The following is a 43,233-nucleotide window of genomic DNA, read 5'->3' on the forward strand; positions in this document are numbered from 1 at the left end:
CTTGTCCTTCTGGACGTAGTGGGCGTACCGCTCGTGGTCTCCGTCGCCGCGCGAGGTCTGCGGCGTCGGCTCGACGAGGGTCCCCGTACCTGCCCCGCGCTCGGGCTCGGGCTCAAGAGTGCTCATGACGTCCAAGGGTACCCACGCACGCGGATTCCCGGGAGCTTCGGCCGTCCGCCGGACGCGGCGCGCGTCCCGGCGCCGGGTCAGTTGAGCGAGGGGTCGTCCGGGTACGTCGCGATCATCGCGAGCCTGCTGCGCTGCCTGCGCAGTACGGCCCGCCACAGGCCCTCCGGCTCCGGCGACGACACGTCGCCGGGCTCCGACTCCACGACGTACCAGGCCCCGGTCTTCAGCTCCTCCTCCAGTTGCCCGGGGCCCCACCCCGAGTAACCGGCGAAGATGCGCAGCGAGCCGAGCGCCGCCGCGAGGAGTTCCGGCGGGGCCTCCAGGTCGACCAGGCCGATCGCGCCGTGCACCCGCCGCCAGCCGATGGGGTCCCCCCTGCCCGAGCGCAGCCGGGACCCCGGGGAGAGGCTCTCGTCGCCGGGGACCACCGCGACGCCGAGCGCGGAGTCCAGGGAGACCGGGCCGCCCTGGAAGACGACGCCCGGATCGCCCGCCAGGGGCGCCCAGGGCAGCAGGATGTCGCCGACGCCCACCGGCGTCGGGCGGTTGAGGACCACGCCGAGCGAGCCCTCCTCGTCGTGGTCGAGCAGGAGCACCACCGCGCGGTCGAAATTCGGGTCCGCCAGGGCCGGGCTGGCCACCAGCAGCCGCCCTGTGAGAGAGGACACCTCCGTCATGGCAGACATGATCCCGCACATCGGCCCTCCGGGGGGAGCGGACGGCACTGCGCACGCGTGCGCAGCTCAGGGCGTACTGCGGCAGCGGGGGCGCGCACCGGCGGAACGTCACCCTCCGCAGAGGCCGCTGTGCGGAGCGTGTTGTGTCTGATTCATGACACCCGCGAAGCCCGCTTGGCCTTATGGCACAGGGGTAGTCGCCCCTTACTCTTTTCTCTGGCCACCTGTCCGACCACACCGGAACGCGAGATCCATGACCGGCACTGAAGATGTACTGCTCGTCCACGGCGGCACCCCGCTCGAGGGCGAGATCCGCGTCCGCGGCGCGAAGAACCTGGTGCCGAAGGCGATGGTCGCCGCGCTCCTCGGCAGCGGCCCGAGCCGACTGCGCAACGTGCCCGACATCCGTGACGTGCGTGTCGTACGCGGACTGCTCCAGCTGCACGGCGTGACGGTCCGCCCCGGCGAGGAACCGGGCGAGCTGATCCTCGACCCGTCCCACGTCGAGTCCGCCAACGTCGCCGACATCGACGCGCACGCGGGATCCTCGCGCATCCCGATCCTGTTCTGCGGCCCGCTGCTGCACCGGCTCGGCCACGCCTTCATCCCGGGCCTGGGCGGCTGCGACATCGGCGGCCGGCCGATCGACTTCCACTTCGAGGTGCTCCGCCAGTTCGGCGCGACGATCGAGAAGCGCGCCGACGGCCAGTACCTGGAGGCCCCGCAGCGGCTGCGCGGCTGCAAGATCCGGCTGCCGTACCCGTCGGTCGGCTCGACGGAGCAGGTGCTGCTGACGGCCGTGCTGGCCGAGGGCGTCACCGAGCTGTCGAACGCCGCCGTGGAGCCGGAGATCGAGGACCTCATCTGCGTCCTGCAGAAAATGGGCGCGATCATCTCCATGGACACCGACCGGACCATCCGGATCACCGGTGTCGACTCGCTCGGCGGCTACAACCACCGCGCGCTCCCGGACCGCCTGGAGGCGGCCTCCTGGGCGTCGGCGGCGCTCGCCACCGAGGGCAACATCTACGTGCGCGGCGCCCACCAGCGCTCGATGATGACCTTCCTCAACACCTACCGCCGGGTCGGCGGCGCCTTCGAGATCGACGACGAGGGCATCCGCTTCTGGCACCCGGGCGGCCCGCTCAACGCGATCGCCCTGGAGACCGACGTACACCCCGGTTTCCAGACCGACTGGCAGCAGCCGCTGGTCGTCGCCCTGACGCAGGCGTCGGGCCTGTCCATCGTCCACGAGACGGTGTACGAGTCGCGCCTGGGCTTCACCTCCGCGCTGAACCAGATGGGCGCGCACATCCAGCTCTACCGCGAGTGCCTGGGCGGCTCCGACTGCCGCTTCGGCCAGCGCAACTTCCTGCACTCGGCGGTCGTCAGCGGCCCGACGAAGCTCCAGGGCGCGGATCTGGTCATCCCCGACCTGCGCGGCGGCTTCTCGTACCTGATCGCGGCCCTCGCGGCCCAGGGCACGTCCCGGGTCCACGGCATCGACCTGATCAACCGCGGCTACGAGAACTTCATGGACAAGCTGGTGGAGCTCGGCGCGAAGGTCGAGCTGCCGGGCGGCGCGCTCGTCTGAGGTTTCGCCTCAGGTTTTGCCGAGAGTTTGCGTCACGCCGAAGGGGCGGCCATCCGGATCATCCGGATGGCCGCCCCTTCGGCCGTGCTCAGTCCTGTCCGGCGGAGACCGAGGTGCCCTTCGACGCCCGGCCGTCCGCGCCGGCCGAGCCCGGGGCCGATCCGATACTGGCGGCGAGCGTCGCCGTCAGGAGCGCGGCGCCCACCAGCAGGAGGGAACGGCTCGGTCGGGCCGGGTTCGATGCGCGCACGGTCTGCTCCTGGGTCACGGGGGTCACGGTGTCGGCGAAGCCGTTCCTCACCACTTTCCCCGCGTGTAAACCTCCGGATCGGGAATGCGTCCGGAATGTGCCGGAAATACCTCACCTCCGGCCTCCCGGCCCCATTCCGCGCCCCGGCCGGTGCCCCGGCCGACGCCGGCGCCGGCGGCTGGGGACCGTGGCCGGGCTTCTGCGGGGACACGGCGCCCCGCCGGGCCCCGGAGGGCCCTCCTCTCCGCCGGAACCGCCGGGAGGGCCGCAGCGGCGCTCCTGTGCACCAGCACACCTGAGCGGGTACGCCGAAGGGGGCGGCCGCCCGGCACGTTCCGGACGACCGCCCCCTTCGGGGTCTGCCTTGGGTCTTACTTGCCCTTGGCGGCTTCCTTGAGCTTGGAGCCCGCGGAGACCTTCACGCTGTAGCCGGCCGGGATCTGGATCGGGTCGCCGGTCTGCGGGTTACGAGCGGTGCGAGCGGCACGGTGGGTGCGCTCGAAGGTCAGGAAGCCGGGGATGGTGACCTTCTCGTCGCCCTTGGCGACGATCTCACCGACGGTCTCGGCAAGAGCGGCCAGCACGGCGTCGGCGTCCTTGCGGGTCACGTCGGCGCGGTCGGCCAGGGCGGCCACCAGCTCACTGCGGTTCATGTTGTTACTCCCGTGTTCTTCTTGCCTGTAAGGCGTGAGATCGAAGCCGATGCTGCCAGGGCCCTCGGACAGTCCCCGGACCCGGGTCTGTCGTCAGACCCTCGCGCCCAAATACGCATCCTGCCCCCACCAGCGGCGGGAAAGCCAATCCGGCACCCTCCGGAGTCACACGAAAAGCGCCACGGCCTCGTCTTGGTGACGCTCCGTCCGCTGCCGGAAGCGGACCGCAGGCCCCGCGGGACCCTGCGGGTTCATTGCCCGCCACCCTAGAGGGGTCCCTCGGAGCCCGCGACCCGCGACGCGCCGGGCGGATCCCGCCGGGAAGGGCCCGGGGGCCCGGAGGGGTCAGGCGGACGTGGAACCCGTCACAGCGGATCCCGCGGCCTTCGCGGCCGTACGGACGGCGCCCGCGACCGCGCCCGCGACCTTGTCGTTGAAGACGGACGGGATGATGTAGTTCACGTTGAGCTCGTCCTCGGTGACGACGTCCGCGAGGGCGGCGGCCGCGGCCAGCATCATCTCCGTGTTGACGGTCCGCGAGTGGGCGTCCAGGAGGCCGCGGAAGACGCCGGGGAAGACCAGCACGTTGTTGATCTGGTTCGGGAAGTCCGAGCGTCCCGTGGCCACGACGGCGGCCGTCTGACGGGCGATCGCCGGCTCGACCTCCGGGTCGGGATTCGCGAGCGCGAACACGATCGCGCCGTCCGCCATCGCCGCGACGTCGTCGCCGTTCAGGACGTTGGGGGCCGAGACGCCGATGAAGACGTCCGCGCCGGCCACGGCCTCCTTGAGGGTGCCGGTGACGCCCTCCGGGTTGGTGTTGTCGGCGATCCAGCGCAGCGCCGACTCCGGGGCGGCGTCGACGAGGTCCTCGCGGGCCGCGTGCACCACGCCGTGGATGTCCGCGACGACCGCGTGCTTGACGCCCGCGGCGATCAGGAGCTTGAGGATCGCCGTACCGGCCGCGCCCGCGCCGGACATGACGACCCGTACGTCGCCGATCGACTTGCCGACCACGCGCAGCGCGTTGGTCAGCGAGGCGAGCACCACGATGGCCGTGCCGTGCTGGTCGTCGTGGAAGACGGGGATGTCGAGGGCCTCGCGCAGCCGCGCCTCGATCTCGAAACAGCGGGGCGCGGAGATGTCCTCGAGGTTGATGCCCGCGAAGCCCGGGGCGATGGCCTTGACGATCGCGACGATCTCGTCGGTGTCCTGGGTGTCCAGGCAGATCGGCCAGGCGTCGATGCCCGCGAAGCGCTTGAAGAGGGCGGCCTTGCCCTCCATGACCGGCAGCGCGGCCATCGGGCCGATGTTGCCGAGGCCGAGCACCGCGGAGCCGTCCGTCACCACGGCGACGGAGTTGCGCTTGATGGTGAGGCGGCGGGCGTCCTCGGGGTTCTCGGCGATCGCCATGCAGACGCGCGCGACGCCCGGGGTGTAGATCATCGAGAGGTCGTCACGGTTGCGGATGGGGTGCTTGGACGCCATCTCGATCTTGCCGCCGAGGTGCATCAGGAACGTACGGTCGGAGACCTTGCCCAGCACCACGCCCTCGATCTCGCGCAGTCCCTCGACGATCTCGTCGGCGTGCGCGGTCGAGGTGGCCGCGATCGTGACGTCGATCTGCAGCTTCTCGTGGCCGGAGGCGGTCACGTCGAGACCGGTCACCGACCCGCCGGAGGACTCCACGGCCGTGGTGAGCTGGCTGACCGCGGTCCCGCTCGCGGGGACCTCCAGCCGGACCGTCATCGAGTACGAGACGCTGGGCGCCGTTGCCATGACCGACTTCCTCTGCTTTTCCTGGCTTCATTGCTACGCGGCCGCGGCTGATGCCCCGGCAACGCCTTCCGATGGTCGCACCTACCTACGGGTAGCAGGTAATGCGGTCATTTTGTTTTCGGAAAGTGTTTTCCACCATACGAGAACCGCAGGTGAAACAGAAGAGGTCCGTGGTACCCGGGGGCACCACGGACCTCTTCTTTGTATGTATCTACTACGTATTCAGTGACACCGGCCCGCCATGCTCGCCTCGCGGCAAGTGGTCGCTCGTAGCGACTAAGGTTGGGCCCGGGGGCTTGGATCGAGCCGGTGCCACCCCCAGGCTAACAAACCACCCCGGCAAGCGACTCCCCTGTCGCGTGTTGACTTCGGTTCACTCCCCCAGCAGTGCGGGAACCCCGTCCGGACCGGGCTTGTCGCGCTCCCCGGACACGACCGTGAGCTGCTGCGTCGCACGCGTCAGCGCCACGTACAGCACCCGCAGGCCCGCCGGGGACTCCTCCGCGATCTCGGTCGGCGCCACGACGACCGTCGCGTCGTACTCCAGCCCCTTCGCCTCCAGGCTGCCGAGCGCCACCACGCGCTCGCCGAGCGGCGCGAGCCACGTGCGGGCCTGCGCGCGCCGGTGCATCGCGACGACGACGCCGACGGTGCCGTCCACGCGGTCCAGGAGGCGCTGCGCCTCCTCCCGGGTGGTCCGGGCGAGGTCGTCGTCCCGTACGACGGCGAAGCGCGGCTCCACGCCCGTGGAGCGGACCGCGGCGGGCGACTCCATTCCGGGCATGGCGCGCTGAAGGACCCTGGCCGCGAGGGCGGCGATCTCCGCCGGGTTGCGGTAGTTCACGGTGAGCGTGAAGCGGCGGCGCGGGCGGGCGCCGAGGGCCTCGTCGCGGGCCGCGGCCGCCTCGTCCGGGTCGGTCCAGGAGGACTGCGCCGCGTCGCCGACGATCGTCCAGGTGGCGTGCCGCCCGCGGCGGCCGACCATCCGCCACTGCATGGGCGTGAGGTCCTGGGCCTCGTCGACGATGACGTGCGCGTACTCCGTGCGCTCCTGCGCGAGCCGCTCGGCCCGCTCCCACTGCGTCTCCTCGCGCCGCGGCATCAGCTCCTCCAGGCCGCTGAGCTGGTCCAGCGGGTCGTACTCGCGCTTGCGCCGGGGGCGGACCGGGGCACCGAGCAGGGTCTGGAGCTCGTCGAGGAGCGCCACGTCGTGCACGGACAGCGGGCCGTTGCCGTCCGCGTCCAGGCGGCGCAGGGAGCGGGCCAGCTGGCGGGTCTCGCGCGGGTTCAGCACACGGCGGGCCCAGCGGCCCAGGCGCTTGTCGTCGGCCATGGCTGCGAGCACCCGGCGCGGGGTGAGCTCGGGCCACCAGGCGTCGAGGAACGCGATGAAGTCGGTCTCGGTGGAGACGTCCTCGTCGAAGCCGGAGCGGAGCTCGGCGATCAGCTCCTGGTCCGTGTACCGGCCGCGGCCGCTGGACTTCGACCAGAGCGCGTCCAGGAGGAGCTTGCGGGCGCGGGGGCGCAGCAGGTTGACGGGGGCGGTGCCGCTGAGGACGTTGTGGCGGATGCGCTTGAGGTCCTCGGCGTCCAGCTCCACGCGCTGGCCGAAGGCGACCACGCGCAGGCGGGTGGGGACCCTGGTCCCGCCGGGTGCGCTCTCCTCCTCCTCGCCGAAGGACAGCTGGCCGTCCTCGGCGGGGGCCGCCGGGGCGGGCGGCGCGTCCAGGGCGCCGCGCGCCGCGTGGCGCAACACCTTGAACATGCGGGAGGAGCCCTTGATGCGGGCGATGTTCGGTTCGTCGTACGTCGACGCCTCCGCGCCGTCGACCAGCGAGCCCACCGCGCGGATCGCGACCTGGCCCTCCTCGCCGAGGGAGGGCAGGACGCCCTCGGTGTACGCGACGAGCAGGGGCGTGGGGGACACGACGAGGATGCCGCCCGCGTACCGCCGCCGGTCCTGGTAGAGCAGGTACGCGGCGCGGTGCAGGGCCACGGCGGTCTTGCCGGTGCCGGGGCCGCCGGAGACCTCCGTGACGGAGGCGGCGGGGGCGCGGATGACCATGTCCTGCTCGGCCTGGATGGACGACACGATGTCGCGCATGGTGTGGCTGCGGGCCTGCCCGAGCGCCGCCATCAGGGCGCCGTCGCCGATGACGGGCAGCGGGGCGCCGTCGAGGGCGGCGGTCAGCTCCGGGCGCATCAGGTCGTCCTCGACGCCGAGCACCTTGCGGCCCTTGGAGCGGATGACCCGGCGGCGTACGACGCGGCCCGGCTCCTTGGGCGTGGAGCGGTAGAACGGCGCGGCGGCCGGGGCGCGCCAGTCGATGACCAGCGGGGAGTAGTCGGAGTCGAGTACGCCGATGCGCCCGATGTGCAGGGTCTCGGCGATCTCCGCGGTGAGGTCGGGGCGTACCGCGTCCTCGGCCGGCTCCACCGAGGTGTACGCGCCGTCCGGGCCCTTCTCGCCGTCCCTGCCCAGGAGCAGGTCGATGCGTCCGAAGAGGAAGTCCTCGAACTCGTTGTTGAGCCGGTTGAGGTGGATTCCGGCGCGGAAGACCTGCGCGTCGCGCTCGGCGAGCGCGCCGGGCGTGCCGACCTGGCCGCGCTGGGCGGCGTCGTTCATGAGGAATTCCGCCTCGTGGATCTTCTCCTCCAGACGGCGGTACACCTGATCCAGATGATCCTGTTCCACACCGATCTCACGTGTCCGCGCCGACTCCTGGACGAAGGAGTCGGACACGGAATTCACGGAATCGACAGCGGCATCCTGCGCGGCCACCGAGGCCCCCTTCTGACGTGCTGCGGGCAGCCGTCAACCGTACGCGACGGGGGGCCGCGACCGCACCTGCCAGGATCGGGGAATTGCACTGGTCTGTCAGGCTTCGACCTCGACCAGGCGCTTTCCGTCGAGGGTCCGGACCTCGAAGTGGTCGATCTCGCCGCGGCTCATCGCCGCGCCGCCGTGGACGTACAGCGGGTTCTTCGCCGCCTTGTGGGTGCTGTCCGGGATGCCGTAGCCCCACGCGGGGACGGCCCAGGTCGTGACCGTTTCTTCCGCGCCGTCCTTCGAGACGGCGATCAGACTGCACTTCAGCGGGCCCTTGACGTTCTTGAGTTCCAGGACGGTGTGGGTGCCCCAGCCCTTCCTCTCCAGGCCGACGGCCGCGCTGACCTTGGTCGTGGCATCGGTCGCGGCGACCTTCTCCTCCATGTGGTGGAAGAAGGCGTCCTCGGCCGGGCCGGTGGGGTGGACCCCTCCCGCGACGTTGCCGGCCGGGCCTCCCCTGCCGTCCCTGCCGTCGCCGTCCGAGGTGGCCAGGAGGGTGACCGCGGGGCCGCCGACGGCCAGTACCGCGGCGGCCGCGACCAGGTAGAGCCCGCGGCGGCGGCTCCGCGCGCGGCCCGCCGTGACCTCGTGGGTCAGCCGGCCGAGGAGCTGGGGGCCGGGCTCGGTCGACCGCGGCGGCGGGCCCGGGGATTCGGCCAGGGCCGCCATCATCGGCTCCAGGCCCGCGAAGTCGTCGAGCTGGGCGGCGCAGTGGTCGCAGCCGGCCAGGTGGGCCTCGAAGGCGGTGGCGTCCGCGTCGTCCAGGATGCCGAGCACGTAGGCGCCGACGGCGTCGTGCCCGGAGTGCCGGTCGTACGTCGTCATACCGTCACCCCTCGTTCCTCCAGCGCGAGCTTCATCGAGCGCAGTGCGTAGAAGACCCGGGACCTGACGGTCCCGCTGGGTATGCCCAGCACTTCGGCCGCCTCGTTGACCGTACGCCCTCTGAAGTACGTCTCGACCAGCGCTTCCCGGTGGGCGGGGGTCAGGTCGTCGAGCGCGTCGGAGAGCGTCATCAGCCACAGCGCCTTGTCGATCTGGTCCTCCGCGGGCATGACCTCCAGCGGCGACGGATCGACCTCCTGCGGCCGGGCCTGCCGGCTGCGGTGGTTGTCGATGACGATGCGGCGCGCGACCGTCACCAGCCAGGGGCGGACGGAGCCGGTGGCCCGGTTGAGCCGGCCGGCGTTCTTCCAGGCGCGGATGAGCGTCTCCTGCACGACGTCCTCGGCGCGCTGGCGGTCGCCGGCGACGAGGCGCAGTACGTAGGCGAGCAGCGGCCCGGCGTGTTCGTGGTAGAGCGCTCGCATCAACTCCTCTTCGGGGCCCGGCCTTTGGGCGCGTGGGCGGTCGCTGCGATGTCGAGCCCTGTGCTGACGGCTATCGGCCACGGCCGCATCCTCGCGCACCCGAACCTCCCGGTCGAGACCCTGTGTGGCTCCCTCCCCCCTCACTACGCAGGCGTGCGGCGATCGACTCAACGCGATCCGGGGAAACTTTCGGCGCGCGCCGCCGCCAGGACCCGGCGCCGGTGCCGGGCGACCCGTTCCCGGTTGCCGCACATCTCGCTGGAGCACCAGCGCCTGCGGCGGCCCCTGGACGTGTCCAGGTACAGGCGGCGGCAGTTGTCGCCCTCGCACTCGCGCAGGCGGGCGCGGGCCACGGGGTCGGTCAGCAGGTCCACCGTGTCGCGGGCGACGGCGGCGAGCAGGGCCGCGCGTCCGGGGGCGCCGCCGACGAGCGTCCTGGCCCAGGCGCCGTCCGGGGTGCGGACGGCCCTGACGGCGGGGGGCGGGGCGGCGGCCAGGGTGTTGACGCGGTCGAGGGCGTGGGGGGCGGGGCGGCCCTCCAGCTCCGCACGGGTCAATGCGCCGATGTGGGCGCGTACTTCGGTGAAGTCGTGGAGCCACGCGTCGTCCACAGCGTCCAGGGGCGTGTCGTGGGGTACGAGCCGTGTGCCCACCAGCCACTCCCGGAGGCACCGCGGGTGGCTCAGCCGCTCGGTGGGGTCCGGGCCTGTCGCCACCAGGTCCAGGCAGACCCGGCCGGAAACGAACCGCGATCCGCAGGTGCCCGTGTCCGTCGCCATGCGTCTGTCACCGCCTCGGGGTCACCGGTGGGATCCCACCCAGAGTGCCCGGGGACGCGGTCGGCCGGAACCCCTCCTACCGGTGCAGGATCCGCTGGAAGAGCCTGTGGTCGCGCCACTCGCCGTCGATGTGGAGGTAGTGGGGGGCGATGCCGATCTCCTCGAAGCCGTTCTTGGCCAGGACGCGTTGCGATGCGGCGTTGGTGAGGAGGGTGCCGGCCTCGACGCGGTGCAGGCCGAGGTCGTCGCGGGCCGCGCGGCAGACTTCGGCGACGGCTGCGGTGGCGAGGCCGCGGCCGGTGCGGGTGACGTCGGTCCAGTAGCCGAGGCTGGCGCTGCGGAAGGGGCCGAGGACGAGGTTGGAGAGGGTGAGGCCGCCGATGACGGCCGCGCCCTCGGTGAGGATCCACGGCACGGTGCGCCCCTCCGCCAGTTGCGCGGTCAGGCGGTCGGCCTGGCCCTCGGGGGTGTAGAAGGCGTCCGGGCGGTCCGGCTCCCAGGGACGCATGGACGCGCGGCTGCGGGCCAGGGCCTCGGCGAGGGGACGGGCGTCGTCGGGGGTGGCGGGGCGGAGGACGGTGCCGTCGGCGAGGAGGCGGGGGGCGGGGGCGGGGCTCATGGTCGTACGGTAGACGCGGCCGGGAGCGGGGTCGCGCGGGGTGCGGGGCTTCGGGGGCGGTGGCGCGCCGGGGGTCTCCCCGGGTGCCGAACCTTCGGGTACGGGGATTCCTTCGGGGGGCGCGTTCGACACCCTGCGGGGAGCGCCCACGGGGCGCCCCCTCCCGCCGGCGCGGAGGCGACGCGGGGGGCGAGGGCGTCCCGTGGGCGGCGGGCGTTACACGTCCGCGTACTTCGTGTCCGCCGCCGGGTCCAGCGCCAGGCGGTAGCCGCGCTTGACCACCGTCTGGATGAGGTTGGGTGCGCCGAGGGAGGTGCGCAGGCGGGCCATCGCCGTTTCCACGGCGTGTTCGTCGCGGCCGGAACCCGGCAGCGCCCGGAGGAGGTCCGCCCGGGAGACGACCCAGCCCGGGCGGCGGGCCAGCGCCCGCAGCAGGGACATGCCCGCGGGCGGCACGGGGCGCAGCTCGCCGTCGACCACGACGGCGTGCCCGCGGATCTCGACGCCGCGACCCGCGACCGGCAGGGTGCTGGCGCGGTTCGGGAGTTCACGGCAGAGCAGCTGGACCAGGGGGCCGAGGCGGAAGCGCTCGGGCTGCACCGTGCCGATGCCGTGCGCCTGGAGGGGGAGGGCTGTCACCGGGCCCACGCAGGCCGACAGCACGTCGTGGCCGAGGGCCGCCAGGAGGTCGGGGAGCATGCCGCGTTCCTCGGCCCGGGAGAGGAGGGAAGCGACGGCGGGGGCGCTGGTGAAGGCCAGGGCGTCCACGCCGTGGCCCACCGTGGCGTCGATGAGGCGGTCGAGCGGTGTGATGTCCTCGGGCGGCATCCAGCGGTAGACCGGTACGCCGACGACTTCCGCGCCCCCGGCCCGCAGCGCCTCGACGAAGCCGGGCAGCGGTTCGCCGTGCAGCTGGATCGCGATGCGGCGGCCCTCCACGCCTTCGGCGAGGAGGCGGTCGAGTACCTCGGCCATGGACTCGGAGGTGGGCGACCACTCCTCGGTGAGGCCGGCGGCGCGGATGGCGCCCTTCACCTTGGGGCCGCGGGCGAGGAGCTCGACGCCCTGGAGGCGGGACAGGAGGGCCTCGCCCAGGCCCCAGCCGTCCGCCGCCTCCACCCAGCCGCGGAAGCCGATGGCCGTGGTGGCGATCACCACGTCGGGCGCGTGGTCGACGAGCTGTTCGGTGAGGGTGAGGAGTTCGCTGTCGTCGGCGAGCGGCACGATCCGCAGGGCGGGGGCGTGCAGGACCGCCGCGCCCCGCCGCGTCAGCAGCGTGCCCAGCTCGTCGGCGCGCCGGGCGGCGGTGACGCCGACGGTGAAGCCCGCGAGCGGGCCGTGCTCTGGTTCGTGCGTGGTGTTCTTCACGGACATCGCTACCCGGCTCCTGTGCTGGTGGTGCGGAGGACCGAGCCTGTCAACACCACGTGACAGGCTCGGTTCCTTCGTATTTCCCGGCCGTTAACGGAGCCGCGCGGCTCAGACCTCGGCGTAGGTGAGCTGCGGCTTCGCCGGTGCGGAGACCGGACGTCGAAGGTATACCGCCCAGGTCACCGTGAAGCACACGGCGTAGAAGGCGAGGAAGGAGGCGAAGGCCGCCGTGCCCGTTCCCGCCGTCTGGAAGGACTGGCGGAAGGCGAGGTTGATCGCCAGTCCGCCGAGCGCGCCGACCGCGCCGATCAGACCCATGGCGGCCCCGGAGAGCCGCCGTCCGTACGCCGCGGCCGCCTCGCCCTCCATGCCCTTCGCCAGCGCCTTCGCCTGGAAGATCGCGGGGATCATCTTGTACGTCGAGCCGTTGCCGAGGCCGGTGAGGACGAAGAGCGCGGTGAAGCCGGTGAGGAAGACGGGGAGCGACGCGGTCGTGGAGGCGTAGACGACGACGGTCGTCGCGGCCGCCATCGCGGCGAAGTTCCACAGCGTGATGCGGGCGCCGCCGAAGCGGTCGGCGAGGGAACCGCCGAGGGGCCGGATCAGGGAGCCGAGCAGCGGGCCGACGAAGGTGAGCGAGGCCGCCTGGAGCGGCGTACGGCCGAACTGGGTCTGGAGGACCAGGCCGAACGCGAAGCTGTAGCCGATGAAGGAGCCGAACGTCCCGACGTAGAGGAAAGCCATGATCCAGGTGTGCGGGGCGCGGACGGCCGCCTTCGCCGCCCCGGTGTCGTTGCGTACGGGCGCCAGGTTGTCCATCCGCAGCGCGGCGCACACGGCCGCGAGGACGATCAGCGGGATGTACGCGCCGAGCAGGACGCGGGGGTGGTCCGCCCCGGCCACGGCGATGACCAGCAGGCCGGCCAGTTGCACGACGGGTACGCCGATGTTGCCGCCGCCCGCGTTGAGGCCGAGCGCCCAGCCCTTCTTGCGGAGCGGGAAGAAGGAGTTGATGTTGGTCATGGAGGAGGCGAAGTTGCCGCCGCCGACGCCGGTGAGGGCCGCGACCACCATGAAGGTGGTGTAGGAGGTGCCCGGCTCCATCACGGCGTACGCCGCGCCCGTGGGCAGCAGGAGCATCAGCGCGCTGAAGACGGTCCAGTTGCGGCCGCCGAAGCGGGCCACGGCGAAGGTGTAGGGGATGCGGGCGATCGCCCCGACGAGGGTGGCCGTGCCGATCAGGAAGAACTTGCCGGCCGGGTCGATGCCGTACTCCGGCCCCATGAAGAGCACCATGACGGACCACAGGGTCCAGATGGAGAACCCGATGTGCTCGGAGAGGACGGAGAACAGCAGGTTGCGGCGGGCGATCCGCTCACCCGTCCGCTTCCAGAAGGTTTCGTCCTCGGGGTCCCACTGTTCGATCCACCGGCCTGCCATGACGTGCCTCCACGAGTGATCGGGTCCTGGAGGCGACGCTAGGCACGGCGGATTTCAGGCCCGTGCCCTGAGGTGACCGGCGCGCAACCTTGCTCTCACCAGGCTGTCGTCGCTGCTGTGAGCGCCTCCCTCCCCGGACCGGATCGGGGCGCGCACGCCATGGCAGGCGGGCTGCCGTGTCACCTGCCGTCGAGCATCAGGGACCGGTCGGCCCCGGGAAGCCACCCGTCGGCGGGCAGGTCCAGCCAGCCGTGGCGTTCCACGAGCCCGTCGATCGTTCTTCCGAGTACTTCGAAACCCTTGTGCCGCAGCCCTTTCCGCCACACGAGCGAGATGGGCGACAGTGGTACGGGCTCCACGATCGGCCGCAGCTCCATGCCGGGCACCGCGATGAACTCGGTGCTCGCCAGCACCGACCAGCGCCGCCTGCGGACGAACCGGACGAACTCCTCGGCGCCCTCGATCTCCGGGAACGGCGCCGCCACCTCGATGCCCCGCCCGGCGAAGAGCCGTACCGCCAGATCGGTCCACTCCGCGGTGGCCGGATTGCCCGCCCCCGCGTAGAGGGTCTCCCCCGCGAGCGCGTCCAGCGGCACCTCGTCCAGCGCCGCCAGCGGATGGTCCTCGCGGAGCAGTACGGCCATCCGCTCGAAGCGCACCGGCCGGTGCTCCAGCTGGTCGAGCACCGCCGGGTCGAGCCCGGCGACCCGTCCCGACGAGACGTCCAGCCTGCCGCCGAGGATCGCGGCCGCCGCGCCCGTCAGACCGCTGTGGAAGCGCGCGACGAACTCGACGTCGGGCGCGGCCGTCCGGGCCTCCTCCAGCACGTGGTGGGCAGTACCGACCGGCGCGCCGACGTCGACGACCAGCGGCCGCTCGTCGCGCGCCCAGGCCCCGCCCAGTTCGTCGTACGCCGCCAGCACGCGGCGTGCGTAGGGCAGGAGCCGTTCGCCGTCCGCCGTCAGCGACACACTGCGGGTGGACCGTACGAACAGCTGGGAGCCCACCTCCCGCTCCAGGCGCCGGATGTCGCGGCTCAGCGCCTGCTGGGCCACGTGGAGTCCGGCTGCCGCGCGGGTGAAGTGCAGGTCCTCGGCGACCGCCTCGAAGGCGCGCAGCAGACGGGGTTCGATGTCATGGGGCACATCGCGAACTTACAACGCGGGTGCGTGAATCGGCGTCCGGAAGGTGTTGGACCGCCGCAGTCGCCCGCCGTGAGGATCGGTCCATGCCCCTCCACGAATCCCCCTCCCCTCTCCTGGCCGTGTCCGGCGACGTACTGATCGCCGCGCCCCGCCCCGGCCACTGCCCGTACGCACCGCGCCGCCGTGGTCCCGGCCGCCTCTCCCCCTACCGCCGCCTCTTCGCCACCCCCGGCGCCCGCGCCTTCACCGCGGGCAACCTCCTCGCCCGCCTCCCGATGGGCATGTTCAGCGTGAGCGCGGTCATGATGATCGCCGGTTCGCGCGGCTCGTACGCCCTGGCGGGCGCGGTCACCGCCGTCGGCCTCGGCGTCACCGCGCTCGTCGCGCCCTGGACGGCCCGGCTCGTCGACCGGTACGGCCAGGCCCGCGTCGCGGTGCCCGCCACCGCCGTCGCCGTGCTCGGCTCGCTCGCCCTGCTGTTCTGCGTCCGTCACGGCGCACCCGACTGGACGCTCTTCGCCGCGTACGCCGCGACCGCCACCACCCCCAACACGGGCGGCATGTCCCGCGCCCGCTGGGCCCACCTGCACCGCGACGACCCGGCGGCCCGGCACACCGCGAACTCCTTCGAACAGGCCGCCGACGAGCTGTGCTTCATGCTCGGCCCGGTCGCCGCCGCCTTCCTCTGCTCGGCGGTCTTCCCCGAGGCCGGCACCCTGACCGGCGCGGTCCTCCTGATGACCGGCGTCCTGGTCTTCGCCGCCCAGCGCGCCACGGAACCGCCCGTCGTCCCCCGCGCCAGGACCGTCCGCTCCCCGCTGCGCCTGCCCGGCGTCCCCGCCCTGCTGGCCGTCTTCTTCGCCACCGGCGTGGTCTTCGGCTCCATGGAGATCGTCACTCTCGCCTTCGCCGACGGCCTGGGCCACGGCGCGGCCGCGGGTCCGGTCCTCGCCCTCCAGGCGGTCGGATCGTGCGTGGCGGGTCTGCTGTACGGGTCCGCGCGCCCGGCAGCCGACCCGCACCGCCGCCTGCTCGTCTGCGTCGTGGCGATGACGGCCCTGATGTCCCTGCCGCCGCTCGCGGCCTCCACCGGCTCGCTGGTCACCGTCGCGGGCGCCCTGCTGCTGGCGGGCGCGGCCACCGCCCCGACGATGGTCACCGGCATGTCGCTGGTCCAACGCGTCCTCCCCGAAGGTCAGTTGAACGAGGGCATGACCCTGGCCGTCACCGCGATCCTGGGCGGCATAGCGGCGGGCTCGGCCACCGGCGGCCGGCTCGCGGAGCACCTGTCCCCGGCCTCGGCCTATCTGACGCCGGTCGCGGCCGCGGGCCTGGCCGCGGTCCTCTGCGTCGCGCTGCGCCGCCCCCGGTAGGAGGAGACATGCGTTCCGCGCTCCGCGCACGACGAAGGCCCCGCCGTCACGAGGACGGCGGGGCCTTCGCCTCACATGGGAATTGTGGAGATGGCGGGAATCGAACCCGCGTCCAACGGTGCGGAGACAGGGCTTCTCCGAGTGCAGTCCGCTACGTTTTTCTCGGCCCCGGAGATCACACGGACAAGTCTCCGACGGGCTCAGTCACTGTTTGATTTCCCACCCGATCCCGTGACCGGACCGAGTGGTTTAGTTCCCTTGATGATGCCAGGATCCGGGTCGGGAACACCCCCGGGCTGACACTTCGCTAAGTCGCTACTTAGGCAGCGAGGGCGAAGGAATCGCGCTTGGAATCGGCGATTATTGGTTGCGACATATGGTTAACGAGATCATTGCCGCTTCCTCGACTCGCTTCCCCTGCCTCGACATCCGCTGTCGAAACCGATCATCCCCATGTTGTTTTATCAAGGTGGTGCCGCGCCCCGAGGGGCACAGGTGCCATCGTACGTGAACAACGCACGACCGTGCCAGCCCATTCCTCCCGGCCGGCCGGCCCGTCCCGGCGGGGCCTCAGAGCCGCCCGCGCTCCCTGCGCTTCACCGCCGAGATCGCCCGGTTCGTCTCGCGCAGGTCCTGCTTCTCGCGCAGCGTCTGCCGCTTGTCGTACTCCTTCTTGCCCTTGGCCAGCGCGATCTCGATCTTGGCCCGGCCGTCCTTGAAGTACATCGCCAGGGGCACGATCGTGTGACCCGTCTCCTGCGACTTGCTCGCGAGCTTGTCGATCTCCGCCCGGTTCAGCAGCAGCTTGCGCTTGCGGCGCGCGGAGTGGTTGGTCCAGGTCCCCTGCGTGTACTCCGGTACGTGCACGTTGTGCAGCCACGCCTCGCCCCCGTCGAGCTGCACGAAGCCGTCCACCAGCGAGGCGCGCCCCTGCCGCAGGGACTTCACCTCGGTGCCGGTCAGGACCATGCCGGCCTCGTAGGTGTCGATGATGAGGTAGTCGTGTCGCGCCTTCTTGTTCTGCGCGATCATCTTGCGCCCTTTTTCCTTAGCCATAGTGCGGCCATTTTCGCACTACGACCCTCCCCCGAGGCCACTCAATACCGTCCGGGCCCGCTCCTCGGCCCGCTCGCTCACCACGAGGTCCGGGCTGATGCCCCGGCCGTCGACGCTGTGGCCCGCCGGGGTCCGGTAATGGCCGACGGTGAGTTCCGCCACGGAGCCGTCGGGCAGCCGGCTCGGCATCTGGACCGAGCCCTTCCCGAACGTGCGCGAGCCCACGGTGACCGCCCGGCCCCGGTCCTGGAGCGCGCCCGTCACGAGCTCCGCCGCGCTCATGGTGCCGCCGTCGACGAGCGCCACGAGGGGCCGGGCGGTGTCCCCGCCCGGCTTCGCGTAGAGCGCGCGCTGCTCGCCGCGCATGTCGTACGTCGCGACCAGGCCGCCGTCGAGGAAGGCGGACGCGGCGGTGACGGCCTCGGCGACGAGCCCGCCGCCGTTGCCGCGCAGATCGAGCAGGACACCGTGGTCCTCGGGCGCGGCGCGGACCGCGTCCCGCACCCGCTCGCCCGAGCCCTTGGTGAAGGACGCCACCTTGATCAGCGTGGCACCGCCGTCCGCGAGCGGCTCGACGGTGACGGCCTCGGTGGTGAGGCGCGCGCGGCGCAGCGTCTCGCTCCACTCGCGCGCACCGCGCTCCAGGCCGAGGACGACGGAACTGCCCGCCCGCGCCGGACCGTCGCCGCGCAGGAGCCCGACGACTTCGGTGACGGGGCGGTTCGCCACCGGACGGCCGTCGATCGTACGGAGCCGGTCGCCCTCCCTGATCCCGGCCCGCCCCGCGGGGCCGCCGGCCTGCACCCCGGCCACCTCGATGCGGCCGCCGGGCGCGCGCTCGACCGACAGTCCGACGCCCGTGTACTCGCCGTCGAGTGCCTGCGTGAACTCCTCGTACTCCGCCGGGTCGTACACCGCGCCCCACCGGTCCCCGCTGCGGCTGACGACCTCTTCGGCCGCCTCCTTGCCGGACTTGCCGTCGGCCATCGCCCGGGCCGCGGCGGCGGCCACCTCGTCGCGGTCGGCGGTCGCCGCGATCGAACGGGCGGGGGGGGAAGGGGACTTCGCGTCGTCGCGCTGCCAGCAGTCGGTGGCGGCGGCAGTGACGAGGACGGCCGCGAAAACCAGTGTCAGGGCAGCCCCGCGGCGAATTCCACGGGGACGGAGGGTGACTACCGGACCTGGCATGGCGCCGAGTCTAGGACAAACGAAAGGCGCCGTACGGTCGGTTGACCGCACGGCGCCCGGGGCTCATGTCACACCTTGAGGTACTTGCGCAGCGCCACGAACCCGGCGAGCGCGGGCATCAGCAGCGCGATCGCGAGCACCAGCGGCAGCTTGGCCAGCACCGCGTCCCAGCCGATGAAGTTGACGAGGTTGAGCTTCTCGGACAGTGCCAGGCCGTGGTCGATCAGGAAGTACCGGCCGACGAGCAGCATCCCGCAGGCGAGCACGCCGCCGATCAGGCCCGCGAACGCGGCCTCCATGATGAACGGCATCTGGATGTAGAAGCTGGACGCGCCGACGAGCCGCATGATGCCCGTCTCGCGCCGCCGGCTGAAGGCGGACACGCGCACCGTGTTGACGATCAGCATCAGCGCGATGACGAGCATCAGGGCCATCACGCAGAGTGCGGCCACGTTCATGCCGTTCATCAGCTCGAAGAGGTTGTCGAGGATGCCGCGCTGGTCCTCGACGGAGTGCACGCCGTCCCGGCCCGCGAACGCGGTCGCGACCACCTTGTACTTCTCCGGGTCGTCGAGCTTGACCCGGTAGGACTCCTGCATCTGGTCCGGGGTGATGGTGTCGGCCAGCGAGGTGTCCCCGAACTGCTCCTTGTAGTGCTTGAACGCCTGGTCGGCCGACTCGTAGTGGACGTCCTTGACGATGTCCATCTTGCCGAGGTCGTCCTTGACCTGCTTCTTCTGCTCTGCGGTGACCGCGCCCTTGTCGCACGTGGCGGCGGTCTCCGCGTCGTTCTTGTTGCAGAAGTAGATCGAGACGTTGACCTTGTCGTACCAGTAGCCCTTCATCGTGCTCACCTGCTCGCGCATGAGCAGGGCCCCGCCGAAGAGGGCGAGGGAGAGAGCGACGGAGATGACCACCGCGAAGGTCATGGTGAGGTTCCGGCGGAGACCGACGCCGATCTCCGACAGGACGAACTGGGCGCGCATGGCGTCCTTTCAGTGCTGGTAGCCGTAGACGCCGCGAGACTGGTCGCGCACGAGGCGGCCCTTCTCAAGTTCGATGACGCGCTTGCGCATCTGGTCGACGATCTGCTGGTCGTGGGTCGCCATCACCACAGTGGTGCCGGTGCGGTTGATGCGGTCCAGCAGCTTCATGATGCCGACGGAGGTCTGCGGGTCGAGATTGCCCGTCGGCTCGTCCGCGATCAGCAGCATCGGGCGGTTGACGAACGCCCGCGCGATCGCCACGCGCTGCTGCTCACCGCCGGAGAGTTCGCCGGGCATCCGGCTCTCCTTGCCGCCGAGGCCGACGAGATCGAGGACCTGGGGTACGGACTTTCGGATCTCGCCGCGCGTCTTGCCGATGACTTCCTGCGCGAACGCGACGTTCTCCCCGACGGTCTTGTTGGGGAGGAGGCGGAAGTCCTGGAAGACGGTGCCGAGCTGGCGCCGCATCTGCGGCACCTTCCAGTTGGACAGGCGCGCGAGGTCCTTGCCCAGGACGTGCACCTGGCCGTGGCTGGCGCGCTCCTCACGCAGCAGCAGCCGCAGGAAGGTTGACTTGCCGGAGCCGGAAGAGCCCACGAGGAAGACGAATTCGCCCTTCTCGACCTCCAGGGAGACATCCCTGAGGGCGGGGCGGCTTTGCTTCGGGTAGGTCTTGGAGACGTTGTCGAATCGGATCACGGGTGCACCACGGTCGCCGGGAGTAGGTGAGCGTGACCATACGCGACGCGGGCGGGCGCGCGCAGTCGGCGTCCGGCGATGGCCGTTTTATCACGGATCGCTCACGGACCGGCGGCCCCCTGCGACCGGTCCTGAGCGGTACGTGGCGGCCGTGTTCCGGCGGGGCGCGCCGGAACGCGTGGGAGCTGGCACAGTGGAAGGGGGAACGGTCGCGTTTCCCTGAGCGTTGGGCGGAGAGAACGCGTACAGGCGGATCCGCCGCGCGGGAGGAGGAAAGCGCATGACCTATGACCGACTGGTGTGCGCGAACTGCGCGGCCCCGGTGAACCAGGGCCGCTGCCCGGTCTGCCGGGCCAACAGGGCGAGGATGCAGCAGGAGGGCGGCCCGCTGGGCGGGCTGAGCCCCGCGGCACTGGTGGCGCTCCTGGTGCTGCTAGTGACGGTGATGGCCCTGGTGGCGCACCGGACCGCGTAGAGCCCGACCGTACGGCCCGGGGCACCGGAGGGCTTCTGCCGCCCGCGATCGCCTCTGCGGCCCCTCTGAGGGCCGGGTGTGGACCAATGGAGAAGGGCCCGGAGCGCGCAGTGCGCTCCGGGCCCTTCCTGTACGCCCGGCGTGTACGCCTAGGTGGTTCAGGCGGCGGTGCGGCCGCCACCGACCAGGCGCGGCAGCATGCGGAAGCCGATGCCACCGGCGATCATCGTCGCGGCGCCGATCAGCAGGAACGAGGTCTCGGCGGCGCCCGTCTCGGCGAGCTCCTCCTTGGCCTTGCCCTGCGCCACCGGCTGGGAGCCGGCGCTGTCGGTGTCGGTGTTGTCCTCGCACTCGGCACCGTCGAGGTCGAGGGTGCAGGTGCCGGCGTCGCCGTCACCGGTCGTGGTGGTTCCGGCTTCTTCGCCGCCGGTCACGGAGCCACCGGTGGTGCTGCCGCCGTTGCCGCCGGTCACGGAGCCGCCGTTGCCGCCGGTCACGGAGCCGCCGTTGCCGCCGTTCCCGTTGCCGCCGTTGCCATTGCCACCGTTCCCGTTGCCACCGTTGCCACCGGGGTCGGACGGGACGTCCGGGTCACCGGGAGTGCCCGGGTCGGACGGGACGTCCGGGTCACCCGGAGTGCCCGGGTCGGACGGGACGTCCGGGTCACCCGGAGTGCCCGGGTCGGACGGGACGTCCGGGTCACCGGGAGTGCCCGGGTCGGACGGGACGTCCGGGTCACCCGGAGTACCGGGGTCGGACGGGACATCCGGGTCACCGGGAGTGCCCGGGTCGGACGGGACGTCCGGGTCACCCGGAGTACCGGGGTCGGACGGGACATCCGGGTCACCCGGAGTACCGGGGTCGGACGGGACATCCGGGTCACCGGGGGTGCCCGGGTCCGCCGGGGTGCCCGGATCGGCCGGAGTACCCGGGTCGGCCGGGGTGCCCGGGTCGGCCGGGGTGCCCGGGTCGGCCGGGGTGCCCGGGTCGGCGGCGAGGGAGATGTCGAGGCCCTCCTGGTCAACACTGGCGTCGGCGCTCAGGCCGGCCACGTCGACACCGATCCCGACGGCCGAAGCGGCGCCCGCGGCAGTCAGCGAAGCACCTGCGGCGATCACCGCACCGGCTGCTATGCGCGCAACGCGGATCCGCGTCTTCTTGGTCATCTGGTTGCTACCCCCAGTAGCTGAATTCGTCAGTGGAGCAGCGCACAGGGCGAGAGACACTGGGGGTTTGTGAATTCCCCCCGGTCACACACGCCCCAGAGATACGCATGCCGCGCGCCAGCTTTGCCACTTTCAAAGGGGGCGTCAAGGTCATTGCGTACGCAATGCCCGAAATAGAGGCAGTTGCCTGGCATATGGGAATGCGACTGTGACACAAAAGGCAACTGCCGCCTCAAGGGCGGCAGTTGCCGTGTCGACAAAGCGAGTTTTACTTCTCCTGCTGCTTGCGCCAGCGAATTCCGGCTTCCAGGAAGCCGTCGATCTCGCCGTCGAGAACCGCCTGCGGGTTGCCGACCTCGAACTCCGTACGCAGGTCCTTGACCATCTGGTAGGGGTGCAGGACGTACGAACGCATCTGGTTGCCCCAGGAGTTGCCGCCGTCGCCCTTGAGCGAGTCCATCAGCGCCTGCTCCTCCTGGCGGCGGCGCTCGAGGAGCTTCGCCTGGAGGACGTTCATGGCGCTCGCCTTGTTCTGGATCTGGGAGCGCTCGTTCTGACAGGAGACGACGATGCCGGTCGGAATGTGCGTCAGACGGACCGCCGAGTCCGTGGTGTTGACGCCCTGGCCGCCGGGACCGGACGCGCGGTAGACGTCGACCCGCAACTCGGACTCGTCGATCTCGATGTGGTCGGTCTTCTCGACGACCGGCAGCACCTCGACGCCCGCGAAGGACGTCTGGCGACGGCCCTGGTTGTCGAAGGGCGAGATGCGGACGAGGCGGTGGGTGCCCTGCTCCACGGAGAGCGTTCCGTAGGCGTACGGCGCCTTGACGACGAAGGTCGCCGACTTGATGCCGGCCTCTTCGGCGTACGACGTCTCGTAGACCTCGGTGGCGTACCCGTGGCGCTCGGCCCAGCGCAGGTACATGCGCATCAGCCGCTCGGCGAAGTCGGAGGCGTCGACGCCACCGGCCTCGGCGCGGATGTTGACCAGGGCCTCGCGCTCGTCGTACTTGCCGGAGAGGAGCGTGCGCACTTCCATCTCGTCCAGCGCCTTGCGGACCGCGATCAGCTCGGACTCCGCCTCCGCGAGGGTGTCGGCGTCGTCCTCGCCCTCGGCGAGCTCGAAGAGCACCGAAAGATCGTCGATCCGGCTGCGGAGGGCCTCGGTCTTGCGCAGCTCGGCCTGGAGGTGGGAGAGCTTGCTCGTGATCTTCTGCGCGGCGTCCGGGTCGTCCCACAGGGACGGGGCCGCGGCCTGCTCCTCGAGCACGGCGATATCGGCCCTCATCCTGTCGAGGTCCAGGACGGCCTCGATCGACCCCATGGTCGAGGAGAGGGACTTGAGCTCTTCGGATACATCGACGACTGCCACGGGTCCAGCGTAACGGCTGGGCGGCCGTACGTTCCCCTCGCCCGGGAGCGCGGGCCGTCCGCCCGTGCTACGGCTGTGACGGAGACGACTGCTTCGTGTCCTGCGGAGCGGGGTCCGGGCCGGTGCCCGTCGCCGCCAGCCAGCCGCCCACGCCTATCGCGGCGGCGACCAGGACCGCCGCGCCGCCGAGCAGGAAGCGCCGCCTGCGGACGGCGCCCGGCTTGTTGCGGGCGGAGCCGGGGCGGCGCTGGCCCGCGGCCCGGGGGGCGCGGGCCGTGCCGCGGGCGCCGCCCGCCAGCTCGTCGGGGGCGGGGACGCGCATGCTCGTATGGGTGTCGCGATTGGAGTCCGGGGCCGATCCGGGCACCAGGGGGACGGCGCCGCGCCGGCGCGGCGCGGCGGGCGTGAGGGGCCGCCGGGACGGTTCGCCGTACGCCTCGTACCGCGTCTGCTCGTCCTCCGAGCCCGGCTCGTCCACGTCCAGCGGCGCCATTCCGGCGAGGAGGGGGAGCTGGTCGCGGAGGCGGGCGGAGAGCTCGGAGGCGCGCAGACGGGACGCGGGGGCCTTCGCCAGGCACTGGACGAGGAGCTGCCACAGCTCCTCGGGGATGCCGGGGAGGGGGACGACGGTCTCGGTGACGTGACGGCGCAGTACGGCGCCGGGGTGGCCGCCGCCGAAGGGGGTGAAACCCGCCAGCAACTCGTACAGCACGGTCGCCAGGGCGTAGATGTCGACGGCGGCGCGGGGCGGCAGGCCCTCGACGATCTCGGGGGCGAGGTAGTCGGGCGTGCCGATGATCTTCGTCGCGCGGGTGCGGCGCGGGGTGTCGATCAGCTTGGCGACGCCGAAGTCGGTCAGCAGCGCGGGATGCGCGCCGCCGGGCCCGAGCGGGCCCTCCATGTCCAGGAGGATGTTCTCGGGCTTCACGTCGCGGTGGACGACGCCGGCCGCGTGCGCGGCGGCGAGCCCGTCGGCGACATCCGCGGCGATGGCGACGGCGGCCTCGGGCGCCAGCCGCCGCTCGCGGTCGAGCCGGGTCCGCAGGTCCGTGCCCCGCACGAGATCCATCACCAGCGCGAGGTCGTTGCCGTCGACGACGAGATCGCGGACGGCGACGACGCGGGGGTGGTCGAGTCCGAGCAGCGCGGTGCGCTCCTGGACGAAGCGTCCGACGAGCTCCTGGTCGGACGCGAGGTCCTCGCGCAGGAGCTTGATGGCGACGGGCCCTTCGGGGCCGTCGCCGAGCCACACCGTTCCGGCACTGCCCCGTCCAAGGATCTGGTGGGCCGTGTACCGGCTGCCGATTTTCCGTGCCAAGACTGCTCCCTCAGCGGCCGACGGTCGCCCCGAGGCTACGCGGGTGCCGGGGCGTCCTGCGCGCCGTATGGCACCAACCTTCACTTCTAGGGGCGAAATACACCCCCAGAAGTCGACAAATCAACTGAGTCGGCTCGACCGACCCGGCGCATTCAGCTGCCGGTGGAGCCGCCGAGGCCGTTGAAGAACTTCGTGATCTCGTCGATCACGTCGCCGATCTGGGCGAAGAAGCCCTTCGTCGTGCCGATCCACTCCTGGAGCGGGGTCAGCTCCCAGATCAGCCAGGACGCCACGAACAGCAGGAGGAGCGTGAACAGGCAGCCCTTGAGGCAGCCGAGTCCCGGAATCCGCATCGGATTGGCGCTGCGGCGGCGCGGCTCACGGGGCTCGCGCGGCGGGCGCGGGGCCTGCGGGGCGGGCGGCTGGGGCGGCGCGTACCGCTGTTGCGGGGGTGGCGCCTGGGGCTGTTGGTGCTGCGGCGGGGGCGGCGGGGCGTACCGCTGCGGCTGCTGCTGGGGGCGCTGTTGCTGCTGCCGCTGCGGGGGCCGCTGGGGCTGAGCCTGAGGAGGCTGATGGGGCGGCTGCTGCGGCTGGCGCTGGGGACGGCGGCGCAGCGGGTCCTGGCTCGGGTCGAGGTACTGGACCTGCGTCTGCTCGTTGCGGTCGCGGGCCGCGCGCAGCTGGTTCTGCCAGGGGTGCGGGTCCTCGGGGCCCGGGGCGCCGGGCGCGCCGTCGGGGCGCGGCGGTACGGGCGGCATGACGGCGGTGGGGTCGGCGGCGCCGTACGGGGGCCGAGGCGCTCCGGTCGACGGCAGGACGCTGGTCGCGGCGGCCGGATCGTACGACCCGGCGTTGCTCGGCAGCACCTGGGTCGGGTCGGCGGCGCCGGGAGCGTCGGGGACCGGCGCGGGGGCCGGGTCGGGCGCGAGCAGCGCGCCGACGCCCATGGCCGCCTCGACCTGCGCGGACGTCGAGTGCACGCCGACGCCGACCGCGACGGTGCGCAGGGCGCGGGCGAGGTTCTCGGCGCTGGGCCGCTCGTCCGGTTCCTTGCGCAGGCAGCGCTCTATGACCGTCCACAGCGGTTCGGGGACGGTGGTGGGGCGGCGGGGCTCCTCGCTCAGGTGCCGGTGGAGCACTTCCAGCGCCGTACCGCCCGCGAACGGCGGGCGCCCCGTGACCAGCTCGTACAGCAGGATGCCGGCGCCGTAGATGTCGACGGCGGAGGTCTGCGGACGGCCCTCGGCCGACTCCGGGGCGACGTACGCCGGCGTACCGACGAACTCATGCGTCCTCGTCAGCCCCGGGGAGTCCGCGAGGCGCGCGATGCCGAAGTCGGTGAGCATCGGGTGCATCTGGCCGTCGCGCTCGTCGAGCAGGACGTTCGCGGGCTTGAGGTCGCGGTGGACGACGCCGTCGGCGTGACTGGCGGCGAGGGCGTCCGCGATCTGCGCGGTGAGCAAAGAAGCCGCGACCGGCGAGAACGGACCGTTCTCGCGCAGATAACGGTGCAGGTCCGGCCCGTCGACGAGATCCATCACCAGAGCGAGCAGATCACCCTCGACGACGAGGTCGCGGGTCCGCACGATGTTGGGGTGGGTGAGACGCAGCAGCACGGACCGCTCGCGCAGGAAGCGCATCACCACGTCCGCGTCGTTCGCGAGCTCCTCCCTGAGGACCTTGATCGCGACGGTCTCACCGGGCTGACCGGCCACGGCCGCCTCGGCGCCCGCGGTCTCACGCTGGCGGGCTCGCCAGACGGTGCCCGTGGCGCCGCGCCCGAGCGGCTCCTCGAGCAGGTATTTACTGCCGACCGGCCGCACGTATGTGCTCCCTGCTGCTCGTGGTTCTCCATCGTCCCGGGCGTCCGGGCCCGTGGTCCCGACCCACTGTAATGCCGCCCGCCCGCCTCCGAACGGGGCACGGCCGGGCCGTGTTCGGAGGGAAGACGCCCGTACCGTACGGATGGTTGCCGAACGCGCGTGCCACACCCGTCACCGACGGTCCCGAGCCGGCACTTTTGCGTTCACAGTCGACCATTCAAGATCACTTGGAGGTGGGTGGCGGGCGTGTTGTCAGTGGCAGGTGCGAGGATGCCTGCAGCACGGACTGTGGGGTCGGGAGCCTCGCGCCACGTGCCGACCTGTACCGGACGACGCGTCCGTGCCGGGTGGGGGAACCACAGGGCGGCACCCCTGCCGGGCACTTCGCGCAGAAGGGACCGCTGACGCGATGCAGATCCGGCTGACCGTCCTCGCGCCGCGCAGCGGCCAGAGCCCGCACGGCGCCCATGCCGGTGCCCAGGACCTCCAGGGCGCCCCGGCCACCGGACGCGCCTGCGACGTGCTCGTCACCGCGCCCCCCGGGACCGCGCTGGCCGCGGTCGCCTCCGGCCTGGCCGCGGCCGTCTCCGGTCCCGGTTGCGGCCCGGAGAGCACCGGCGCCGTGGTGGTCTACGCGGGGCGGGAGCGGCTCGACACGCAGCGCTGCGCGCTCGGCGAGCCGCCGCTGGTCGACGGAGCGGTGCTGTCCCTCTACGCACCGGCGCCCGAGGCCGACGCCCTCCCCGACCCGGCACCAAACCCTCCGGCCCAGCTGCACATCGTGGCGGGCCCGGACGCCGGAGGCGTCCACCTCCTGCACAGCGGCCGGATCCGCATCGGCCGCTCCGCGGACGCGGACGTGCCGCTGGACGACCCGGACGTGTCACGACTGCACTGCGCGGTGACCCTGGCGGAGGACGGCCGGGTCACGGTGGCGGACCTGGGCTCCACCAACGGCACCGTGCTGAACGGCGAGGAACTCACCGACCGCCCGGTCCCGCTCCCCGCGGGCGCGCTGCTGCGCGTCGGCGAGTCGGCCCTGCGCCTGGCCCCCGGCCACCACCCCCCGTCCCTCCCGACCACCCCGGACGGCGAGGGCCACCTCCGCGTGACCCGCGCCCCGGACGCCCCGCACCGCAGCGCAGCGTCCGCACAGGGCCCGACCCCCGAGCAGCACCACCCGGGCCCCGCGCCCAGCGCTCCGACGGCCTACACGACCGGCACGGGCCGCGCCGCCACCCCCGGCGGCCGCCGGGTCTCCGGCCGCACGGGCGCGGTGCCGGGAGGGGACGCGCCGGGGCGCTCCCCGCAGGGGGGCGGACACCCCGCGCCGGAACACTCCGCGTACCCGGACGTCCGGCACCCGGGGAGGCGCCCCGACGCGGCACCGGCCCCGGAGCCCCCGCGACCGGAAGCCGCAGCCCCCGGGGCGGAGCCCGGCCCGCGGAGCACCCGCCCCGCAGAGGACGCCACCCACGGCGGCGGGCCGCAGCCCGGCGCCGCGCGCCGGCGGGGCGGCATAGGGAACTGGGCCCGGCGGCTCACCGGGGGCCGGACGGAGCCCGTGGACGAGTACGCGCCCGCCGAGGCCACCCCCCTCGGGATGCCGCCGGCCGGCCCGGGCGCCGGCGCGGCCCCCTCCCCCGCCGCCCGGCCCGACGCCTGGCCCGACCCCGCCTCGCTGCTGCTGACCGCGCTCGGCCCCGGCCCCCGGCTGTGGGAGCGCGACCCCGGGCACCCCGAGGCACTCGCCCTGCGGCTGGGCACCGCCGACCGGGCCGCGCCCGGCGGCGGGCGCCCGCTGCCCGCCGTGCCGGTGACCGTGGGACTCCGGGAGGTCGGCTCCCTGGGGCTCGCCGGGCCCCGGGCCCGGCTGGCCGGGCTGGCCAGGTCCGTCGTGGCACAGCTCGCCGCGCTGCACTCCCCCGCCGACCTCGAGATCGTCCTGATCAGTACGGACCGGGCGAGGCCGCTGGAGGAGCGCACCGCCGAGTGGGGCTGGCTCGGCTGGCTTCCGCACCTGCGGCCCGCCCACGGCCAGGACTGCCGGCTGCTCCTCGCCCACGACCGGGACCAGGCCACTGCCCGGATCGCCGAGCTGATGCGCCGGACCGACGAGGAGCAGCAGGGTCCGGACCACGGGCCGTTCACCGTGGTCGTCGTCGACGGCGACCCCGGTTCCGTGGGCCTGCGCGAGGCCACCGCCCGGCTCGCCGCCACCGGCGCGGCCTCCGGCATCCACCTCGTCTGCCTCGCCGAGACGGCCGCCGCGTCGCCCCTCTCCCCGGTCACCGCGACCTACGAGGCCGCCTGCGCCGCTTCGCCCGCGTTCCGCGAGTGCGGCGCCGCCGCCCTGCTCAGCGGCGACGTGGCCACCGCGCTGCGGTTGCTGCGCACGGCGGGCGGCGAGCCCGTGGGGCACGGCACGCTCGCCGCGGTGGACGCGGTGTCCGCCGCCTGGGCGGAGCGTTTCGCGCGGGCGCTCGCCCCGCTGCGTACGGACGGACCCGCCGTCGGCCGCCCCGGCCGCGCGGCCGCCCTCCCCCCCTCCTCCCGCCTCCTGGACGAGCTGGGCCTGGCCAGGGCCACCCCCGCCTCCCTCATGGCCCGCTGGGCGGCGGCCGCCGACGACGACCAGGCGCCCGGCGCCACCCGCGCGTGGGCGGTGCTGGGGGCGGGCCCGCGCGGCCCGCTCTGCGTGGACCTGACCGCCGAGGGCCCGCACCTGCTCGTCGAGGGCCCGGCGGGCAGCGGCCGCACCGAGCTGCTGCGCTCCGTCGCGGCGTCCCTCGCGGCCGCGGCCCGCCCCGACCGCCTCGGCCTCGTCCTGGTCGACGGCGCCGGTGGCGAGCGGGGCGAGGGCCTGCGCGCCTGCACCGAACTCCCGCACGTCTCCACGCACCTCGTCGCCTCCGACCCCGTCCGCATGCGGGAGTTCGCCCAGGCCCTGGGCGCGGAGCTCAAGCGCCGCCACGAGCTCCTCGGCAGCACCGGCTTCGCCGAGTGGCACACGCACCGCGAGGTGTCGGGCCGCATGGTCGGCCAGCGCCGCCCCGACGCCGCCGAGCTCCACGGCGACCTGGACTCGCCCCCCAGCGGCACGCTGCGCCTGCGGACCACCGCGTCCCGGGAGCGCCAGGCCCGCGCCGGCACCGGGCCCTCGCCCCTCCCCCGCCTGGTCGTCCTGGTCGACGACTTCGACGCGCTGGTCGCCCCCGCCCTCGGCAGTACGGGCCGGCCCGCGGCCGGTTCCGTCGTGCGGGCCCTGGAAGCGGTGGCCAGGGACGGCGAGCGGCTGGGCGTCCACCTGGTGGTCACGTCCGCCAGACCCGACCGTACGGCGGACACCGAGCTCGCGCGCGGCGCGCGGCTGCGCGTGGTGCTGGACGCCCCGCCGTCCGCACCCGCCCCCGAGGAGCCCGCGCCGGGCCGCGGCGGGCTGCACCGCGCGGACGGCACCGTGACCCCGTTCCAGGGCGGCCGGGTCACCGGCCGCATTCCGCGTACGGCGACGCTGCGCCCCACCGTCGTCCCCCTGGAGTGGGAGCGGATGGGCGACCCGCCGGCCCGCCGCCCGGTGCGCGAACTGGGCAACGGGCCGACCGACCTCGCCCTGCTGGCCAGTGCCCTGGACCGCGCCGCCCGCACGGTCGACGCGACCCCGCTGCCGCCCCTCGGCACCCCCGGGGACGCCTGACCCAACGTCACAGGCCCATTACGATCACCCGGTTGACACGGAAGGCGCTATTGCCGGGGCCGACAGCCGGGCGTAGGACTGACCCACGGGACAGCTAGACCGGCATCGGCGCCAGTGGTTCTCTCAAGGCTGCGCCGGTCCGCACGCGCACAGGAGAGACGGGGCAGGCATGCGCACAACTCTTCGCACACCCAGGGGACGCAGGGCTCGGAGGGCTGCCCTGGCGATGATCGCCGCGAGCACGCTCGCCCTCACCGCCTGTGGTGGCGACAAGGAGAAGGACAAGAACGAGGGCTCCGCGGGAAACACGAAGGATTCCGCGGCCACCGTCGAACTGCCCGAACTGAACGGCGAAGAGGTCCAGGTCGCCGCCGTCTGGACGGGCCCCGAACAGGAGAACTTCACCAAGGTCCTCACCGAGTTCGAGAAGCGCACCGGCGCGAAGGTCACCTTCGTCCCGGCCCAGGACCCGATCGTCAACTTCCTCGGTACGAAGATCGCGGGCGGTTCGCCGCCCGACGTGGCGATGCTGCCGCAGGTCGGCGCGCTCCAGCAGGCCGTCGAGCGCAAGTGGGCCAAGCCGGTCGACGCGGCGACCCGGGCGCAGCTGGACAAGAACTACTCGCAGGGCTGGAAGGACATCGGCGCTGTCGACGGCAAGCAGTACGGCGTGTACTTCAAGGCCGCCAACAAGTCCCTGATCTGGTACAACGCCCAGGCGTTCGAGGACGCGGGCGCCCAGGAGCCGAAGACCTGGAAGGACTTCCTCTCCACCGCGGAGACGATCTCCGCCTCCGGTGTCACCCCGGTCTCGGTGGGCGGCGCGGACGGCTGGACCCTCACCGACTGGTTCGAGAACATCTACCTCTCCCAGGCGGGCCCCGAGAAGTACGACCAGCTGGCCCAGCACGAGATCAAGTGGACGGACCCGTCCGTGAAGGACGCGCTGACCACGCTCGCCGAGCTGTTCGGCAGGAAGGAACTCATCGCGGGCGGCCAGGACGGGGCCCTGCAGACCGAGTTCCCCGCGTCCGTCACCCAGACGTTCGCCGACGAGCCCAAGGCCGCGATGGTCTTCGAGGGCGACTTCGTCGCGATCAACATCGCGCAGACGAAGGCGAAGATCGGGACCGACGCCAAGGTGTTCCCGTTCCCCGCGGTGGGCGACGAGTCCCCCGTGGTGACCGGCGGTGACGCGGCCGTGGCGCTCAAGGACTCGAAGGGCGCCAAGGCGCTGCTGACCTTCCTGGCCTCGACGGACGCGGCGGAGATCTGGGCCCGGGCGGGCGGGTTCGTATCGCCCAACAAGGCCCTGGACGTGGCGGCGTACCCCAATGACGTGCAGCGCGACATCGCGAAGGCGCTGATCGCGGCGGGCGACGACTTCCGCTTCGACATGTCGGACCAGGCCCCGCAGTCGTTCGGCGGCACGCCGGGCAAGGGCGAGTGGAAGGCCCTCCAGGACTTCCTGAAGAACCCGAAGGACATCGCGGGGACCCAGCAGCGGCTGGAGTCCGACGCGGCCAAGGCCTACAAGAGCTGACGGGTCGACGCGATGACGTCAGCGACCGCGGGGGGCGCCGCGAAGGTCACGCCACCCCCCGCCGGCAACGGCATACGCAAGAGCGTGACGGGCACGCGCACAGCGATGGCGGCCGGTTTCCTGCTGCCCGCGCTGGTGCTGCTCGGCGCGCTCGTGGTCTACCCGATCGGGTACTCGGTCTACCGGTCCTTCTTCGACAAGTCGGGTGACAGCTTCGCCGGCCTCGACAACTTCGTCGAGATCTTCACCGACGACACCATCCTGACCGCCGCCAAGAACAACGCGGTCTGGGTGGTCGTCGCCCCGGCCGTCTCGACCGCGCTGGGCCTGATATTCGCCGTACTCACCGAGCGCATCCGCTGGGGTACGGCGTTCAAGCTGCTGGTCTTCATGCCGATGGCGATCTCGATGCTCGCGGCGGGCATCATCTTCCGGCTGGTGTACGAACAGAATCCGGAGCGCGGGGTCGCCAACGCCGTCGCGGTGAGCGTCCACGACATGTTCTCCGAGTCGGCCGGCTTCCCCAAGGCGCGCCCGCTGCCCGTTCATCCGCTGAAGGCGGGCGGCGGCGGGTCCTTCGTCACCAAGGAGCCGGTCAGGGCGGGCGAGCGGGTCCTCCTCCCCCTGGTCGGCGTACCGCCCGCCAGGATGCCGGGCGACGCCGAGCTCGCCGCGCCCGCCGGGGCGGCGGCCGGCAAGGTCACCGGCACCGCCTGGCTGGACTTCACGAGGGGCGGCGGCGGCAAGCCCAACACCATCGACCCCGAGGAGTTCGGCCTCAAGGGCATCAAGGTCGAGGCGGTCAAGGACGGCAAGGTCGTCGACTCGGCCACGGCCGGCGCCGACGGCACCTTCACGCTCTCCGCGAAGGCCGACGGGGCCGGGCTGCGCCTGCCCGCCTCGAACTTCCGGGAGCCGTACAACGGCGTCGACTGGCTCGGTCCGAGCCTGGTGACCCCGGCCATCATCGGCTCCTACGTCTGGATGTGGGCGGGCTTCGCGATGGTGCTGATCGCGGCCGGGCTCGCGGGGCTGCCGCGCGAGCTGCTGGAGGCGGCCCGGGTCGACGGCGCCAACGAGTGGCAGGTGTTCCGCCGCATCACGGTCCCGCTGCTCGCGCCCGTCCTCGCGGTGGTGCTGGTCACCTTGATGATCAACGTGCTGAAGATCTTCGACCTGGTGTTCATCATCGCGCCGGGGTCGTCCCAGGACGACGCGAACGTGCTGGCGCTCCAGCTCTACCGTTCGTCGTTCGGCACGGACGCGGATCCCGGCGTCGGCAGCGCCATCGCCGTACTGCTCCTGCTGCTGGTCGTCCCGGTGATGCTCTTCAACATCCGCCGGATGCGAAAGGAGAGCCGCCGGTGACCCTCACGCGTACGAAACCCAAGCAGTCCCTGCCGGCACGGATCGCGGCGCGCGCGGGCGGCGGCGCGGTGCGGGTCTTCCTGATCCTGGTCGCGCTGTTCTGGCTGATGCCGACGATCGGGCTGCTCTTCTCGTCGCTGCGCAGCCCCACCGACATCGCGGAGACGGGCTGGTGGAAGGTCTTCTCCGCGCCCTCCGACCTCACCCTCGACAACTACGCCGCCCTCCTCGACAACAACACCGTCATCGACTCCCTGCTCAGTACGATCATGATCACCGTGCCGTCGACCGTCCTGGTCGTGGTGATCGGCTCACTGGCCGGGTACGCCTTCACGTGGATGGACTTCCCGGGCCGCGACTGGTGGTTCCTGGTGGTCGTCGGCCTGCTGGTGGTGCCCGTCCAGGTCGCCCTCGTCCCCGTGTCCGAACTCTTCGGCAAGATCGGCATCTTCGAGACGACGGCGGGCGTGGTCCTCTTCCACGTCGCCTTCGGCCTGCCCTTCGCGATCTTCCTGCTCCGCAACTTCTTCGCGGAGATCCCCAAGGAACTGCTGGAGGCGGCGCGCCTCGACGGGGCGGGCGAGATCCGGCTGTTCACGCGCGTCGTGATGCCGCTCGGCGGCCCGGCCATCGCCTCGCTCGGCATCTTCCAGTTCCTCTGGGTCTGGAACGACATGCTGGTCGCGCTGATCTTCGCCGACTCGGCCAGCCCGCCGATCACGGTGGCGCTCCAGCGTCAGGTACGGCAGTTCGGCAACAACATCGACATCCTGGCGCCCGGCGCCTTCATCTCGATGATCATCCCGCTGATCGTCTTCTTCGCCTTCCAACGGCAGTTCGTGTCCGGCGTCATGGCCGGCGCGGTGAAGTAGCCCCCTCGCACCCACCCCCCGCCACACCCACCACGGCGGTCCGGTCCCCACGACCGGGCCGCCGTCCGGCATCCCGGCCGGGACGGTACGAGTGAACGGGCCAGCGAAGGACGTCGTCGCCGCCTGCGCGGCGCACACAAAGCCGTAGGAACAGCCCAAGGGTGGCTAAAGTGCGCGTTGATGACGACGCAGCAGATCGCGGCCACCGACGCGAACACCGCCCCCGGCTCCCCCACCCCCGCGGCCGCCGCGCGCCGCTGCGGCCGCAGGCTCGGTGGCGTCTGGGCCGCCACCCGCCTCGCCATGCTCGCCCTGCTCGCGCGGCCCCTCGGCTTCTTCCACGTGGGCACGATCAACGGCGAGGTCCACCAGATCTACCACCGCTGGTACGAGCAGCTCGTCCGGGGCGGCTTCCCCCTGGACGACGTCATGTGGCAGTACCCGCCCGGCGCGGCCCTGGTGATCCTCGGGCCGGGCGCCCTGCCCTGGCTCACGTACTTCCAGGCGTTCCTCGTCCTCACCCTGGCCGCCGACGCGCTGCTCGCCGCCGCCCTCGCGCGCGCGGGCCGGCGCCCCGGCCGCTCCACGGCCGGCGCCTGGATGTGGGTGTGCGCGCTGCCGCTGCTCCTGCACCTGCCCCTCGTCCGGTACGACGTGCAGGTCACCGCCCTCGCCGCACTGGCCCTGCTCTGCATGCACCGCCACCCGCGCGTCGGCGGTGTGCTCGCCGGGCTCGGTGCGACGGTGAAGCTCTGGCCGGTCCTCGTACTGCTGGGCGCCCCCCGCGGACGCACCACCCGCCACGCCTGGCTGTCCGCCGCCGCCGGTGCGGCGGCGCTGCTCGCCGTCCTCGCGGCCGCCTTCTCGCACACCTTCGGTTTCCTGCGCCAGCAGGGCAGCAGGGGCGTGCAGATCGAATCGGTCGCCGGCACCGTGCTGTCCCTGGCGCGGCCGGCCGGCTGGCCGGGCAAGGTCGAGTACCGGTACGGCGCGATGGAGTTCACCGGACCGTACGTCTCCTCCTTCGCCCACGCCTCCCTCCTCGCCACGGCCGCCGCCTTCTGCTGGCTGCTGCTGTGGCGCGTCAGGGCCCGCCACTGGACACCGGCCACCCCCTTCGACGCCGCGCTGGCCGCCGTGCTGCTCTTCACCGTCACCAGCCGGGTGATCAGCCCGCAGTACCTGGTCTGGCTGCTCGGCCTGGCCGCCGTCTGCCTCACCTCGCGCGCCACCACCCAGCGCCCGGTCGCCGCGCTGCTGCTGCCCGCGGCCGCCGTGAGCACGCTCGCCTACCCGGTGCTGTACGACGACGTGGTGACGGGCACGCCGCTGGGGTGCGCGCTCATGGTCGTACGCAACGGTCTGCTCGTCGCGGCGGCCCTGCTGTCCTGCCGCAGGCTGTGGGCCTCCGCGGCGGGCGGTGCGCTGCGGAGGCAGGGGTAGGAACAGGGAAAAGGGGGCGCCCCGCACCGGATGTTCCGGTGCGGGGCGCCCCCCGCGCACCGATCGGACCGCATCCGATCAGGCGGCGTACCGGTCAGACGCGCGTACGCAGCATCGTCCGCATCGTGCGCATGGCCACCGACAGGTTCGCCAGGTCGAACGCGTCCGATCCCCGGATCTCGTCCAGCGTGGTCCGCGCACGGCCCAGGATCGCCGCGTTCTTCTCCTCCCACGCCTTGAAGCGCTCCTCCGGCGTCGAGGCCCCGTCGCCCACGGAGAGCACGTCCTGCGTCAGGCCGGCGTGCACCGCGTACAGGTCCTCGCGGATGGAGGCGCGGGCCATGGACTGCCAGCGGTCGGCCCGCGGCAGCTCGATGATCCGGTCCATCAGCTGGGTGATGGAGAGGCGGTCGGCGAGGTCGTAGTACACCTCGGCGACCTCCATCGGCGCCTTGCCGGTGCGTTCGGCGATCGCGACGATGTCGAGCGTCGGGAAGGCCGACGAGAACCCGGCCACCCGCAGCGCGAGCTCCTCGGGAACACCCGCCGTCGTCAGCTCGTCCAGGATGGACTGGTACCACTCCAGGTCCGCGCCGCGCAGCAGCTTCGGCAGCTCGTCCCAGACCCGCGCCACACCGTCACTGAAGAACTCGATGGTCTCGGCGAGCTCCAGCGGCTGCGGCCGGTTGCCCAGCAGCCAGCGCGTACCGCGCTCGACGAGACGGCGCGAGTGCAGCCGGATCCGGGTCTGGACGTCGGCCGCGACCTTGTTGTCGAGCGCCTCGACGGCGTCCCAGACGTCGCTGAGCCCGAAGATCGCGCGGGCCGAGAACTGCGCCCGTACGATCTCCTCGACCGACGCCCCGGTCTCCTCCCGCAGGCGGTGCAGGAAGGTCGAGCCACCGGCGTTGACGGTGTCGTTGACCAGCACCGTCGTGATGATCTCGCGGCGCAGCGCGTGCGCGTCGATCTGCTCGGGGAACTTCTCGCGCAGCGCCTCGGGGAAGTACGCGTGCAGCAGGCCCCGCAGGCACGGGTCGTCCGGCAGACCGGTGTGGATCAGCTCGTCCGCCACCGTGATCTTGGTGTACGCCATCAGGACGGCGAGCTCCGGCTGGCTCAGGCCGCGGCCCGCGCTCAGCAGCTCGCGGATCTGCCGGTCGGTGGGCAGGAACTCCAGGGCGCGGTTCAGGTGTCCGTCGCGCTCCAGCCGGCGCATGAAGCGCTGGTGGGCGTGGAGCAGGGAGGGCGCCTGGGTGACGGCGTTGGCCAGCGCGGTGTTCTGCGCGTAGTTGTTGCGCAGGACGAGCGTGCCGACCTCGTCGGTCATCGTGGCGAGCAGCTTGTTGCGCTGCTTGACGGTCATGTCGCCGTCCGCGACGAGCCCGTTCAGCAGGATCTTGATGTTCACCTCGTGGTCGGAGGTGTCCACGCCCGCGCTGTTGTCGATGGCGTCGGTGTTGATCCGGCCGCCGCTGCGCGCGAACTCGATGCGGCCGAGCTGGGTCGCGCCCAGGTTGCCGCCCTCGCCGACGACCTTGACCCGCAGGTCCTCGCCGTTGACGCGGATGGCGTCGTTCGCCTTGTCGCCGACGTCGGCGTTCGACTCCGCCGAGGACTTGACGTACGTACCGATGCCGCCGTTCCACAGCAGGTCGACCGGCGCCTTGAGGATCGCCTTCATCAGATCGGCCGGGGTCATCTTGGTGACGCCCCGCTCGATGCCGAGCGCCTCGCGGAGGTGCGCGTTGACCGGGATCGCCTTGGCGCTGCGCGGGTGGACGCCGCCGCCCGCGGACAGCAGCGAGGTGTCGTAGTCGGCCCACGAGGAGCGCGGCAGCTCGAACAGGCGGCGGCGCTCGGCGTACGAGGTGGCCGCGTCCGGGTTCGGGTCGATGAAGATGTGGCGGTGGTCGAAGGCCGCGACGAGGCGGATGTGCTCGGAGAGCAGCATGCCGTTGCCGAAGACGTCGCCGGACATGTCGCCGACGCCGACGACCGTGAAGTCCTCGTTCTGGGTGTCGTGGCCGAGTTCGCGGAAGTGCCGCTTGACGGACTCCCAGGCGCCGCGGGCCGTGATGCCCATGCCCTTGTGGTCGTAGCCGACCGAGCCGCCGGACGCGAAGGCGTCACCGAGCCAGAAGTTGTACGCGACCGCGATCTCGTTGGCGATGTCGGAGAAGGTCGCGGTGCCCTTGTCGGCGGCGACCACGAGGTACGTGTCGTCCTCGTCGTGGCGCACGACGTCCTTCGGCGGCACGACCTCGCCCGCCACCATGTTGTCGGTGATGTCGAGCAGCGCCGAGATGAAGGTCTTGTACGAGGCGATGCCCTCGGCCATCCACGCGTCGCGGTCGACGGACGGATCGGGGAGGTTCTTCGCGACGAAGCCTCCCTTGGCGCCGACCGGCACGATGACGGTGTTCTTCACCATCTGCGCCTTGACCAGGCCGAGCACCTCGGTACGGAAGTCCTCCCGCCGGTCCGACCAGCGCAGACCGCCGCGGGCGACCTTGCCGAAGCGCAGGTGGACGCCCTCGACGCGCGGCGAGTACACCCAGATCTCGAACGCCGGGCGGGGCGCGGGGAGGTCCGGGATGGCCTGCGGGTCGAACTTCATCGACACGTAGGAGTGCGGCTCGCCGGTCGCGGTCTTCTGGAAGAAGCTGGTGCGCAGCGTCGCCTTGATGACGGTCAGGAAGGACCGCAGGATCCGGTCCTCGTCGAGGGAGGCGACCTGGTCGAGCGCGCCGTCGAGCTCTTCGAGCAGCCCGTCGGTCAGCTCGGTGCCCGCGCTCTGGCGCTCCGGCGACATCCGCGCCTCGAAGAGCGAGATCAGCAGCCGGGTGGTGTGGACGTTGTTGCGGAGGGTGTCCTCCATGTAGTCCTGGCTGAAGGTCGACCCGGCCTGGCGCAGGTACTTCGCGTACGCGCGCAGCACCATCGCCTGGCGCCAGTTCAGGCCGGCGCTCAGGACGAGGGCGTTGAAGCCGTCGTTCTCGGCCTGCCCGGTCCACACGGCGGCGAAGGTGTCCTGGAAGCGCTCGCGCGCGTCGTCGGCGAGGTAGTCGCCGTTGCCGTTCGGCCTGGGCATGCGCAGACCGAAGTCGTAGATCCACGCGTGCGTGCGGTCGGCGCAGCGCAGCTCGTACGGACGCTCGTCGACGACCTCGACGCCGAGCCGCTGGAGCACCGGCAGGACGGCGGACAGGGAGACCTGCTCGCCGATCCGGTAGATCTTGAAGCGGCGCTCGTTCGGTCCGGCGCCCACCGGCTCGTACAGGGACAGCGCGAAGCTGTTGCGGCCGTGCGTCAGCTGCTCCAGGTGGACCAGGTCGGAGACGGCGGCGCGCGGCGAGTGGTCGGCCTTGTAGCCCTCGGGGAAGGCGTGACCGTAGCGGCGCAGCAGCTCGGCGGCGCGCTCCTCGCCGCACTCGGCGTTCAGGGCCTCGGAGAAACCGTCGGCCCAGGAGCGGGCGGCCTCGACCAGGCGGGCCTCGATGCGCTCGGTGTCGGCGTCGGTGAGACCGGGCAGCTCGGTGCCCGGCGGAACGCGGACGACGAAGTGCAGGCGGGAGAGGATCGACTCGGTGTTCCAGGCGGTGAAGTCGACGCTGATGCCGCCGAGCTCCTCCTTGAGGATGTCGATGAGCCGCAGCCGCACCGCGGTGGTGTAGCGGTCGCGGGGCAGGTAGATCAGGGCGGAGTAGTAGCGCCCGTACTCGTCCTTGCGCAGGTACAGGCGCAGCCGGCGCCGCTCCTGGAGGTAGAGCACGCTCGTCACGATGGACGTCAGCTGGTCGACGGGCGTCTGGAAGAGCTCGTCGCGCGGGTACGTCTCCAGGATCTGGAGCAGGTCGCGGCCGTCGTGGCTGTTGGGCGAGAAGCCGGCCGTCTCCAGGACCTCGGCGACCTTGCGGCGGATGACGGGGACGCGGCGTACGGACTCGGTGTACGCGGCCGAGGAGAACAGCCCGAGGAAGCGGCGCTCGCCCACCACGTTGCCGTCGGCGTCGAACTTCTTCACGCCGACGTAGTCGAGGTAGCTGGGCCGGTGCACGGTCGAGCGGCTGTTGGCCTTCGTCAGTACGAGCAGCTTGTGCTCGCGGGCCTTGGCGCGGGCGTCGGCGGGCAGCCGGCTGAAGGACGGGCTCACCGGGTGTGCCTCGCCGCCGCTGTGGTGCGGGTCGGAGCGGAGGATGCCGAGTCCGGTGCCGGGGACGGCGGCGAGCGCGTCCTCGTCGGTCAACTGGTACTCGCGGTAGCCGAGGAAGGTGAAGTGGTCGGCGGCCAGCCAGCGCAGCAGCTCCCGGGCCTCGTCGACCTCCTGGTCGCGCAGGTCGTCGGCGGTGGGCTCGCTCGGCAGCTCGTCGGCGATGCGCAGCGCGGAGTCGCGCATCTTCTCCCAGTCCTCGACGGCCTCGCGGACGTCGGACAGGACGCGCAGCAGGTCGGCGGTGATCTGCTTGAGGTCGGAGCGGTCGGTCTCACGGTCGATCTCGACGTGGATCCAGGACTCCACGCACGCGTCGTGCGGCAGCTCCTGGTTGCCGACGCGCGCTCCGTCGGTGGGCAGGACCTCGATCAGCTTGCCGGCGACATCGCGCCGCACGGTGACCTGCGGGTGGATCACGACATGGATGCCGCGGCCCTGGCGGGACAGTTCGTTGGTGACCGAGTCGACCAGGAACGGCATGTCGTCGGTGACCACCTCGACGACGGAGTGACTGCAGGTCCAGCCGTTCTCCTCGACGGTCGGGGTGTGGACCCGGACGCTGGCGGTGCCCTGCGGACGGTTCTCCGCCAGCCGGAAGTGCGAGAGGGCCGCGCCGAACACGTCGACCGGGTCGCGGTCGGCGAGGTCTTCGGGGGCCGTGTGCAGGTAGTAGCGCTGGAGGTACGCGAGGAGTGTGTCCCGGTCGGGGATGCCTTCGCTCGTGGACCCGGACGAAGGTTGCCCCCCGGCCGGGCTGTTCTCAGCTACCCGGGCCGCCCGTACGAGCAGCTCGGCCTTGGCTTCGTCCAGCTTGGTCTGCATGTCCTCTGGCTCCTGTCGCGCGCCATTGCGTGACGTAGGTGAAGAAAGATGGCACAACGCCACGACACGGAGTATCCGGTCGGGTCGACGCCATGCCGCGATGAGAGATACCCCACGACGTTACTGGCCATTTCTGACGGCCGGTCCGGGTTTCGGGGACCAGCGATCGCCCGGGCACGGTGGTGCTCCGGGCGGATGCCGGGGGCTTCACTGCCCCGAGGGCTATCGCGCTGATCACGGCACCAGGCTATCCCCCCGCACCGGGGCGCCGTCATGTCCGACCGGTGTACAAAACCGCCCCGGAAGTTTGACAGTCTGGACAGCGCAGCGCGGGCAGCTTCGTGGCAGGCACCGCCCGGCGGTCCCTCGGCCGCCGGATCCGGCGGGGCGCCTTGGCAAACGCCGCCCGCCGGTGCAGGTTGAACCGGACGGCACGGCACAGGCCGCCCGAGGGGAGCACACTGCCATGGCACCCAAGATCCTCATCGTCACCGGCGACGCAGCGGAGTCGCTGGAAGTCCTCTACCCGTACCAGCGCCTGCGCGAGGAAGGGTACGACGTCCATATCGCCGCCCCGACCCGCAAGAGGCTCCAGTTCGTGGTCCACGACTTCGAACCCGGTTTCGACACGTACACGGAGAAGCCCGGCTACACCTGGCCCGCCGATCTCGCGTTCTCCGAGGTGGAAGCCGGCCAGTACGCCGCCGTGGTGATCCCCGGCGGGCGGGCGCCGGAGTACCTGCGCAACGACCCGGAACTCCGCAAGATCCTCAAGGCCTTCTTCGACTCGGACAAGCCGGTGGCCCAGATCTGCCACGGCCCGCTCCTGACGGCGGCCGTCGACGGGCTGGCCGGCCGCCGGGTCACCGCGTATCCGGCCCTGGAACTCGACATGCAGTCCGCCGGGGCGACCTTCCAGGACGCCGAGACGGTGGTCGACGGCACCCTGGTCTCGGCCCGCGCGTGGCCGGACCACCCGAGCTGGATGCGTGAGTTCCTCACGGTGTTGCGCGCGAAGAGCCCGGTGACCTGAGCGCGCGGCGGGGCGGAACGCGCCCGAACGGGGCGGTGACGATGCGCGGCAGGGCAGGGCCGAGCCGGCCGAGCAGGAGACGCCCCTCACTCCATCCACCGCTCCGCCAGCGCCACCGCCTCCCCCAGGCTGTCCACCACCGGCACGCCGGCCGGTTCCAGACTGGCCCTGCTGTGCGAGCCCCCCGTATAGAGCACCGCCCGCGCCCCCACGTGCGCCGCCGCCACCGCGTCGTCGACCGCGTCGCCGATCACGACCACCTGCTGCGGCGTGACACCGCCCAGCGCCGCGACATGGCGGGCCATGTGCGCGGCCTTGCTGCCGCCCGAAGGCCCGGTCCGCCCGTCGACCCGCAGGAAGTGCCGCTCGATGCCGTACCCCCGCACCACCGGGAGCAGCTGCTCGTGCCCGTACATGCTCAGCAGTGACTGGCTGCGGCCCGTCGACTGCCACTCCACCAGCAGTTCCTCGACGCCGTGCGTGAGCGCGCACACCACGCGCAGCTCGGTGTAATGCCGGTGGAAGGCCTCGTCCATGGCCAGCCACTCCGCGTCCGTCGGCAGCCGCCCCATCAGCCGCTCGTAGAAGCGGGGGATGGGCACGCAGTACAGCTCGCGGTACCGCTCCAGCGTGATCGGTTCGATCCCGATCTCCGCGAACGCCGCGTTCGTCGCGCCGATGACCGCACTGATGTCGTCGAGCAGCGTGCCGTTCCAGTCCCAGACGAGGTGCTTCGTCGTGTGCTTCCCCATCCCAGGAAGGTACCCACGGGGTACGACAACGCAGACATCCGGACCGGGATCAACGGGGCTCAGCCGGTCAGATGGGGGATCTCCTGCACCCCGTACCACAGCAGTTCGTGGTCCTCGGCCCCGTCCACCGTGAACTGCGCGTCGTCGTCCCCGTGGTCCGCCGCTCCCAGCGCCGCGGCCGCCGCCGTCACGTCCGCCTCCGCGTCGTCGGCGTCGACGTGCACCGCCGCGGCCTTCTTCAGCGACACCGCGGCGGCGATCCGCACCTCGCCGATCGCCGCGGCGTCCAGTCCCCGGTCCGGGTCGGCGACCGCGTCCCCGTCCGGTACGTCGACGGCCACGACGACCCGGCGCCGCGCGGCGCCCGGGTCCCCCGCCACCAGCCGCAGCGACGCGGCCGCGGCCCGGTTGAGCGCGGCGTACTCGAGCTCCTCGATGTCGTCCGAGACGTACCACTCACGCAGGCCGGGGGTCACGGCGTAGGCGGCCAGCGGGCCGGGCCCCAGCTCGCCGGCCTTGTGCGCCTCAGCGAGACCGGAAAGGGTCAGGGGGACGTAGACGCGCATCGGCAGGCCGCTTTCGTAGTCGGAGACGGACCCAAGGATACGTACGGAGTCCCCCTTCGGGGTGGTGGTCCCCGGCTCCCGCGACGTCCACTCCGTGAGGCGGATGCGGAGCGGTCGCCGTCCCGGCACTGCTTCCCGTCACCCTGATAGGTGATTCGTCCGGTCGGCGTCCTTGCGCCGACCGCTCCTTGCCGCCGCCCGCCCGTCCCCGTAGAAGAACACCAGCAGAAGTTACCGCTCGGTATCAAAGCCGGGCCGGCAGATCGGGGGCACACAGATGACCAAGGACAGGACCCGGCCGCACGGACGCCACGACCAGCGCGGACCCGGTGCTCCCGCCCTCAGGGCGAGGGCTCCCAGGACGGCGGCAGGCAGCCCCGCAGCCGGCACCCCCCACACCCCGTCCACCACCGCACCCGTCACGTCCACCAGGCCCGTCACGCCCGCCACACCCGCGGCCCAGGCGCTCCGGCACCGCCACCGCCGCCCCACCCCGCACGAACAGTTCGCCGAGCGCCTGCTGGCGGTGCTCAGCGGCCGGCGCCCCGTCCACTGGATGCTCGGGCACACCATCGGCGAGGCGTACGAGCAGCTCGTCCAGCTCGCGCCCACCACCCCGCTGCGCACGCGCGGCACGCTTCCCGTCGTACGCACCTGCGGCGGCTTCCATCCGCGCCCCGGCGTCGTCGAGGCCTTCGCGAGCATCGCGGCCGGCGAGCAGGTACGGGCGATGGCGTTCCGCCTGGAACAGGGCCGCGACCTGCGCTGGCGGTGCGCCGCCGTCGAGCTGGGCGGCACACCGGCGGCGACCGCCGCCTGCGCCCCCACGTGAACGCGGCGCGGACACGGCCGGGTCCGCGGCGCGGCCGGGACGCGGCCGGGACGC

34 protein-coding genes and 1 other RNA gene (1 of these 35 running past the window's edge) are annotated in these 43,233 nt (G+C 72.3%); 10 read left to right on the plus strand and 25 right to left on the minus strand.

Annotated features, from left to right (window positions below; all coding sequences use genetic code 11):
• Positions 1-126, minus strand: the start of a protein-coding gene (locus ABD374_RS24545) for a DUF3039 domain-containing protein (protein WP_093800630.1). Its footprint begins 177 nt before the window's first position; only the first 126 of its 303 coding nucleotides appear in the window; it begins with the start codon at positions 124-126; its stop codon lies beyond the left edge, outside the window.
• Between the two features lie 80 nt (positions 127-206).
• Entirely contained in the window at positions 207-806 is a 600-nt protein-coding gene (locus ABD374_RS24550; protein WP_344497745.1) for a YqgE/AlgH family protein, read from the minus strand.
• A 253-nt stretch (positions 807-1,059) separates the two neighbouring features.
• Here ABD374_RS24550 and murA point away from each other — a divergent pair, with 253 nt between their 5' ends.
• Positions 1,060-2,400, plus strand: a complete 1,341-nt coding sequence (gene murA, locus ABD374_RS24555; RefSeq protein ID WP_344497746.1) for a UDP-N-acetylglucosamine 1-carboxyvinyltransferase — start codon at positions 1,060-1,062, stop codon at positions 2,398-2,400.
• An 88-nt stretch (positions 2,401-2,488) separates the two neighbouring features.
• Here murA and ABD374_RS24560 read toward each other — a convergent pair whose 3' ends face one another.
• From ABD374_RS24560 to ABD374_RS24610, 11 genes are all read right to left on the minus strand, one after another.
• Entirely contained in the window at positions 2,489-2,668 is a 180-nt protein-coding gene (locus tag ABD374_RS24560) for a hypothetical protein (RefSeq protein ID WP_344497747.1), read from the minus strand.
• Positions 2,669-3,021: 353 nt separating this feature from the next.
• The gene (locus ABD374_RS24565; protein WP_028815325.1) at positions 3,022-3,303 is read right to left on the minus strand and encodes an HU family DNA-binding protein; all 282 of its coding nucleotides are present in this window, start codon (positions 3,301-3,303) and stop codon (positions 3,022-3,024) included.
• A 345-nt stretch (positions 3,304-3,648) separates the two neighbouring features.
• Positions 3,649-5,082: an NAD-dependent malic enzyme gene (locus tag ABD374_RS24570; RefSeq protein ID WP_344497748.1), complete on the minus strand. Its 1,434-nt coding sequence runs from the start codon at positions 5,080-5,082 to the stop codon at positions 3,649-3,651.
• A 373-nt stretch (positions 5,083-5,455) separates the two neighbouring features.
• Positions 5,456-7,864 (minus strand): HelD family protein, encoded by a 2,409-nt coding sequence (locus tag ABD374_RS24575; RefSeq protein WP_425577332.1) that lies wholly within the window; start codon positions 7,862-7,864, stop codon positions 5,456-5,458.
• A 96-nt stretch (positions 7,865-7,960) separates the two neighbouring features.
• Complete coding sequence (locus ABD374_RS24580; protein WP_344497749.1) at positions 7,961-8,737, minus strand: anti-sigma factor family protein; 777 nt, start codon at positions 8,735-8,737, stop codon at positions 7,961-7,963.
• A complete protein-coding gene (locus ABD374_RS24585; protein ID WP_344497750.1) occupies positions 8,734-9,321 on the minus strand; it encodes a sigma-70 family RNA polymerase sigma factor in 588 nt (195 codons plus the stop codon). The genes ABD374_RS24580 and ABD374_RS24585 overlap by 4 nt, the downstream gene beginning before the upstream one ends.
• A 68-nt stretch (positions 9,322-9,389) precedes the next feature.
• Positions 9,390-10,001 carry a CGNR zinc finger domain-containing protein gene (locus tag ABD374_RS24590; protein ID WP_344497751.1) on the minus strand — a complete coding sequence of 204 codons (612 nt, stop codon included), beginning with the start codon at positions 9,999-10,001 and terminating at the stop codon, positions 9,390-9,392.
• A 76-nt stretch (positions 10,002-10,077) separates the two neighbouring features.
• Entirely contained in the window at positions 10,078-10,620 is a 543-nt protein-coding gene (locus ABD374_RS24595) for a GNAT family N-acetyltransferase (protein WP_344497752.1), read from the minus strand.
• Between the two features lie 216 nt (positions 10,621-10,836).
• The gene (locus ABD374_RS24600; protein WP_344497753.1) at positions 10,837-11,994 is read right to left on the minus strand and encodes a uroporphyrinogen-III synthase; all 1,158 of its coding nucleotides are present in this window, start codon (positions 11,992-11,994) and stop codon (positions 10,837-10,839) included.
• A gap of 105 nt (positions 11,995-12,099) precedes the next feature.
• Positions 12,100-13,431: a nitrate/nitrite transporter gene (locus tag ABD374_RS24605; protein ID WP_344497754.1), complete on the minus strand. Its 1,332-nt coding sequence runs from the start codon at positions 13,429-13,431 to the stop codon at positions 12,100-12,102.
• Between the two features lie 179 nt (positions 13,432-13,610).
• Positions 13,611-14,576 carry a LysR family transcriptional regulator gene (locus ABD374_RS24610; protein ID WP_344497755.1) on the minus strand — a complete coding sequence of 322 codons (966 nt, stop codon included), beginning with the start codon at positions 14,574-14,576 and terminating at the stop codon, positions 13,611-13,613.
• Between the two features lie 83 nt (positions 14,577-14,659).
• On the opposite strand from ABD374_RS24610, the gene ABD374_RS24615 reads away from it, so the two are divergent.
• Positions 14,660-15,949: an MFS transporter gene (locus ABD374_RS24615; RefSeq protein WP_344497756.1), complete on the plus strand. Its 1,290-nt coding sequence runs from the start codon at positions 14,660-14,662 to the stop codon at positions 15,947-15,949.
• A gap of 82 nt (positions 15,950-16,031) precedes the next feature.
• Here ABD374_RS24615 and ssrA read toward each other — a convergent pair.
• The 5 genes from ssrA to ftsE all read right to left on the minus strand — a co-directional run bounded on the left by ssrA (position 16,032) and on the right by ftsE (position 19,878).
• Positions 16,032-16,402: a transfer-messenger RNA gene (gene ssrA, locus ABD374_RS24620) on the minus strand.
• A 117-nt stretch (positions 16,403-16,519) separates the two neighbouring features.
• Positions 16,520-17,005 (minus strand): SsrA-binding protein SmpB, encoded by a 486-nt coding sequence (gene smpB, locus ABD374_RS24625; protein ID WP_093800617.1) that lies wholly within the window; start codon positions 17,003-17,005, stop codon positions 16,520-16,522.
• A gap of 18 nt (positions 17,006-17,023) precedes the next feature.
• Positions 17,024-18,193, minus strand: a complete 1,170-nt coding sequence (locus tag ABD374_RS24630; protein ID WP_344497757.1) for a S41 family peptidase — start codon at positions 18,191-18,193, stop codon at positions 17,024-17,026.
• Between the two features lie 68 nt (positions 18,194-18,261).
• Positions 18,262-19,179 (minus strand): permease-like cell division protein FtsX, encoded by a 918-nt coding sequence (gene ftsX / locus ABD374_RS24635; protein WP_344497758.1) that lies wholly within the window; start codon positions 19,177-19,179, stop codon positions 18,262-18,264.
• A gap of 9 nt (positions 19,180-19,188) precedes the next feature.
• The gene (gene ftsE, locus ABD374_RS24640; RefSeq protein ID WP_344497759.1) at positions 19,189-19,878 is read right to left on the minus strand and encodes a cell division ATP-binding protein FtsE; all 690 of its coding nucleotides are present in this window, start codon (positions 19,876-19,878) and stop codon (positions 19,189-19,191) included.
• Positions 19,879-20,158: 280 nt separating this feature from the next.
• Here ftsE and ABD374_RS24645 point away from each other — a divergent pair, with 280 nt between their 5' ends.
• Positions 20,159-20,353, plus strand: a complete 195-nt coding sequence (locus ABD374_RS24645; RefSeq protein WP_344497760.1) for a hypothetical protein — start codon at positions 20,159-20,161, stop codon at positions 20,351-20,353.
• Positions 20,354-20,511: 158 nt separating this feature from the next.
• Here the strand turns inward: ABD374_RS24645 and ABD374_RS24650 are convergent, their stop codons facing one another.
• The 4 genes from ABD374_RS24650 to ABD374_RS24665 form a co-directional block, all read right to left on the minus strand.
• Positions 20,512-21,519: an LPXTG cell wall anchor domain-containing protein gene (locus ABD374_RS24650; protein ID WP_344497761.1), complete on the minus strand. Its 1,008-nt coding sequence runs from the start codon at positions 21,517-21,519 to the stop codon at positions 20,512-20,514.
• Positions 21,520-21,787: 268 nt separating this feature from the next.
• On the minus strand, positions 21,788-22,894 hold the full coding sequence (prfB, locus tag ABD374_RS24655; RefSeq protein WP_344497762.1) for a peptide chain release factor 2: 1,107 nt from the start codon (positions 22,892-22,894) through the stop codon (positions 21,788-21,790).
• A gap of 67 nt (positions 22,895-22,961) precedes the next feature.
• Entirely contained in the window at positions 22,962-24,212 is a 1,251-nt protein-coding gene (locus tag ABD374_RS24660; RefSeq protein ID WP_344497763.1) for a serine/threonine-protein kinase, read from the minus strand.
• Positions 24,213-24,364: 152 nt separating this feature from the next.
• Entirely contained in the window at positions 24,365-26,035 is a 1,671-nt protein-coding gene (locus ABD374_RS24665; protein WP_344497764.1) for a serine/threonine-protein kinase, read from the minus strand.
• Between the two features lie 409 nt (positions 26,036-26,444).
• Between ABD374_RS24665 and ABD374_RS24670 the strand changes: the two genes are divergently transcribed.
• From ABD374_RS24670 to ABD374_RS24690, 5 genes are all read left to right on the plus strand, one after another.
• The gene (locus tag ABD374_RS24670) at positions 26,445-29,732 is read left to right on the plus strand and encodes an FtsK/SpoIIIE domain-containing protein (protein WP_344497765.1); all 3,288 of its coding nucleotides are present in this window, start codon (positions 26,445-26,447) and stop codon (positions 29,730-29,732) included.
• Between the two features lie 169 nt (positions 29,733-29,901).
• Positions 29,902-31,275: an ABC transporter substrate-binding protein gene (locus tag ABD374_RS24675; RefSeq protein WP_425577334.1), complete on the plus strand. Its 1,374-nt coding sequence runs from the start codon at positions 29,902-29,904 to the stop codon at positions 31,273-31,275.
• Between the two features lie 84 nt (positions 31,276-31,359).
• Positions 31,360-32,643 (plus strand): carbohydrate ABC transporter permease, encoded by a 1,284-nt coding sequence (locus tag ABD374_RS24680; RefSeq protein ID WP_344497803.1) that lies wholly within the window; start codon positions 31,360-31,362, stop codon positions 32,641-32,643.
• Positions 32,640-33,515, plus strand: a complete 876-nt coding sequence (locus ABD374_RS24685) for a carbohydrate ABC transporter permease (RefSeq protein WP_344497766.1) — start codon at positions 32,640-32,642, stop codon at positions 33,513-33,515. Before ABD374_RS24680 ends, ABD374_RS24685 begins: the two co-directional genes overlap by 4 nt.
• A 180-nt stretch (positions 33,516-33,695) precedes the next feature.
• Complete coding sequence (locus ABD374_RS24690; RefSeq protein ID WP_344497767.1) at positions 33,696-34,958, plus strand: glycosyltransferase 87 family protein; 1,263 nt, start codon at positions 33,696-33,698, stop codon at positions 34,956-34,958.
• A gap of 94 nt (positions 34,959-35,052) precedes the next feature.
• Here ABD374_RS24690 and ABD374_RS24695 read toward each other — a convergent pair whose 3' ends face one another.
• Positions 35,053-39,996, minus strand: a complete 4,944-nt coding sequence (locus ABD374_RS24695) for an NAD-glutamate dehydrogenase (RefSeq protein WP_344497768.1) — start codon at positions 39,994-39,996, stop codon at positions 35,053-35,055.
• A 466-nt stretch (positions 39,997-40,462) separates the two neighbouring features.
• Between ABD374_RS24695 and ABD374_RS24700 the strand changes: the two genes are divergently transcribed.
• Positions 40,463-41,029 carry a DJ-1/PfpI family protein gene (locus ABD374_RS24700; protein WP_344497769.1) on the plus strand — a complete coding sequence of 189 codons (567 nt, stop codon included), beginning with the start codon at positions 40,463-40,465 and terminating at the stop codon, positions 41,027-41,029.
• Positions 41,030-41,115: 86 nt separating this feature from the next.
• Here ABD374_RS24700 and ABD374_RS24705 read toward each other — a convergent pair whose 3' ends face one another.
• Positions 41,116-41,781, minus strand: coding sequence for an HAD family hydrolase (locus tag ABD374_RS24705; protein ID WP_344497770.1), 666 nt, complete (start codon positions 41,779-41,781; stop codon positions 41,116-41,118).
• A gap of 59 nt (positions 41,782-41,840) precedes the next feature.
• The gene (locus ABD374_RS24710; RefSeq protein WP_344497804.1) at positions 41,841-42,347 is read right to left on the minus strand and encodes a DUF6912 family protein; all 507 of its coding nucleotides are present in this window, start codon (positions 42,345-42,347) and stop codon (positions 41,841-41,843) included.
• A gap of 277 nt (positions 42,348-42,624) precedes the next feature.
• Here ABD374_RS24710 and ABD374_RS24715 point away from each other — a divergent pair, with 277 nt between their 5' ends.
• Complete coding sequence (locus tag ABD374_RS24715) at positions 42,625-43,179, plus strand: Rv3235 family protein (RefSeq protein ID WP_344497771.1); 555 nt, start codon at positions 42,625-42,627, stop codon at positions 43,177-43,179.
• The last annotated feature ends 54 nt before the right edge of the window (positions 43,180-43,233 follow it).

This window comes from Streptomyces enissocaesilis (genome assembly GCF_039533765.1).
Lineage (GTDB): Bacteria > Actinomycetota > Actinomycetes > Streptomycetales > Streptomycetaceae > Streptomyces > Streptomyces enissocaesilis.

Bases quoted from the DNA above. Each gene is read 5' to 3' on its own strand.
- ABD374_RS24550 (WP_344497745.1), bottom strand. From the start codon at position 806: ATGACGGAGGTGTCCTCTCTCACAGGGCGGCTGCTGGTGGCCAGCCCG.
- murA (WP_344497746.1), top strand. From the start codon at position 1,060: ATGACCGGCACTGAAGATGTACTGCTCGTCCACGGCGGCACCCCGCTC.
- ABD374_RS24565 (WP_028815325.1), bottom strand. From the start codon at position 3,303: ATGAACCGCAGTGAGCTGGTGGCCGCCCTGGCCGACCGCGCCGACGTG.
- ABD374_RS24570 (WP_344497748.1), bottom strand. From the start codon at position 5,082: ATGGCAACGGCGCCCAGCGTCTCGTACTCGATGACGGTCCGGCTGGAG.
- ABD374_RS24580 (WP_344497749.1), bottom strand. From the start codon at position 8,737: ATGACGACGTACGACCGGCACTCCGGGCACGACGCCGTCGGCGCCTAC.
- ABD374_RS24590 (WP_344497751.1), bottom strand. From the start codon at position 10,001: ATGGCGACGGACACGGGCACCTGCGGATCGCGGTTCGTTTCCGGCCGG.
- ABD374_RS24595 (WP_344497752.1), bottom strand. From the start codon at position 10,620: ATGAGCCCCGCCCCCGCCCCCCGCCTCCTCGCCGACGGCACCGTCCTC.
- ABD374_RS24600 (WP_344497753.1), bottom strand. From the start codon at position 11,994: ATGTCCGTGAAGAACACCACGCACGAACCAGAGCACGGCCCGCTCGCG.
- ABD374_RS24605 (WP_344497754.1), bottom strand. From the start codon at position 13,431: ATGGCAGGCCGGTGGATCGAACAGTGGGACCCCGAGGACGAAACCTTC.
- ABD374_RS24615 (WP_344497756.1), top strand. From the start codon at position 14,660: ATGCCCCTCCACGAATCCCCCTCCCCTCTCCTGGCCGTGTCCGGCGAC.
- smpB (WP_093800617.1), bottom strand. From the start codon at position 17,005: ATGGCTAAGGAAAAAGGGCGCAAGATGATCGCGCAGAACAAGAAGGCG.
- ABD374_RS24630 (WP_344497757.1), bottom strand. From the start codon at position 18,193: ATGCCAGGTCCGGTAGTCACCCTCCGTCCCCGTGGAATTCGCCGCGGG.
- ftsX (WP_344497758.1), bottom strand. From the start codon at position 19,179: ATGCGCGCCCAGTTCGTCCTGTCGGAGATCGGCGTCGGTCTCCGCCGG.
- ABD374_RS24645 (WP_344497760.1), top strand. From the start codon at position 20,159: ATGACCTATGACCGACTGGTGTGCGCGAACTGCGCGGCCCCGGTGAAC.
- ABD374_RS24650 (WP_344497761.1), bottom strand. From the start codon at position 21,519: ATGACCAAGAAGACGCGGATCCGCGTTGCGCGCATAGCAGCCGGTGCG.
- ABD374_RS24670 (WP_344497765.1), top strand. From the start codon at position 26,445: ATGCAGATCCGGCTGACCGTCCTCGCGCCGCGCAGCGGCCAGAGCCCG.
- ABD374_RS24675 (WP_425577334.1), top strand. From the start codon at position 29,902: ATGCGCACAACTCTTCGCACACCCAGGGGACGCAGGGCTCGGAGGGCT.
- ABD374_RS24690 (WP_344497767.1), top strand. From the start codon at position 33,696: ATGACGACGCAGCAGATCGCGGCCACCGACGCGAACACCGCCCCCGGC.
- ABD374_RS24695 (WP_344497768.1), bottom strand. From the start codon at position 39,996: ATGCAGACCAAGCTGGACGAAGCCAAGGCCGAGCTGCTCGTACGGGCG.
- ABD374_RS24700 (WP_344497769.1), top strand. From the start codon at position 40,463: ATGGCACCCAAGATCCTCATCGTCACCGGCGACGCAGCGGAGTCGCTG.
- ABD374_RS24705 (WP_344497770.1), bottom strand. From the start codon at position 41,781: ATGGGGAAGCACACGACGAAGCACCTCGTCTGGGACTGGAACGGCACG.
- ABD374_RS24710 (WP_344497804.1), bottom strand. From the start codon at position 42,347: ATGCGCGTCTACGTCCCCCTGACCCTTTCCGGTCTCGCTGAGGCGCAC.
- ABD374_RS24715 (WP_344497771.1), top strand. From the start codon at position 42,625: ATGACCAAGGACAGGACCCGGCCGCACGGACGCCACGACCAGCGCGGA.